This is a genomic window from Thermoactinomyces sp. CICC 10523, assembly GCF_016055105.1.
GTDB lineage: Bacteria > Bacillota > Bacilli > Thermoactinomycetales > Thermoactinomycetaceae > Thermoactinomyces_A > Thermoactinomyces_A daqus.
This window is the reverse complement of the sequence record NZ_JAECVX010000001.1, coordinates 461,372-518,075: the sequence shown is the minus strand read 5'-3', so window position 1 is coordinate 518,075 and position 56,704 is coordinate 461,372. Positions and strand designations below refer to the sequence as shown.

61 protein-coding genes (2 of these 61 cut by a window edge) are annotated in these 56,704 nt (G+C 52.0%); 40 read left to right on the top strand and 21 right to left on the bottom strand.

Annotated elements, in window-relative coordinates:
* A protein-coding gene (locus tag I8U19_RS02610) for a macrolide family glycosyltransferase (protein WP_198055096.1) crosses the window boundary here: on the bottom strand, positions 1-381 show its 5' portion. 825 nt of this gene lie to the left of the window's left edge; 381 of the gene's 1,206 nt are visible here — the first part of the coding sequence; the start codon lies at positions 379-381; its stop codon lies beyond the left edge, outside the window.
* Between the two features lie 156 nt (positions 382-537).
* The gene (locus I8U19_RS02605) at positions 538-783 is read right to left on the bottom strand and encodes an SHOCT domain-containing protein (protein ID WP_198055095.1); all 246 of its coding nucleotides are present in this window, start codon (positions 781-783) and stop codon (positions 538-540) included.
* Between the two features lie 207 nt (positions 784-990).
* On the opposite strand from I8U19_RS02605, the gene I8U19_RS02600 reads away from it, so the two are divergent.
* From I8U19_RS02600 to I8U19_RS02580, 5 genes are all read left to right on the top strand, one after another.
* Complete coding sequence (locus I8U19_RS02600) at positions 991-1,680, top strand: response regulator transcription factor (protein WP_033099324.1); 690 nt, start codon at positions 991-993, stop codon at positions 1,678-1,680.
* The gene (locus tag I8U19_RS02595; RefSeq protein WP_033099323.1) at positions 1,681-3,024 is read left to right on the top strand and encodes a sensor histidine kinase; all 1,344 of its coding nucleotides are present in this window, start codon (positions 1,681-1,683) and stop codon (positions 3,022-3,024) included.
* Positions 3,021-3,257, top strand: coding sequence for a hypothetical protein (locus tag I8U19_RS02590; RefSeq protein ID WP_198055094.1), 237 nt, complete (start codon positions 3,021-3,023; stop codon positions 3,255-3,257). Before I8U19_RS02595 ends, I8U19_RS02590 begins: the two co-directional genes overlap by 4 nt.
* Positions 3,258-3,449: 192 nt before the next feature.
* A complete protein-coding gene (locus I8U19_RS02585) occupies positions 3,450-3,731 on the top strand; it encodes an autorepressor SdpR family transcription factor (RefSeq protein ID WP_033099321.1) in 282 nt (93 codons plus the stop codon).
* A complete protein-coding gene (locus I8U19_RS02580) occupies positions 3,718-4,374 on the top strand; it encodes an SdpI family protein (RefSeq protein WP_232330984.1) in 657 nt (218 codons plus the stop codon). The genes I8U19_RS02585 and I8U19_RS02580 overlap by 14 nt, the downstream gene beginning before the upstream one ends.
* Positions 4,375-4,795: 421 nt before the next feature.
* On the opposite strand, the gene I8U19_RS02575 is transcribed toward I8U19_RS02580, so the two are convergent.
* Positions 4,796-5,263: a hypothetical protein gene (locus I8U19_RS02575; protein ID WP_198055093.1), complete on the bottom strand. Its 468-nt coding sequence runs from the start codon at positions 5,261-5,263 to the stop codon at positions 4,796-4,798.
* A gap of 191 nt (positions 5,264-5,454) precedes the next feature.
* Here I8U19_RS02575 and I8U19_RS02570 point away from each other — a divergent pair, with 191 nt between their 5' ends.
* Together I8U19_RS02570 and I8U19_RS02565 are read left to right on the top strand one after the other, a co-directional pair.
* Complete coding sequence (locus I8U19_RS02570; RefSeq protein WP_370589752.1) at positions 5,455-5,730, top strand: cysteine-rich CWC family protein; 276 nt, start codon at positions 5,455-5,457, stop codon at positions 5,728-5,730.
* Between the two features lie 60 nt (positions 5,731-5,790).
* Positions 5,791-6,300, top strand: a complete 510-nt coding sequence (locus tag I8U19_RS02565; protein WP_033099319.1) for a hypothetical protein — start codon at positions 5,791-5,793, stop codon at positions 6,298-6,300.
* Between the two features lie 35 nt (positions 6,301-6,335).
* Here I8U19_RS02565 and I8U19_RS02560 read toward each other — a convergent pair whose 3' ends face one another.
* The 5 genes from I8U19_RS02560 to I8U19_RS02540 all read right to left on the bottom strand — a co-directional run bounded on the left by I8U19_RS02560 (position 6,336) and on the right by I8U19_RS02540 (position 10,311).
* Positions 6,336-7,691, bottom strand: a complete 1,356-nt coding sequence (locus I8U19_RS02560) for an MFS transporter (RefSeq protein WP_198055091.1) — start codon at positions 7,689-7,691, stop codon at positions 6,336-6,338.
* Between the two features lie 141 nt (positions 7,692-7,832).
* Entirely contained in the window at positions 7,833-8,225 is a 393-nt protein-coding gene (locus tag I8U19_RS02555) for a hypothetical protein (protein WP_198055090.1), read from the bottom strand.
* A 34-nt stretch (positions 8,226-8,259) separates the two neighbouring features.
* Entirely contained in the window at positions 8,260-8,799 is a 540-nt protein-coding gene (locus I8U19_RS02550) for an NAD(P)H-dependent oxidoreductase (protein ID WP_033099316.1), read from the bottom strand.
* 177 nt (positions 8,800-8,976) lie between these two features.
* Positions 8,977-10,032 carry a sulfite oxidase gene (locus tag I8U19_RS02545; RefSeq protein ID WP_198055089.1) on the bottom strand — a complete coding sequence of 352 codons (1,056 nt, stop codon included), beginning with the start codon at positions 10,030-10,032 and terminating at the stop codon, positions 8,977-8,979.
* 3 nt (positions 10,033-10,035) lie between these two features.
* Positions 10,036-10,311 carry a hypothetical protein gene (locus I8U19_RS02540; RefSeq protein ID WP_198055088.1) on the bottom strand — a complete coding sequence of 92 codons (276 nt, stop codon included), beginning with the start codon at positions 10,309-10,311 and terminating at the stop codon, positions 10,036-10,038.
* A gap of 142 nt (positions 10,312-10,453) precedes the next feature.
* Here I8U19_RS02540 and I8U19_RS02535 point away from each other — a divergent pair, with 142 nt between their 5' ends.
* Positions 10,454-10,915: a cysteine dioxygenase gene (locus I8U19_RS02535; RefSeq protein WP_198055087.1), complete on the top strand. Its 462-nt coding sequence runs from the start codon at positions 10,454-10,456 to the stop codon at positions 10,913-10,915.
* Positions 10,916-10,955: 40 nt separating this feature from the next.
* Here the strand turns inward: I8U19_RS02535 and I8U19_RS02530 are convergent, their stop codons facing one another.
* The 6 genes from I8U19_RS02530 to I8U19_RS02505 all read right to left on the bottom strand — a co-directional run bounded on the left by I8U19_RS02530 (position 10,956) and on the right by I8U19_RS02505 (position 15,517).
* Positions 10,956-11,753, bottom strand: a complete 798-nt coding sequence (locus tag I8U19_RS02530) for an ABC transporter ATP-binding protein (protein ID WP_052153898.1) — start codon at positions 11,751-11,753, stop codon at positions 10,956-10,958.
* 107 nt (positions 11,754-11,860) lie between these two features.
* Positions 11,861-12,640, bottom strand: coding sequence for an ABC transporter permease subunit (locus tag I8U19_RS02525; protein ID WP_052153877.1), 780 nt, complete (start codon positions 12,638-12,640; stop codon positions 11,861-11,863).
* The gene (ssuD, locus tag I8U19_RS02520) at positions 12,627-13,784 is read right to left on the bottom strand and encodes an FMNH2-dependent alkanesulfonate monooxygenase (protein WP_033099312.1); all 1,158 of its coding nucleotides are present in this window, start codon (positions 13,782-13,784) and stop codon (positions 12,627-12,629) included. The genes I8U19_RS02525 and ssuD overlap by 14 nt, the downstream gene beginning before the upstream one ends.
* A gap of 25 nt (positions 13,785-13,809) precedes the next feature.
* Positions 13,810-14,781 carry a sulfonate ABC transporter substrate-binding protein gene (locus I8U19_RS02515; protein ID WP_198055086.1) on the bottom strand — a complete coding sequence of 324 codons (972 nt, stop codon included), beginning with the start codon at positions 14,779-14,781 and terminating at the stop codon, positions 13,810-13,812.
* Between the two features lie 107 nt (positions 14,782-14,888).
* Positions 14,889-15,083 (bottom strand): YezD family protein, encoded by a 195-nt coding sequence (locus I8U19_RS02510; protein WP_198055085.1) that lies wholly within the window; start codon positions 15,081-15,083, stop codon positions 14,889-14,891.
* A complete protein-coding gene (locus I8U19_RS02505; RefSeq protein ID WP_033099309.1) occupies positions 15,080-15,517 on the bottom strand; it encodes an RrF2 family transcriptional regulator in 438 nt (145 codons plus the stop codon). The genes I8U19_RS02510 and I8U19_RS02505 overlap by 4 nt, the downstream gene beginning before the upstream one ends.
* Positions 15,518-15,832: 315 nt before the next feature.
* Here I8U19_RS02505 and I8U19_RS02500 point away from each other — a divergent pair, with 315 nt between their 5' ends.
* From I8U19_RS02500 to I8U19_RS02490, 3 genes are all read left to right on the top strand, one after another.
* Positions 15,833-16,810, top strand: a complete 978-nt coding sequence (locus I8U19_RS02500; protein ID WP_198055084.1) for a 2-hydroxyacid dehydrogenase — start codon at positions 15,833-15,835, stop codon at positions 16,808-16,810.
* A 148-nt stretch (positions 16,811-16,958) separates the two neighbouring features.
* On the top strand, positions 16,959-17,465 hold the full coding sequence (locus I8U19_RS02495) for a DUF1572 family protein (protein WP_198055083.1): 507 nt from the start codon (positions 16,959-16,961) through the stop codon (positions 17,463-17,465).
* A gap of 45 nt (positions 17,466-17,510) precedes the next feature.
* Positions 17,511-18,680: an aminotransferase class I/II-fold pyridoxal phosphate-dependent enzyme gene (locus I8U19_RS02490; protein WP_033099306.1), complete on the top strand. Its 1,170-nt coding sequence runs from the start codon at positions 17,511-17,513 to the stop codon at positions 18,678-18,680.
* Between the two features lie 44 nt (positions 18,681-18,724).
* Here I8U19_RS02490 and I8U19_RS02485 read toward each other — a convergent pair whose 3' ends face one another.
* Positions 18,725-19,000, bottom strand: a complete 276-nt coding sequence (locus I8U19_RS02485; RefSeq protein WP_033099305.1) for an Mpo1-like protein — start codon at positions 18,998-19,000, stop codon at positions 18,725-18,727.
* A 187-nt stretch (positions 19,001-19,187) separates the two neighbouring features.
* On the opposite strand from I8U19_RS02485, the gene I8U19_RS02480 reads away from it, so the two are divergent.
* The 10 genes from I8U19_RS02480 to I8U19_RS02440 all read left to right on the top strand — a co-directional run bounded on the left by I8U19_RS02480 (position 19,188) and on the right by I8U19_RS02440 (position 29,861).
* Positions 19,188-20,693, top strand: coding sequence for a tagaturonate reductase (locus I8U19_RS02480; protein ID WP_198055082.1), 1,506 nt, complete (start codon positions 19,188-19,190; stop codon positions 20,691-20,693).
* A gap of 138 nt (positions 20,694-20,831) precedes the next feature.
* Positions 20,832-21,707, top strand: coding sequence for an SDR family oxidoreductase (locus tag I8U19_RS02475; RefSeq protein WP_033099303.1), 876 nt, complete (start codon positions 20,832-20,834; stop codon positions 21,705-21,707).
* Entirely contained in the window at positions 21,700-21,831 is a 132-nt protein-coding gene (locus I8U19_RS17470; RefSeq protein WP_255517793.1) for a hypothetical protein, read from the top strand. The genes I8U19_RS02475 and I8U19_RS17470 overlap by 8 nt, the downstream gene beginning before the upstream one ends.
* Positions 21,832-21,883: 52 nt before the next feature.
* Positions 21,884-22,825, top strand: a complete 942-nt coding sequence (locus I8U19_RS02470) for a class I SAM-dependent methyltransferase (protein ID WP_052153875.1) — start codon at positions 21,884-21,886, stop codon at positions 22,823-22,825.
* 105 nt (positions 22,826-22,930) lie between these two features.
* A complete protein-coding gene (locus I8U19_RS02465) occupies positions 22,931-23,683 on the top strand; it encodes a VanW family protein (RefSeq protein WP_052153874.1) in 753 nt (250 codons plus the stop codon).
* 287 nt (positions 23,684-23,970) lie between these two features.
* Entirely contained in the window at positions 23,971-25,518 is a 1,548-nt protein-coding gene (locus I8U19_RS02460; protein WP_198055081.1) for a fatty acid--CoA ligase, read from the top strand.
* A 27-nt stretch (positions 25,519-25,545) separates the two neighbouring features.
* Positions 25,546-26,691 (top strand): acyl-CoA dehydrogenase family protein, encoded by a 1,146-nt coding sequence (locus tag I8U19_RS02455; RefSeq protein WP_198055080.1) that lies wholly within the window; start codon positions 25,546-25,548, stop codon positions 26,689-26,691.
* 24 nt (positions 26,692-26,715) lie between these two features.
* Positions 26,716-27,894, top strand: coding sequence for a CaiB/BaiF CoA transferase family protein (locus tag I8U19_RS02450; RefSeq protein WP_370589230.1), 1,179 nt, complete (start codon positions 26,716-26,718; stop codon positions 27,892-27,894).
* Between the two features lie 24 nt (positions 27,895-27,918).
* On the top strand, positions 27,919-29,070 hold the full coding sequence (locus I8U19_RS02445) for a thiolase family protein (RefSeq protein ID WP_033099299.1): 1,152 nt from the start codon (positions 27,919-27,921) through the stop codon (positions 29,068-29,070).
* Positions 29,071-29,093: 23 nt separating this feature from the next.
* On the top strand, positions 29,094-29,861 hold the full coding sequence (locus I8U19_RS02440) for a 3-hydroxyacyl-CoA dehydrogenase (RefSeq protein WP_033099298.1): 768 nt from the start codon (positions 29,094-29,096) through the stop codon (positions 29,859-29,861).
* 62 nt (positions 29,862-29,923) lie between these two features.
* Here I8U19_RS02440 and I8U19_RS02435 read toward each other — a convergent pair whose 3' ends face one another.
* Positions 29,924-30,940, bottom strand: a complete 1,017-nt coding sequence (locus I8U19_RS02435; protein WP_198055079.1) for an acyltransferase — start codon at positions 30,938-30,940, stop codon at positions 29,924-29,926.
* 392 nt (positions 30,941-31,332) lie between these two features.
* Here I8U19_RS02435 and murQ point away from each other — a divergent pair, with 392 nt between their 5' ends.
* The 4 genes from murQ to I8U19_RS02415 are packed head-to-tail and all read left to right on the top strand — an operon-like array spanning position 31,333 to position 35,527.
* Positions 31,333-32,247, top strand: a complete 915-nt coding sequence (gene murQ / locus I8U19_RS02430; protein ID WP_198055078.1) for an N-acetylmuramic acid 6-phosphate etherase — start codon at positions 31,333-31,335, stop codon at positions 32,245-32,247.
* Entirely contained in the window at positions 32,244-33,104 is an 861-nt protein-coding gene (locus tag I8U19_RS02425; protein ID WP_198055077.1) for a MurR/RpiR family transcriptional regulator, read from the top strand. Before murQ ends, I8U19_RS02425 begins: the two co-directional genes overlap by 4 nt.
* A 36-nt stretch (positions 33,105-33,140) precedes the next feature.
* Complete coding sequence (locus I8U19_RS02420) at positions 33,141-34,511, top strand: PTS transporter subunit EIIC (RefSeq protein WP_033099295.1); 1,371 nt, start codon at positions 33,141-33,143, stop codon at positions 34,509-34,511.
* Entirely contained in the window at positions 34,508-35,527 is a 1,020-nt protein-coding gene (locus I8U19_RS02415) for a MupG family TIM beta-alpha barrel fold protein (RefSeq protein WP_198055076.1), read from the top strand. Before I8U19_RS02420 ends, I8U19_RS02415 begins: the two co-directional genes overlap by 4 nt.
* A gap of 73 nt (positions 35,528-35,600) precedes the next feature.
* Here the strand turns inward: I8U19_RS02415 and I8U19_RS02410 are convergent, their stop codons facing one another.
* The 5 genes from I8U19_RS02410 to I8U19_RS02390 all read right to left on the bottom strand — a co-directional run bounded on the left by I8U19_RS02410 (position 35,601) and on the right by I8U19_RS02390 (position 41,239).
* On the bottom strand, positions 35,601-37,208 hold the full coding sequence (locus tag I8U19_RS02410; protein ID WP_198055075.1) for a gamma-glutamyltransferase family protein: 1,608 nt from the start codon (positions 37,206-37,208) through the stop codon (positions 35,601-35,603).
* 129 nt (positions 37,209-37,337) lie between these two features.
* A complete protein-coding gene (gene chrS / locus I8U19_RS02405; RefSeq protein WP_483316406.1) occupies positions 37,338-37,826 on the bottom strand; it encodes a chromate efflux transcriptional regulator ChrS in 489 nt (162 codons plus the stop codon).
* Positions 37,827-37,848: 22 nt separating this feature from the next.
* Positions 37,849-38,751: an ABC transporter permease gene (locus I8U19_RS02400; RefSeq protein ID WP_081943643.1), complete on the bottom strand. Its 903-nt coding sequence runs from the start codon at positions 38,749-38,751 to the stop codon at positions 37,849-37,851.
* A gap of 1 nt (position 38,752) precedes the next feature.
* A complete protein-coding gene (locus tag I8U19_RS02395; protein ID WP_033099292.1) occupies positions 38,753-39,706 on the bottom strand; it encodes an ABC transporter permease in 954 nt (317 codons plus the stop codon).
* Between the two features lie 12 nt (positions 39,707-39,718).
* Positions 39,719-41,239 (bottom strand): ABC transporter substrate-binding protein, encoded by a 1,521-nt coding sequence (locus I8U19_RS02390; protein WP_198055074.1) that lies wholly within the window; start codon positions 41,237-41,239, stop codon positions 39,719-39,721.
* A 318-nt stretch (positions 41,240-41,557) separates the two neighbouring features.
* Between I8U19_RS02390 and I8U19_RS02385 the strand changes: the two genes are divergently transcribed.
* The 15 genes from I8U19_RS02385 to larC all read left to right on the top strand — a co-directional run.
* Entirely contained in the window at positions 41,558-42,334 is a 777-nt protein-coding gene (locus tag I8U19_RS02385) for an IclR family transcriptional regulator (RefSeq protein WP_033099290.1), read from the top strand.
* A gap of 1 nt (position 42,335) precedes the next feature.
* Complete coding sequence (locus tag I8U19_RS02380; RefSeq protein ID WP_033099289.1) at positions 42,336-43,106, top strand: SDR family NAD(P)-dependent oxidoreductase; 771 nt, start codon at positions 42,336-42,338, stop codon at positions 43,104-43,106.
* Between the two features lie 44 nt (positions 43,107-43,150).
* Complete coding sequence (locus tag I8U19_RS02375) at positions 43,151-43,999, top strand: fumarylacetoacetate hydrolase family protein (protein WP_198055073.1); 849 nt, start codon at positions 43,151-43,153, stop codon at positions 43,997-43,999.
* 123 nt (positions 44,000-44,122) lie between these two features.
* Complete coding sequence (locus I8U19_RS02370; RefSeq protein WP_232336304.1) at positions 44,123-45,448, top strand: MFS transporter; 1,326 nt, start codon at positions 44,123-44,125, stop codon at positions 45,446-45,448.
* A gap of 218 nt (positions 45,449-45,666) precedes the next feature.
* The gene (locus I8U19_RS02365) at positions 45,667-46,674 is read left to right on the top strand and encodes a C-terminal binding protein (protein ID WP_033099287.1); all 1,008 of its coding nucleotides are present in this window, start codon (positions 45,667-45,669) and stop codon (positions 46,672-46,674) included.
* A 24-nt stretch (positions 46,675-46,698) separates the two neighbouring features.
* Complete coding sequence (locus tag I8U19_RS02360) at positions 46,699-47,961, top strand: nickel pincer cofactor-dependent isomerase, group 22 (protein WP_198055072.1); 1,263 nt, start codon at positions 46,699-46,701, stop codon at positions 47,959-47,961.
* The gene (locus tag I8U19_RS02355; RefSeq protein ID WP_198055071.1) at positions 47,958-50,177 is read left to right on the top strand and encodes a dihydroxy-acid dehydratase domain-containing protein; all 2,220 of its coding nucleotides are present in this window, start codon (positions 47,958-47,960) and stop codon (positions 50,175-50,177) included. Before I8U19_RS02360 ends, I8U19_RS02355 begins: the two co-directional genes overlap by 4 nt.
* Before the next feature lie 19 nt (positions 50,178-50,196).
* Entirely contained in the window at positions 50,197-50,958 is a 762-nt protein-coding gene (locus I8U19_RS02350) for an IclR family transcriptional regulator (protein WP_033099284.1), read from the top strand.
* A gap of 157 nt (positions 50,959-51,115) precedes the next feature.
* Positions 51,116-51,997, top strand: coding sequence for a fumarylacetoacetate hydrolase family protein (locus I8U19_RS02345; RefSeq protein ID WP_198055070.1), 882 nt, complete (start codon positions 51,116-51,118; stop codon positions 51,995-51,997).
* A 15-nt stretch (positions 51,998-52,012) separates the two neighbouring features.
* The gene (locus I8U19_RS02340) at positions 52,013-52,321 is read left to right on the top strand and encodes a UxaA family hydrolase (RefSeq protein WP_033099282.1); all 309 of its coding nucleotides are present in this window, start codon (positions 52,013-52,015) and stop codon (positions 52,319-52,321) included.
* Positions 52,272-53,474, top strand: coding sequence for a UxaA family hydrolase (locus I8U19_RS02335; RefSeq protein WP_370589751.1), 1,203 nt, complete (start codon positions 52,272-52,274; stop codon positions 53,472-53,474). The genes I8U19_RS02340 and I8U19_RS02335 overlap by 50 nt, the downstream gene beginning before the upstream one ends.
* Before the next feature lie 30 nt (positions 53,475-53,504).
* Positions 53,505-54,968 (top strand): alpha-ketoglutaric semialdehyde dehydrogenase GucD, encoded by a 1,464-nt coding sequence (gene gucD / locus I8U19_RS02330; RefSeq protein ID WP_198055069.1) that lies wholly within the window; start codon positions 53,505-53,507, stop codon positions 54,966-54,968.
* A 77-nt stretch (positions 54,969-55,045) separates the two neighbouring features.
* A complete protein-coding gene (gene larE, locus I8U19_RS02325; protein ID WP_198055068.1) occupies positions 55,046-55,855 on the top strand; it encodes an ATP-dependent sacrificial sulfur transferase LarE in 810 nt (269 codons plus the stop codon).
* Between the two features lie 17 nt (positions 55,856-55,872).
* A complete protein-coding gene (gene larB, locus I8U19_RS02320; protein WP_033099280.1) occupies positions 55,873-56,553 on the top strand; it encodes a nickel pincer cofactor biosynthesis protein LarB in 681 nt (226 codons plus the stop codon).
* Positions 56,550-56,704 carry the 5' portion of a nickel pincer cofactor biosynthesis protein LarC gene (gene larC, locus I8U19_RS02315; RefSeq protein WP_198055067.1) on the top strand. 1,051 nt of this gene lie beyond the right edge of the window, so the window shows 155 of its 1,206 coding nt (coding positions 1-155); its start codon is at positions 56,550-56,552; the stop codon falls past the right edge of the window. Before larB ends, larC begins: the two co-directional genes overlap by 4 nt.

Sequence of the window (56,704 nt, the reverse complement as noted above, 5' to 3'; positions counted from 1 at the left end):
GCTCGTGCAGGAGTTGATTGCCGGCAAGTTGAGTATTTGTGCGAGTAAACGGCCACACCCGAACATTGAATCGTGAATCATGTAATCGTATTGCTCTCCCTTTGTTTGTTCCAAAACGGCAGGGATCACGATATCGGTTGTGCGCAAGAGGCCGTTCACTCTGGAAAGCAGATGGGATCTTCCGCCCTTCAGGAACGCTTTGACAAACTTTTCGGTGTCAAACGTACGTACCGAAGCGCCTGTCTCTTTAATTCGATCACGCATGTTTTCCGTGGTAAAATAGACAACCTGTTCACCACGGCGGATGAGTTCACGAACCACGCCGAGAGTGGGGTTGATATGTCCTTCTGCTCCTGCGTTGACAAATAAAACACGTGCCATGAAATCATCACCTTTCGAGGGATGTGTGCCTTTCCCTTAAAGCATACCATTTCTTTAATATTGATATTTCAGTCTGAAAAAATGAAAAAAGAGATGATTCCCGCTTAAAACACATATGGGAACATCTCCAATACACCCAGGGACGTTGGCTTAACCTTACTTACGCAAAATCTCTTTCAGTTTCAAGTATTCTTCTTCGCTTATTTCATGGTTGATCAAGCGGCGCTTCAGGATCTCCTCCGCCTCAAGCCGGCCGTCGAAACGGTTGTAACAGTAACAGCGTCCGTAACGGCGGAATGAAATAATGCGGAAGATCAGGAATGTTGCAAACACGATACAGAAAAAACCAAACGGGAAAATTAAAGGGAAGAAATGAAAATCATGATTTGCAGCTAAAAACATGTAATCACCTTCTCCTCAGGATTGCGGTATTTTGTCCGCCGGGTGTCATGTGAATAAGATACCTTTTACCGATCACAGATAAATCGGATGAAAAGTCACAAACTGATCACGAAGCGGTCATAATTCAGCAGAGCGCCTGATCCTGGCTTGTTTGCTGTGTTAAGATGAAGGTGCTTCGCTGCAATTCCGTTACGATGGGGGGTTATGATGAACAGCAAACAAACCGTTTTGGTTGTCGATGATGATAAAGCGATTGTGGAGTTAATGCGGGATTTTTTGGAAGATGAAGGTTTTCGTGTCGAAGAGGCGTACGATGCCGAAGAGGCGCTTCGCATTTTGCGGCATTCAACCGTGGAGTGCGTGCTTCTGGATGTGATGATGCCTGGCCGGAGCGGATTTGAGCTGTGCCGGGAGATTCGGCGGACAAGCGATGTTCCGATTCTGTTTTTAAGCGCGCGCGGTGAAGATGTGGACAAAATCCGGGGACTGGGAATCGGCGGGGACGATTATATCGTCAAATCCGCCACGCCGGTGGAAGTGGTGGCGCGGGTAAAAGCGGTGCTTCGCCGCTATGGCAAACAGAGGATTCCCCAGGCAGCCGTTCGCCGGTTTGGCCACCTCACGCTTGATGTCCGGGCCCATGAAGTTCGGGTGAACGGCCATCCGGTATCCCTGACACCCAAGGAGTTTGAAACGCTGCTCTTACTTGCGGAGCATCCCCGGCAAGTATTTACCTATGAGCAACTCCTTGACCGTTTCTGGGATGGTGTGGGTGATAAGCATACGGTGATCGTCCATATGGGCAGGATTCGCGAAAAAATCGAAGCCGATCCCAACCATCCCAGACTGATTGTCAATGTATGGGGTGTAGGATACCGTTTTGAAGGAGCGCATTAAATGAGAACGATGCGGATTCGCAAATTCATCTTTGCCGGCCTGTTGTCGGTGATCATTTTGTCCCGGCTCTTTTATGGGATTCTCGGGTTTGTCATCCAGCCGATTGTCAGCCACCAGACGCAGACGAAAGCGGCGCTGGCGGACAGGGCGATCCGGGAAATCACGGGCAGTGTGGACAAATGGCGGAACGCGGACTGGCAAAAAACGATTCAAACCAAGTTCAAAGCTTCAGGAATCGCCGTTTCCATCACCGATCCGTCGGGAAAGAAGATTTTTCAGACGGGTCCGTATAATCCGAAGCAATTTAACAGCCAACAGGTCATGGTCATCGAAGACGGAAAAATGCGGGGGACGGTCAAGCTGTTTGTTTTTAACCATAATCAAATTTATGGCATATTATCGGCGGTCATTGCCATGATCCTCGCCATCATCTTCAACCGCTGGCTGATGGGGCGATATGTGCTGAAGCCGCTTGCTGCGATGAGTTCCGCAGCCAGACGGATTGCCGAAGGTGATTTGGATTTTCGGATCCCGACCTCCCGCGTAACCGAAGTGGCGGATGTAAGGGCTGCTTTTGAGGCGATGGGAGAAGGATTGAGGAAATCGCTCAAGCGCCAGGCAACCTTGGAAGAAGAGCGCCGTTTCTTTCTCACTGCCATCGCGCACGACCTCCGCACGCCGTTATTCGTGCTGCGGGGCTATTTGCTCAGGCTTGAGCAGGGGAAAGCGGAAACGGCGGAAAAAGCGGCCAGGTACTTAAGTGTCTGCAGGCAGAAATCAGAACAGATTGAGCGGCTGGTCTCTGATCTTTTCGTTTACGCGAAAACCGAATATATGGAACAAATGGATGTGAATAAACGTGAACCATTTGATTTTGGACTGTGGATGAAGGAGATGATCGAACATTACCGATTGCTCGCCCAGGCCAAGAATGTGGAAATCGTTGATGAGAGCGGAGAGGAAACGGCGTGTCCGGTTCAAGGCGATCCGCATTTGCTGGAACGGGCTGTCGGCAATCTCCTCGACAATGCTTTGCGTTATACACTGGCGGGCGGGAAAATCACGGTGAAGTGGTACAGGAAAGGAAATCAGGTATGTTTCACCATCAGCGATACAGGGCCGGGAATTCCCGAACAGGATCTGCCGCATGTATTTGAACCCCTCTACCGGGCGGAAAAATCGAGAAATGCCGAAACAGGCGGAACCGGAATGGGACTGACCATCGCCAAACGCATCTTCAAAGCCCACGGTGGCGATCTCACGGCCGCAAATCGGGCTGATGCCGGAGCAGAGTTTAGCGGTTGGCTTCCCCTTGGAGAACCGATCCATGTTTTCCGGAAATGATAACGATCGCAGAAGAAACCTTGGCTGGATACAGCACACCGCCCGGATCCGCTTCCTGGGCTGCCGTGTCCCCGACGCATCAGAAACACAAGTGGCACAAGGGGATGATCGATTACCGGACAGCAGAGGGGGAGCGATTGTACAGAGCCGGACGAAATGGTGTCTGCCACTGTGATATTCACCAGCCAAGGCCCTTGAGGCGCGCGGAAGCCGAGCACATGCAAAATCGGTAACGAGAGGTCCGGGGTCGGACGAGGCCTTTTCATTATGCAGGAAAATTGAATGTTCTCGTGTGGACCTTCACGATTGATGAACAGTCGTGTGTTTTGAAAATGCGGCCGTCGTATAATTTACTATTTAGCTATATGGCTATATAATAATATTATGAACAGCCAGCAGAAAGCAATAACGGTTGGTGAACTTGTATGAATGAAAATGTATTTAAAGCGATGGCCGATCCGACGCGCAGGAAAATCATTGAATTATTGAAGGAAGGGCCCAAAACAGCCGGTGAGATTGCGACCCATTTTTCGCATGCACAACCGACCATCAGCCGTCATTTAAACGTGCTCAAAAATGCCAATCTGGTTGCAGACCAGCGAAACGGCACGTATATCATCTACCGGCTGAACACGACCGTGTTACAAGATTGGCTTGCGTGGCTTTTAGAACGCTTTGGAGGTAGTGGAAACGATGATGAAGAGTAAAGCGATTCCTTGGTGGGGTTGGGCTGCATGGATCTTGGTGATGGTATTGACAATTTTGGCTTATCCACATCTTCCGGCCGAAGTTCCGACGCATTTCAATTTGGCAGGGCAACCGGATCGATTCAGGCCGCGCCTTGTTGCCGTTCTCATTCAACCCGGAGCCATGTTGCTGGTTATTCTCTTATGGCATGTGCTTTGGAGAATCGATCCGAAAAAGAAAAACTACCGGGAATTTTGGCCCACTTACCGGTATATCGGCGGCATTACCGTCGTCTTTTTCGGATTGATCGCTCTCTGGTCTCTGGCCAGTGCCTTAAACATCGGGATTCCGCTGAAATTCGTGCCTGCGATGATCGGCCTTCTGATTCTTCTGTATTCAAATGTTTTGCCCCGGCTTCAACCCAACTGGCGAATTGGCATCCGGACGGCGTGGACTCTTTCCAGCGAAAGAAGCTGGCTTCGTACGCATCGGCTGGCGGGGAATCTGGGCATTCCCACCGGTCTGCTGATCATCGTTCTCGCATGGGTCCTGCCCTCCTCCATGGGGAACTGGGCCGTGCTGGGCCTGATTCTGTTGTGGTTGCTGATCGCGGTTGTGGCCTCCTATTTTTACGCCAAACCACCAACCATTTCCGATGATTGAGCTGCCGGTGGATGAGCGGGGACTCTCAGTTTGATTACACGCCCGAAAACAGGAGTCCGGCGGGATTGGTTTTTTCCAGGTCGTTGCGGAAAAACGCCAATCCCCTTCTGCTTAAGTTGGCCGCAGCCTCTGAAGGACTATTTGTCCTCCTTGGGTATACGATTTTCTCCTGCTTGTTTTTTTATATAAAATCCTCCTCCGATTTCCTCGTATTGATCCTTGTTTTTGACCGGGCAGAAATTACAACGACCGCCCGGTCTTTGCTTGTAGCATTCCAGGCATTTAATCGGTTTCTCCACGGTGATCCGCCCCTTGTCCCGCTGCAGCTGCGTTTCTGTATTGTTTTCAGGATGGCAGAAAACGATTCGCCGTGTCAATTCATTAAAAAAACTCCCCGGCCGGTTGCAGGGAGCGGATCAGCTTAAACGTCTTGATTCGCTTTGATCAATTTAACGGAACAAGCGGTTAAAATGACAAACAGAAGATCGATCAACAAAACAGTATCGGTCGGATGATCATTCATGACCATGACTCCCAGCATCGCCCCCATCAAGCCACCCATGATTCCCGCCAGCATTCCGTCGATGACAGCGATCAGGCCATAGGGTCGTCCGGTCAAATAACCAACAGCCAAACCGAAAAGCGTCGCGACGGCGGTTGGCACAAACATGGTCATCTGCATGATTCCCAAGACTGTACCTGTCGTCAAACCGGACATCGTGGCGTTCGTCATCGCCGTCATCATGCCTGACATACAAGGGATTTTTCCTCTGTTTTTTGAGGCCAGACAGACCAACAAGCTGCTCAGGAGCACCGCCAGAACAAGGGAAGCGGCGTGAACGGCCAGTGGCAGCGCATCCGGGGTTGCTTGAGAGGACATGGAATGCATACGGTAATGTTCAACCTCCTGTTCTTGTTGGAGAGCATGGCTGCTTCCAATCATTTAATAGTATGAATCATGATTATTTTATATAACTTTCTCTTGGACCGGTATAGCCCGAAAGAGTTATAAATGCGACCCAAGTTGAGAATGGACAAGACTGTTTCTGAACTTTGCCGGTCGGTGGTATACTCAGATTGATGGTATCGGGAGGGAAAGAAATGGAAGAAAATAACGGGCAGGCGCGAAACTGCCCCATCTGCGGCCGGGACAACGCGTGTGGTTATCTTTCGCGGCCGCCGCAGGGAAGTTGCTGGTGTACCGCTGAAACTTTTCCGCCGGAAATCTTTGGGCTTGTTCCTCCGGAGCAGTTGCATCAATCGTGCATATGCAAGGAATGTCTCACAAACTTCAGGAGGAAAGTTAAACCGGAAAACGGGATGAGGTTTTTGTCAAGTGGAGCAAGGAATTTATAATAGTGGGTAACGGCTGTCTGGGCTGCCTGAGCTGAACATGTACATAAGGGGGGATCACAGGTGAAAAAAGGTGTTTTCTTTTTGATCCTGGGAATTGTCTCTATTTTCATAGTTGCTTGTAACACAAATCAAGTGGTCATCAAGGATGAAGCGAAAGCTCCTTCCGGCGCGGAGGCAACCAAAAAGGATGAAATGAAAATCCCCTTTCCGGACGGTGCTTCGGAAACAGGGGATGGAAAGCTGACGATCCAAACAGCGGACGGTGAAGCAGCGGACGGAGACATTCCGGTTCTGATGCTGGGGGAAGATGATCTGACCGTACAAACAGGATTTACAATTGAAAACTTTGCTGATGATAAAGACGTTTTTATTTTTGTGAATAAGCGCTGGTTGCAAACGGAGCACGGGGGCAAGATGTTCCAGGGAACACTGGCTCTGGAAAAAGACCCGAGCATGCTCAAGCCCGGTACATATACGGTCACTGCCGTTCAATATGAGGGAAATGACCCGGTTCACGGGAAAGTGATTGAGTTTCACCAGGCGAAGTTTGCAGTAAAAGCGGGTCAGTAAGGGGCAACACCTTAAAGCGAAAAAAGAAACCCTCGTCAATCTTGGCGAGGGTTAAATTTTAAGCTCATCCAGACACTGGCCAGTGAGGAGACGATGAGTGCATACCCCATCCATTGCAGGTGGCCGGGACTTATTTTCGTGCCGAATACCAGTCCCAGCAGAACCGACGACAGGATGCAACCCATATAGCGGCATGTTTGAAAAAGTCCGGACGCCAAACTGGTCATTGAGGGAGGGGCGACCATCAGCAGGGCAGATTGCAGGCATACGTTCGTGATTCCGTAACTGAGGCCCATGATCGCCAAAGCAAAGGCCATCCCATACAACGGCAGGTGAACGAAGACAAAGGTTAACAGCAAAGCTCCGCCAACCATCAAGAAAGAGCTGATGATCAGAGGGGTTTTTACGCCGGAACGGTCAATCCATTTTCCCATCACCGGATAAATCAAGGCACCGAATCCGGCATTGAACAGCATGAGCAGCCCGCTTGTTTTCACATCCAGGTTCATTGCCTCCTGAAAGTAGGTGGGCAACCCAAAAAAAATCGAGTAGTTATAAATGTTCAAGACGATAAACTGAAGGTAAACCCAGCTCAGCAAGGGGTTGGTTTTAAACAGCCGAAGCTGTATAAACGGTTTTTCCACGTGAAGTTCGCGGTAGATGAATCCGGCGAGCAGGAGAATTCCCAGAATTCCAGACAGCGGATGGACTTGGGTTTTAAAGGAAAGCAAAAACCAGAGCAAGAAGACCATGGAGGCCGCAAATAACAAGATTCCGGGCAGATCCAGTTGTTTCACCGTTTGCCGGAAGGAGGGCCGCTCCTTGTCGCGGTCGGGCGGCAGGTAGAACCAGCCCAGCAGGAGACTGATCAAAATGACCGGGATGTTCACCGTAAAAATCGCCGGCCAATCGCCCAGATCAATGAGAAATCCGCCGATGGTGGGACCGAAGGCGGCGCTTCCGGTGGCGAATAAAGAGATGATCGCCAAGGCGGAAGCCTGCTTTTCCGTGATATATTCCCGGATCATGCCCATGCCCGAGGGGTAAATGGAACAACTGCCAAAAGATTGGATCAGCCGGGCCAGGATGAGAATGAGAAAAGTCGGGGCCCACGGAGCTGACAAAGCCGACAGGGCGACCAAAAGCAAACCGATGAGAAAAATATTCTTGCGGCCCAGTTGATCACCGATTTTGCCCATAACGGGCTGACCGATGGCGCTGGCCAGATAGTAGGAGGAGATCAGCCAGGAGACCGTCGTAAATGAAAGGTGAAAATCCTGCTGAATGCGGTGAAGGGCCATGGAAATCATTGACGAGTTAAGCGGATTTAGCAAGGTCCCCGATGCGATGGCGATGAGAAAGAGGAGGCGGTTCGGTTTTTTGCCGTTCATTTTGTTTCACCACGGACAGTAAAAACAGTGATAAAAATGAAGTTCTCCATGTTTTCGATCTCCTTTGTCAGTGATGGAAAAACCCCCCTTAAAGGGATGTCAGAACGATTTCGGGCCCTTTAAGGGGAGTACTTTAAAATTCTATTTTTTTTGCTGCATTTGGCGCAGCATTTTCCGGTACTCATCATCATCGATGTGATCTTTTTTTGCTGGTTTTTCCGGTTTTGTCATCGCGGACAAACCACGTCGCAGCGCTTCGCGGTATTCCTGGTCTGTCTGCCTGGAAATCTCTTGTTTGGTAGAGGTTGTTCTCGGAGCCACCTTGGTTTTTGTCTCCACCTTGGGCTTCGATTGATCCATGGCCGCCGTGGAATCCGGTTCTTCTGCGGAAACCGGGTCCGGTTTGGACTGGAGGGTGGGATTCTCAGCTGATGTCACTCTTTTTTTGTCTTTGTTTTTGACAGCTCTTACGTTAAAGATAATCAAAAAGAGAATCCCAACCACCATTAAGAGAATGATGATTACTAATCCCATCGATTTCACTCCTGACGTTATTGGATCAAATGAATTAACCGTGAAGTTTTTTTGCTACTTCCGCTACACGGCGCCCCAATGCACGTCCAAGAGCCTGGTCTGATTCGGTGGGCATATTTTTTGGTGCATCTTCGCTGTCTTCCACCGGACAGGTTACCGCCACCCCATAGTATGAGCCATGCAAAACGTTTTCCGGCACGTTGCTCGGCAGACCGACAATGATCATTCCGTTATGCATCATCGGGGTGATCAAGTTCCACAGCGTCATTTCCGCACCGCCGTGCAAAGTGGCCGTGGTGCAGAAGGCGGCGCCCACTTTTCCAACCAGTTTTCCGGCTGCCCACAGGTATCCCAGCTTGTCGATCCAGCTTTTTAAGCCGGCGCTGATGGTGCCAAAGTGACCCGGGCAACCCCAGATCAGGGCATCGATATCATGCAAATCGCGAACGTCCGCTTCGTTCACATGTTTGACGAACACTTCTGCACCTTCAATTTCCTGTGCGCCTTGTCCGATCGCCTTGGCCAGTACCTCTGTATGTCCGCTTTCGCTATCGTAAACCACGTATACTTTCATCGCAAAAACTCCCCTTATGTCAGATGTATAGTTCTACTATTTGATTTAGTAAACAGGTTTTATTCTAACATGATCTTACGGGTTGCGAAAGAGTGAACGGGAACTGTTTCTGAATTATACAAAAATTGATGGGTGAATGGCAGAAAAAAGGGGGGTTTTGGCGAAGGGGCATTTTTTTCACTCAACCTTGACGCGGACTTTAAATATACCGTTGTATCCGTATCCTTTCCGGTTCCAGACGGGTTCCATCGGCTGGGTTCGCCCCTCTGAATCAGTCGCGCGTGACATGATGGTAAATTTTCCTTCACATTTGGCTTCCCATAAGAACTCCCAAAAAGTCCAAGCGTAGGGGTGCTGCGGTTCTGAGTGCAATGTTGCCGGGTGCCAGGATCGGCCGTTGTCCGTGCTTATCTCCACCTTTACAATCCTTCCTTCTCCCGTCCAGGCAAATCCTTTGATTTTGTTTATTCCCTTTTTCACTACATCATAGTCTTGCGGCTGCTGAATGATTGAATTCACTTTCATCGTTGTGACCGGGGTTTTGCCTTCATCTGTATCGTCATGGGGGTAGTAGACGTAATCTTCTGTCTGGAAAAAACCTTGAAAGGGGTGGTCGATGGCTGTTATTTTCGAAAGCCATTTTACGGAAGCCATGGCATACCAGCCGGGGACGATCAAGCGAAAGGGGTATCCGTGTTTGAAGGGAAGGGGTTTTCCGTTCAATTCATAAGCAATGATGGTATCCGAGTGCAGTGCCTTTTCCACCGGCAGGCTGCGGGCATAGGAGGTTCCGTCGGGGCTTTGGTCAATGGCCGAAAAGACGATTTCTGTTGCCGTCGTTTTGAGCCCCGCCCGTTTAAGAAGAGAGGCAAGAGGCACTCCTTTCCACCGGCCCTGACTGATGGCCCCCTTCTGCCATTGAACGCCGTAGACCCTGGGTGAGTAAGATGTTCGCCGGTTGCCGGCACACTCCAAGGGAACGACAAGGGTTTTGGACGGCCATGACAACAAATCTTCATAGTCCAGCGTCAAAGGATGATCGACCAGCCCGTTGAGATGAAGGGTGGCGGGAATGTCGGCGGCAGAGGGATAAGGAAAGTGATTCCGTTTATACATCAATTCCACCGGAGTGATCCAGTCTTCCACAAAATGAACCGGTGTCTCCTGATTTTCGGGATTGAGGCTCACTGTGAGCGGATAAGGATGGTTTTTTCTGCCGTTTTGTTGATTCATTTTTCATTCCTCCTGACAAGCGTATTGTTCAATTTTTGAGGAGAGGCAACGGAGAAAGTTGACCTGGATTTCATCTTTCTGATCCATGGCGTCATGGAGACAGGAAACGATGACCGTTTTGAGGAAGCGATATTCCGCCGGCGTGAAGAGAATGTCGGGAAATCTGATTTTGCCCAGAATGGAAGTGATCAGGGATTGTTCCTCACGACACACATGGATTTTGATTTTTTCCAGATGCCTCAGCAGAAAGTATCGTTCTTTCAAATTGATGTAACCCATCACGTTCACCCTTTCAAAATGGAACGAACCAAGGTGTCAAAAACAGCATATTCTGAAGATGATCAATCAGACATTAAATCTTGACTAATTAAGTAAATATTGTAAAGAAAGTGATCATTTCCGTTTGATGGAGGGAAGAGAAATGGATTTTTTAAGGCAGATTAAAGAGGTACTGTCCAAGGTGGAACACCCGGGATTCCGTGAACTGAAAGAAGCGGTACAGGCCATCGGGTGTACGCGTGAAAAAATCCTCCCTTATGTGACCAGCCCCGACGGGAATCCGTACGGGAGAAATGTGGTCTACCGTTCGGATTTCGTCGAGGCGGTTGTGATTCATATCCCCGGAATGAAACAAACACCGATCCATAATCACGGTTGCTCCATTGGATGCGGTCAGGTGGTGGAAGGAAATTTGATTAACCATTTGTACGTTCTGGAAAAAGAGGACGAACCGTTTGCTTATGAGCAAAACCGTTACGGGCCTGGCCAATTCTTTTTTGCCACGCAAGGGCAGATTCATAAAATGCGCAATCCTTCCACGCAGAGGCTTGTCACCTTCCACTTGTATTCTCCGCCGTTACAAGAGATGAAAATCTATAAATAAAATGGGGAGGCGGTACTGACCCTGTTTTCGGACAGCAGGGTTAGGATGAAGCTTTATCCGTTTTGGAAGTGACCAAGTTCAGGGTTTGCGACTTTTGCCGGTCCGTTGAGGCCATTACCTGGTCAAGGATGGTGCCGACCAGCGAAGCAAAGAGCGGATTGTTCCGCTGTCGCGGCCTGGGCAGAGGAATACGGATATCCATTCCCACTTTCCCGTCTCGCAGCATGATGACCCGGTCAGCCAGGATGACGGCTTCCTCGACATCGTGAGTAACCAGGAGAGCCGTGAATCGTTGTTCTTGCCAAAGCTTTTCAATTAACCGCTGCATTTCAATCCGTGTCAGGGCATCCAGAGCGCCCAATGGTTCATCGAGCAAAAGAAGGCGGGGATTGCTTGCGAGAGCCCGTGCCAGGGCGACCCGTTGACGTTGCCCGCCGGAAAGGACTCCAGGCCATTGCTTCCCGTAACCGGCCAAACCGACCTGCTCCAGGATGCGGGCTGTTTTTTCCGTTCTGCCGTTTTGGTCCCGGATGCCGAGCGCAATGTTGGCAAAAACAGTTCGCCACGGCAAGAGGCGGGGTTCCTGAAACATGATTCTGGCGGCGTCGTTCAGCCCGGAGATGGCTTTTCCTTCCTGCATAATCACGCCGCCGCTCGGTTCTTCCAGTCCGGCAATCAGGCGAAGCAGCGTGCTTTTCCCGCTGCCGGAACGGCCGACGACAGCGAGAAATTCGCCCCGTTGAACGAGAAGATCGATGTTGTTCAAGATCAGGCGATTGTCAAATTGTTTTTTTAACCCCCGAATGTCCAGCGTTGTTCCTGAAACTTTGCGGTTCAGTTGAAACACCCCCTGATGATGTCAGAAAATATTCATGTCCTTGCGGCACAGTCGAAGAGACCGGGGGATGCCATGTTCCTGCCTGCAACCCATTTTTTGCGAGAAAGCTAACCGTTTACCCGCCAGCGCAGGCAGCGTTTTTCCAAAGCTTTTGCCACAAGATCAGCCAGTTTGCCGAGCAGGGCATAGAGCAAAATGCTTAAAACCACCACATCCATCTGCATAAACTCCCGTGCGTTCATCGCCATATAGCCGATTCCCGAGTCTGAGGAAATGGTTTCCGCTACGATCAGCGTCAGCCACATAATCCCCAGGGCATAGCGGAATCCGATGAGAATGGATGGCAATGCATTGGGCAGGATAATGTGCCAAAAAAGAGCCCTCTTTGTCAGGCGGAAAATTTTTCCCATCTCCAGCAGTCCGGGATCAACACTGCGAATGCCATGAAAAGTATTCAAATAGATCGGGAAGAACACACCCAGGGCCACGAGGAACAATTTTGATTCTTCACCGATTCCGAACCACATGATGGCCAACGGGATCAGGGCCAGATGAGGGATATTTCGCAACATCTGCACAGTGGAATCGAGGATTTTTTCCGCAAATCGAGAAATTCCGTTTAAAAAGCCCAACACCAGGCCGATGCTTCCGCCGATTGCCAAACCGAGCAATGCGCGGACGGCACTGTCATCAATGTGATGAATCAATTCTCCCGAACGGGCCAGGTGAATGGCCGTCCGGATCACGGTGACGGGGGCCGGAAGGGTTTCCGTGGAAATCCAGCCCATGCTGCTGAAGATTTGCCAAAGGATTACCAAAATGGCCGGGAGAGACCAGGACAGAAGGGCATCCATCTTTGTTCGCCATCGGAAATTACTCAGCTTCATGGGCAACACCTTCTTTTTCCCGGGGGAAATGGTCATTTGCCACGATTTCGCCAAAGGGACTGTAAACATGAGGATGAGAAGCAGGCGGATTATTGGTTAAAGGTAATTCCGGGAAGAGCAATTCGGCGACCCGATAGGCTTCTTCCAGGTGGGGATAGCCAGACAGGATAAACGTTTCTATCCCCAGGTCCGCATATTCCCGCATCCTTTCTGCCACGGTGCGTGGATCCCCGACAAGAGCTGTTCCCGCACCTCCACGAACCAGTCCGATGCCCGCCCATAAATTGGGGCTGATTTCCAAATCGGTTGTTTTTCCGTTGTGAAGCCGGGTCATCCGTTGTTGTCCGACAGAATCATAACGGGCAAAAATACGCTTTGACTTCGCGATCGCCTCGTCGTCAACATAGCGGATCAAACGCTCAGCTGCCGCCCAGGCTTCTTTTTCCGTCTCCCGGACGATCACATGCAAACGGATGCCGAAGCGCAATGATCTTCCCTGTTTGGCAGCCAGTTTCCTCACTTGTCCGATTTTTGCCTCTACTTGTTTCGGGGGCTCACCCCATGTGAGATAAACATCGGTATGTTTGGCCGCGACTTTCATTCCCGCCGGTGAAGACCCTCCGAAGTAAAGGGGGGGATACGGGGTTTGCACAGGCGGAAAAATCCGTTTGCCGCCGGAAATTTTCAAATGTTTTCCGGTGAAGTAAACATCTTCTCCCCGCATGATTTCCCGCCAGACGGTCAGGAACTCGTCCGTTAACTCATAACGGGTATCGTGATCCAGATGCAGGCCGTCACCGGCTAATTCGACTGGATCTCCGCCTGTTACGATATTGATGAGCAGACGGCCCGCGGATAAGCGGTCAAACGTGGCTGCCATTCGCGCGGCAAGCGTGGGAGAGATCAGGCCGGGACGGACAGCGACCAGAAATTTCATTCTCTCTGTGGCAGACAATAAAGAGGAGGCGACAATCCATGCGTCCTCGCAAGACCGTCCGGTCGGCAGCAATGCTCCGCTGTAACCGAGATGGTCAACCGCTTGGGCCAATTGTCTCAGATACGGAAATCCAATGGCGCGTCCGCCTGATGCGGTAGCCAGATACCGACCGTCTCCGTGTGTGGGGATAAACCAGAATATTTGCATGATTATCATCCTTTCTCAAAAAGAGTTATGATTTTTGCTCCCGCCAAACGACGTCACGAACCTGAATCGATTTGGGAATCAGGCCAATGCGCAGAAAAGTATTGGCGATCTGCTGTTGATCGTCGATAATGGATTGATTGATCGGTTCGATTCCATACTCAGCGCGCTGAATCGCCAGGTTGACCGGCTTCAGGTCCATCCCGATCTGTTTGGCCAAGAGCCGGGCGGTTTGATCGGGATTCCGGTTAAACGAATCGGCTGAATTTTTCAGCTCATCGACAATGATCCCGATCACGTCCCCGTGCTGCGCAGCATAGTTTTTTGCCGCAAGATAATAAGAGCGGTTGGACGTATATCCATGAGCATCCGTCAACGTTCTGGTTTGCAGACTGGTTTCGGCATCCGCATAATAAGGGTCCCAAATAACCCAGGCATCGACGTTTTTTTCGGCAAAAGCAGTCCTGGCATCGGCCGGTGCCAAATAAAACGGTTGGATGTCGCTGTATGTCAGTCCCGCTTTTTCCAATGCCCTGACCAACAGATAATGGACGTTGGAACCTTTGTTCAGTGCCACTTTTTTCCCTTTCAGGTCCCTGATGCCGCGAATCGGGGAATCTTTGGGAACGATGATCGCCTCCGCTTCGGGCCGCGGCGTTCCGGCTGCGAAATAGACGAGCGGAGCATTCGCTGCTTGCGCGAAAATCGGGGGTGTATTTCCGGTTTCGCCGATATCAATGCTGCCGACGTTCAGGGCTTCCAGCAGCTGCGGACCGGCCGGAAACTGAATCCACTTCACCTTGATTCCGCGGGATTTCAAACGTTTTTCCAATGTTCCGCGGGCTTTCAAAATGCTCAATATGCCGAACTTCTGATAGCCGATGCGGATTTCGTTTTGCCTGTCGTCGGAATCAGCCGGCTGGCAACCGATTGTCAGCGAAGTGAACAAAACGATGAGAAGGGCGATGGAAAAGAACCTCAGTGTCTGTTTGATGCGCATGATGTATTCACCTCATCTCGCCGAAAAATGAAAAAGGCCCCAAAACCCTCAGTTCGATGATGAGGGACGGGGCCTCCGGTGGTCCGGTCGGCATCGAATGGTCTCTCCTATTTTTTATTTGCCGCGCTGGCATGTTTTTTGGACAAGGATGAAGCTTCGGACGGAAAGCGATGTTTTTCGGTTCTTTCAATTTGCACGATATTGGAATCGTGAACGGTGATCAGAACCGTGCCGTATTGAAGACCTTTCAACGCTTCCCAAATGCGGTGGATTTTTTCATCCGGGAACGAAACTGGCTTCATGCTTTTTTCACTCTCCTTTCCTCTCTTGGAATGCGGCCTTCCAGCAAATCCTCCAGCGTCGTATTTTCCAGAAGCCGGGCGACGGTATCGCGGATCAGGGTCCACAGCGGTTTTAACAGACATCCCTCTTCCAGGGGACATGGATCATAAGCGGTAACACTGACACAACCCATCGGTGCCAATGGCCCTTCCAGCTGTCGGATCACCTCACCGATCACGATTTGGTCAGGAGGCTTGCGCAGTGCGTATCCTCCCCGAATTCCCCTTTTGCTTCTGACATAACCGAGGTTTTTGAGCTGGAGGAGGATCTGCTCCAGATAATTGACAGGAACCAACGTTTTTTCGGCGATTTCACCGATGGAGATGACGCCGGAATGCTGCCCCAGAAGGATCAGAGCACGCAATGCATATTCTCCACGGGTAGAAACTTTCATTTTCTTGTCTCCTTCTAAGCGGAGTTGGTACAGTAAACCGTCACGCCGCGATGTTTAATTTCTATAATACCAAGTGTATTAGTCGACTTTTGGGTGAATGTCTCATATATATGTTCTTTGGCGATGGTTTATACTTGGACAATATTTCCTTAACTCAAATTTATTATAATATTTCGCGTCAGTCAATCATTATTTTGTCATTTCCTATCAAATTACTGTGTTTTAAAATAGGAACTAAACAGGACGAACGCATGTCATTGAAAACAAGAATAGAGTTATAATGGCCTTAGAAAAGAGCTTAAGAGGGGGAGAAAGATGAAACCGCATGTATTTCTGGCTAGACGCGTTTCGAAAGAGGCTGAAGCATATATTGCCGAACATTGTACATACCGGAAATGGGAAAAAGACACCCCAATTCCCCGCAGCCAATTGCTCCGGGAAATTGCCGATGCGGAGGGTTTGCTCATCAGCGGCGGGAAGATTGACGATGAGCTGCTTCAGCATGCCCCCAAACTGAAAGTTGTCAGCAATATGTCCGTCGGTTACAACAATTTTGATCTTGAGGCGATGAAGAGGAGAAATGTGCTCGGAACCCATACCCCCCACGTCTTGGATGAAACCGTGGCCGATCTGGCATTTGCCCTGATTTTATCGGCGGCCAGGCGCGTCCCGGAATTGGATCGCTTTGTAAAAGAGGGAAAATGGACCAATGGGGACGATACGCATTTGTTCGGCGTTGATGTTCATGGCCGGACGCTCGGGATTATCGGGATGGGCCGCATTGGGGAAGCGATTGCCAGACGCGGAAAGCTCGGGTTTAACATGGATGTGCTTTACTTTAACCGAAGGCGCAAGCCCGATGTGGAAGAAAGATTGGGCGTCCGCTACTGTGAGTTGGAAACCCTTTTGAAGCAGGCTGATTTTATTGTGTTGATGGTTCCGCTGACCGCGGAAACAAAGCACATGATCGGGCGTGAACAGTTTGCCTTAATGAAGGAATCGGCTATTTTTATCAACACTTCGCGGGGCAAGACCGTGGATGAAGCCGCATTGATCGAAGCGCTGGAAAATAAACGGATTCGTGCCGCCGGACTGGACGTTTTTTACCAGGAACCGGTTCCAACCGACAACCCGCTGTTACGCATGCCCAATGTCGTCACACTCCCGCATATCGGTTCAGCAACAGCGCAAACGAGACATAAGATGGCCATGTTGGCTGCCAAAAATCTGGTTGCCGCTGTCACCGGCCAAACGCCGCCCAACGTGGTCGAAGAATTAAAGGATTTGCTTTAAACAGCGGGCAAGTTTCCGACGGGGTCAATTTTTATCAACCCGGCAAGCAACTGGAAAGCTCGCCGGGTATTGGTGAACTCTTGTGCGGATGACTTTGACAGGGAAGTGTCAGATCTGCTCTTCCGCAGAGGCGAAAGGAGAAAACCGGATGGATGCAGAGAAGGCTCCGCTGCGGTTGTATCAAAAAAAGCTGGAAAGCACGTTGGAGCGGGCAAAAGAGTGCATTGCCCGACTGAATGATGAGGACATCAATTGGTGTCCGAACCGGGAGAGCAACAGCATCGCTTGGCTTGTTCTGCATATGGCAGGGAATCTGGCATTTTTCTTGAATGAGACGATAATGGGAAAAGAAGTGGATCATGAACAATTCCGGCCGCGGAAGCTGACGAAAGAGGAAACACTGGCCTTGCTGGAATCTTCTTTCAGTGATGCGATCCGTGTCCTGGATCAGCTTCCGCCGGAAAAAGCCGGGCAATCCGTCAGATTTCGGGGAAAGCTCATTCCGGTTTCGGATCTGGTATTCAATACGGTTGTTCATCAGGCGGAGTATGCCGCGCAGATTATCTGTCTCGCCAAACAGAGGCTTGGTGCCTCCTATCAACGATTAACGTCGCCGTATTTGGTATTCTCCGGCGGGGACTGGCAACTGGATTGAACGGGTTGTGATTGACAATTAAATGATCGGAATGGAGGAAAAGAGATGAAATCACATCGCTTACATACATTGCCGCAGGGAATCTTCAAAAAATTGGCTGAACATAAAGAACAGATGAAACGGCAGGGGAGATCGATCATCGATTTGAGCATTGGCAGTCCTGATCTTCCTCCACATCCGGAGATTTTGGATGCGTTGTCAGGTTGGGCCGCTGATCCGTCCGCCTACGGTTATACCCTGAAGGCCCTGCCGTCTTTCAATGAAGCTGTTGCTGACTTTTACGACAAGCGCTATAAAGTGGCGATTGATCCGAATCATGAAGTATTGCAGCTCAGCGGGACGCAGGACGGGCTTTCGCAATTGGCGCTCTCCTGTATCAACCCTGGCGATCTCGCCCTGATTCCGGACCCTGCCTATCCGATTTATGAGATTGGTGTTCTGCTGGCCGGGGGACGGGTCATCCGGCTTCCGCTTAAGCAGGAAAACCGTTATCTTGTTGATTTTTCCTCTCTCCCCGGCGAAGTGTTGGAACGGGCGAAACTGTTATACCTGAACTACCCCGGCAACCCGATCCCGGAGATGGCTCCTTTGTCTTTTTTTGAAGAAGTTGTTTTTTATGCGAAAAAATACGATATCAAAGTGATCCATGATTTCGCTTATTCCGAGCTGGTCTATGACGGTCGGCGGGCCCACAGTTTCCTGTCCGTGCCCGGGGCAAAAGAGGTGGGTGTTGAATTCAACTCGTTATCGAAAACATTCAGCATGGCCGGATGCCGCATCGGTTATATGGCGGGCAATCAGGAGATGGTTGAATCGCTCGCAAGCCTTATGTCCCATACACACTACGGGATTTTCCTTCCTGTGCAGAAAGCGGCCGAAAAAGCTTTGCGGCAAGGGGAAATCCTGTTTCGGGATCATGTGAACACTTATCAGCGAAGAAGAGATTTCCTGGTGCAGCGGCTGAGAGAAGCTGGCTGGGAGGTTTCACAGCCGCCGGCAACGATGTTTATTTGGGCCCGGATTCCGTATGCGGTCTCATCCATGGAATTTTGCGAGGAGTTAATGGAGGAAACGGGAGTGGTTCTGGTTCCAGGAGAGACTTTTGGAAAACAGGGAGAAGGGTATGTGCGAATCAGCCTGGTTCAGCCGGAAACATTGCTGGATGAAGCGGTGCGAAGAATTAAGGGGTTTTTGGAAGTAAAAGCGGGAGCATGACCAAGTGACCCTGCCGCCGTGTTGATATGGGCAGGGTTATTATCTCACCTCTTGCCTTTTATTAATTTTCGCAGGAAATAGATCGGCCCCACCAGCAAATAAACGGGATTGGAAAAGAAAGTCGGTTTTTTTCCTTCAAACATGTGTCCGACAAATTGAAAAATCCAGCCGACGACGAACAAGAGCAGCGCCAGTTTCCATTGGAAGAAAAAGCAGGGAAGCGAGATGATGATCAAAGGAATGCCAATGGCATGCGTCATTTTATTCACAGGATGTTGATGGTTCTGATGATATTTTTCCAACATTTTCGAAAAATCCATTTTCATACTCCTTTCCTTGGAAACTATATATTTTTATTATGAAATATTTCACAGGGATCAGCAACCGGCAAAATAGAGAATAATCTTAATTCAACGGAGATTTGTTACAATATTTGTACAGGAATTTTCGTCATCGCGGGATGACAGGAGACACGCAATCCGCGTTGACAAAAAAGGAGAAGAAAAAGTGAAACCCATTTTGGGCAAAGAGTGTTTAACCGATACAGAAAGAAGAGCGTATGAACAGATGAAAAAAAGCCCGGTCAAAGTGCTGCAGATCGGCGAAGGGAATTTTTTGCGCGGGTTTTTTGACTGGATGATTCACTCTTGCCGGAAGCAGGGGCTTTTTTCGGGAAGCATTGCCGTCATACAACCTCGTCCTTCAGGCCGGCACAAACTGGAGCAATTATGCCGTCAGGACGGGATTTATACCCTGGTGATCCGGGGAATGGAGAAAGGAGAATGGGTGGAGCAGAGGGAGAGGATTGCTGTTTTTTCCACCTTGGTTGACCCTTATGAAGATTGGCCGGGCTTTTTGGCCATCGCCGAAAAGCCGGAACTGGAATGGGTTGTGTCGAACACCACCGAAGCAGGGCTGGTTTATCAACGGATGGAGTGGAACCCGGAGAAACCGGCCGAATCTTTTCCCGGAAAGTTGACTCATTTTCTGTACCGGCGTTACCTTCATTTTGCCGGTGATCCCGGGAAAGGCCTGATTCTTCTCCCTTGTGAACTGGTGGATCGCAACGGCGATGAGCTGAAAGCGTGTGTGCTACGTCATGCCAGGGACTGGGGGTTGCCCGGTGCTTTCCTTCAGTGGGTCGATTGCCATAATCGCTTTTTAAATTCGCTGGTGGACCGGATTGTCACCGGTTATCCCCATACGGAAGCGGAGCGGTGGTTTGATGAATGGGGCTATCGCGATGAATTGCTGAACACGGCGGAACCTTACCATTTTTGGGCGATTGAAGGGGAACCCAAACTGGAGTGCAGGCTTCCGTTGCGACAGGCCGGGCTGAATGTGGAGTGGGTTGCGGATTTGCGGTCTTTTCAATTGCGAAAAGTGCGCATTTTGAACGGTGCCCATACACTGATGGCGCCGCTTGGCCTGTTATACGGATGCAGTCTGGTAAGGGAAGTGATGGAGCACCCCGAGCTCAGCCGCTTTGTCCGGGAGACGGTGGAAACGGAAATCATCCCTTCACTTCCGCTGGATCAGCAAAAAATGAAAAAGTATGCCAAAAGCGTGTTTGAACGTTTCGCCAATCCCTGCATCGAACATCGGCTCTCCGATATAGTGCTGAACAGCGTCAGCAAGTTCAGGGTTCGCCTCTTGCCTTCGCTTCAGTCTTTTCTGGCTGAACAAGGCCGGCTTCCGCAAGGCATTGTGCGGGCTCTTGCCGGCTTAATCCGTTTCTTTCAAGTGCGGAAGGAAGGGGAGGAATATATCGGAACCAATTTGGCGGGGCAGGATTATACGGTTCGGGATGACTGGGAAATCCTTGCTTTTTTCCATGCGCAATTCGCTGGCTGTTCTGTTCGGAATATTTCACAAAAGGAGCGGGTTGGGAGAATTTTGGGCAATGAGCGATTATGGGGGGGAGATTTGACACAGGTGGATGGATTGCCGGAATCGGTGTTGCAACATCTGGCGCGGATGGAGCGGGGAAACGATGTGAACACCCGCTGTTAAAAACAAAAGCAATTGCAGAATAAAAAAAGAAATCAGCCTCCGTGCGTACCGGGGCACGAATTGGCGGGGTTGGCTTGGGAGATAAGAGGGTGGCGTTTTGGACAACCTAAGGATATAAAGAGCGAAGGAGGAAAGAAATTGTCCAAACAAAGTCAAACGAAGTCCAAGCCCATTCTTCCGCCGCAGCATCAGGAGAGGCGACCCGGACTGGAAGCGGAAATGGATCCGCGGCCGGTGTTTGATCGGCCCGACCGCCCCGGGTGTGGCAAACTTGCGGGAAAAGTGGCTTTGATCACCGGAGGGGACAGCGGGATCGGCAGGGCGGTCGCCGTGGCTTTTGCCAAAGAGGGGGCTGATGTGGCGATTGTTTATTTGAATGAAGAGAGCGATGCCGCGGAGACAAAACGGTATGTGGAAGGGTTGGGCCGGCGATTGTTGGCGTTTGCCGGTGACATTGGCGACGAATCGTTTTGCGGACAGGTTGTCACCGAAGTGGTGAGAGAGCTGGGCCGGCTGGACATTCTGGTAAATAATGCTGCTGAGCAGACACCGCAGTCGGGAGTGGAACAGATTACTCAGGCTCAGCTGGAAAAAACGTTCCGAACGAATCTCTTTTCGTTTTTTTATTTTGTCAAGGCCGCTTCCCCGCATTTAAAGCAAGGAAGCGCCATTATTAACACAACTTCGGTGACTGCTTACAAGGGAAATGAGCAATTAATCGATTACTCGGCAACGAAGGGAGCGATTGTCTCATTTACCCGTTCATTGGCGCTCTCCCTGGTGAAAAGGGGAATTCGCGTCAATGGCGTGGCCCCGGGGCCAATCTGGACGCCGCTGATTCCGTCCACTTTTCCGGCCGACCAGGTGGCCAAGTTCGGCACCGATACCCCGATGGGAAGACCCGGACAACCGGTGGAACTGGCCCCGGCCTATGTTTTTCTGGCATCGGATGATTCTTCTTATATGACCGGGCAGATTCTCCATGTGAATGGCGGAGAGATCGTGAATGGTTAAAAAAGAGATGGTGATGGAATGGTGTTCCGAATCTGTTCAGAATGCCATTCCATTTTTTTTGCTTGCCTCGGCCGATTGTCGGGAGAACATAATGCAAGAAAAAGAACATATGAATGAAAAATGATCTTCTCATTGATTGCCTGGTTATTCTCCTTAATGGGAGGTGGAAAGGACTGATGAGCCATAAGAGGCGAAAAAGCGCCCGGGCGAGTAAGACGGCTGAGTTCGTCGCTTTTTTTCGGGCGCTGGAGTATTCCTTTCCGAAAGAGAGGCGCTTGTTTGAAGACCCGTTTGCAGTGAGATTTTTAAGCCTTCCCTTGCAGGTGGCTTCCTGCCTGTCACGGGTACCGTTGTTCGGGAAAGTGGTTCCCTTTCTCGTCGATTGTTTTGGCCCGGGGGCAAGAGCATCCGGGGTGGCCCGCACCCGGCTGATTGATGATCATCTGACAAATGCATTGGAAAAAGGAATTGAACAAGTGGTCATATTGGGCTCGGGATATGACAGCCGCGCTTATCGGATTGCGGATATTGAGCGGGTGCATGTTTTTGAAGTGGACCAACCGCAAACCCTGTCGGTCAAGCAAAAAAAGCTGAAGCGGGTGCTCAAGCGCCGGACGCGGAAAGTGACGTTTGTAGAGACGGATCTGAATGTTCAAAAATTGGAAGATACGTTGCTGAAGGCGGGATTTGATTTAACCCGGCCCGCCTTTTTCATTTGGGAAGGGGTGACCAACTATCTGATTGAACAAGCGGTCGATCTGACGCTGCGATTTATCAGCACGGCGGCGCCGGGGAGTTTTATCCTTTTTACCTACGTCCATAAGCAGGCGATTGACACATTGGCAAGCAGCCCGGAGACGCGGCGGATCTACCGGTTGCTGACATGGATTGATGAGCCGTGGACGTTCGGGATGGTTCCCGAAGAACTTCCCGCCTATCTGGAATCACACGGGCTGAAGCTGGTGGAAGATGTCAATTCGGTTGAATTTCGGAAACGCTACATGAATCCGGGTGGTCCCCATATGAACGCATACCGGTTTTACCGGGCGGCTCTGGCCGAAGTGAAAAACAAAGGCGATGAGCCGCAAGTGCGCTTTTTTCGATCCTTTTTTCATTGATCGCGGTTTCCGGCAAAGCCCATTTTCCCCATGCGGGAATCTGGGCTCTTTACATTTTTTTGATGGATGGGGAGAAAATTACCTTTAGCAGGAAGGAGGTTGAAAATGAAGCGCTGGGCGATTTTTATTCTGTGTGCGCTTTTTTTGGGATCCGGCTGTGCGTTGAAGCAAAATCAAACCGGGAACCAGGCTCCTCCGAAGCAAACGGAAGTGAGCGTTCCGACAAGGGACGGGAGGCTGGAAACGCTTGATTTGCTCAATACGGGAGACAAGCTGCTCGCTTCCTATGCAACTTTTTTTGACCAGACCAAGACGAATCGCGTCCACAATATCCAACTGTCAAGCGAGGCGATTAACGGCCATGTGCTGAATGTGGGAGAGGTGTTTTCCTTTAATCAGGTGGTGGGAAAGCGGACGCCTCAACGCGGATATTTGCCTGCTCCGGAGATTGTGAAAGGAGAGTATACGGAAGGAATCGGCGGCGGGGTCTGCCAAACCTCTTCCACTTTGTACAATGCCGCGGATGCTGCCGGGTTGCGCATTATTGAACGGGTGAGCCACAGTCATGTTGTTACATATGTGCCGAAAGGAAGGGATGCCACTGTTTCCTGGAAAGAACCTGATTTCAAGTTTCAAAATCAATTAAACGTTCCAATCAGAATTGCGGCGAAGACTCAAAACGGGAGAATCACAGTGGCAATCTATGCTCCAGCTCATGTTAATGCGCTGAGGCGGAAAGTAGCCGCTCCGCCAACCACACTGCCGGAAATCATCCGCGTCACCCCGGATGAGCCGATGTCTCTCGATCCGAAAAAAATAAAAAGAGAGTTGCAAAATCCGCTGCGGATTCCACAGTAAAAAGTTAAGTTTGGACTCTTCCGAGGTTGTGGATTGGTGCCGCTTTTTGCTTCCGGCTCCCTGGTTGTAAAGGTTGCCGCAGAATAGTACCGATCCCCTTTGAAAGATAAAACAAGCTGGGCTGGGTTTGCGGGCCCGGCTTTTTCTTTCAGAAGTTAACGACACAGTTTTTCATTTTTTGTTACAATAATCATAGAAATGGTTTCATAATATAAAGAAATTAATGAATAGTGATTTGAAAAAGAATCAGGAGAGATCAGGCGATCCGATTTGGGGGAGGGAACCAGATGCATCCTACCATTGGGCGGATGTTTGAGCAAACAGTCAGCAAATTTCCGCAGAAGGAAGCGGTTTATGATGTCAGGAAGGGACGGCGTTTGACGTACAGAGAGTGGGACCGTGAGGTGAACAGGGCAGCCAATGCTTTTCTGGCAGCCGGTGTGCGCAAAGGGGACAGGGTTACTGCGTACCTTTATAACACGGAAGAGCTGGCCACTTCCCTCCTCGCTTGTGCCAAGATCGGCGCCGTTTTCAATCCGGTCAATTTTCGCCTGTCTGCTGAGGAAATCGCGTTTATTTTACAGGATGCCGAACCGAAAATCGTGTTGTTTGAACAGGCTGTTGAGCCCTGCGTTGCCGCGGTTCACAAAGGCTTCCCGGGAACCGCCTTCTGGTTTATTGACTCTGATCCTCCTGACTATGCGGTTGATTATCATCAGCAGGTTCTCGCTGCGTCCGATACCCGGCCCGATGCAGATGTATCGGAAGAGGATCTCTACGCGATCATGTATACCAGCGGGACGACCGGAAAGCCCAAGGGCGTCATGCACTCCCACCGGACTATGGTGGAGCAGGGTATGATTGTGATCGGAGCCAAACGGCTGACGGCGAAAGATCGTGGATTGACCGTCGCGCCGATGTTTCACTGTGCCGAACTGCACTGTTGCTTTTTGCCCCGTGTTATGGTCGGCGCCAGCCAGGTGATCATGCATCATTTTGCTCCAAAACAAGTATGGCAGATTGTTGCTGATGAGAAAATTTCCTACTTTTTTGCCGCTCCGACCATGTGGAATATGTTGTTGCAGGAGAAATTTGACTACAATCGTCTGGGATCTCTGCGCCTCGGTTTTTACGGAGGGGCTCCGATGGCTCCGGCACTGGTGCGCTCCTGCCGGGAAAAGTTGGGCATTGATCTGATTCAGGCTTATGGCATGACGGAAATGGGGCCTGCGGTCACCTTTTTATTCGAGGACGAACAGCTGAGCAAGGCGGGATCAGCCGGGAAAGCGTGCCTCGGCCATGAAATTCGCGTGGTCCAAGTGCGGGAAGGAGCGCCGTCAGAACCGGATGATGTGCTGGAACCCGGAAATGTCGGCGAAATTATCATGCGCGGGCCGTGCATGATGATGGGGTATTACAAACGGGAAGAGGCTACAGCCAGAGCGATGTACAAAGGCTGGTACCATTCTGGGGATTTGGGTTATGTCGATGAAGACGGCTATCTGTGGGTCGCCGACCGGGTGGATGACATGATTATCAGCGGTGCAGAAAATATTTATCCTCGGGAAGTGGAGGATTTGTTGCATGAACACCCCGGGGTGCTGGATGTGGCTGTCCTGGGAGAAGCGGATGAGAAGTGGGGGCAGCGGGTGGTGGCTTATGTGGTCAAAAAAAATCCGGATCTCACGGCCGATGAATTGGATCGCTTTTGCCAGGAAAGCGGAAAGCTGGCCCGGTACAAACGGCCCCGGAGATATGTTTTTGTCGGACAACTTCCGCGCAATGCCAGCGGTAAGATTCAGAAGTTTCTATTAAGGAGTGGATCGTGGCAATAAACAGCCCGAATGAGGGAGGGGAGAGGAATGAACCATCCGTACCTGACAGAAGATCACCAGCTCTTTCGCCAATCCCTGCGCAAATTTCTGCAAAAAGAGGCGGCTCCCTTTTATGATCAGTGGGAGAAGAATCGCGAAATTCCCCGCTCTTTCTGGAGAAAAATGGGGAATCAAGGGTATCTGTGTCCGGGTCTGGAGGAGCAATACGGCGGTTCGGGAGTCGACTGGGGCTACTCTGTGGTGATCAATGAGGAATTGGAACGCATCGGTTCCGGACTTGTCGGGATCGGACTTCATAATGATATCGTCGTTCCTTACATCGTTGCCTACGGTACGGAGGAGCAGAAACGCCGTTGGTTGCCGGGATGCGCCAACGGGGATATTATCACGGCCATCGCCATGACCGAGCCGGGAGCGGGTTCCGATCTGGCTAACATTCAGACGAGCGCGATCCGCGACGGCGACGAATTTGTGATCAATGGGCAGAAAACTTTTATCACCAACGGAATTTCAGCGGATCTGGTTCTCGTTGCCGTCAAGACCGATCCCGATGCAAGGCCCAAACATACAGGAATCAGCCTCATTTTGGTGGAACGGGGTACTCCGGGATTTTTCAGGGGAAGAAAGCTGAACAAAATGGGGCTTCACTGTCAGGATACGGCGGAACTCATTTTTGATCAATGCCGGGTTCCGGCCGCAAATTTGCTGGGGGAAGAAGGAAAAGGATTTGCGTACATGATGGAAAAGCTGCAACAGGAGCGCCTGGTGGTAGCGATCTGTGCACAGGTGGCGGCGGAAGAGATGCTCAGGATGACCATTGATTATGTAAAAACGCGCAAGGCGTTCGGACAACCGGTCAGCCAATTTCAAAACACACAGTTCAAAATTGCCGAAATGGCGACAGAGATTGAGGTGGGGCGGGCGTTTCTCGATCAATTGATTGCCGCACACATGGCAGGAGAAGATCTGGTGACCCGGGTATCGATGGCCAAATGGTGGCAGACGGAAATGGCCAAGCGAGTGGCTGCCGAGTGCCTGCAATTCCATGGCGGGTATGGATACATGGAAGAGTATCCGATCGCGCGCCGTTACCGCGATATCCCGGTTTCCGCCATCTATGCGGGCACCAATGAGATCATGAAAACCATTATCGCCAAACGCCTCGGTTTATGAGAAGCGAAAGAGGGGGATTCGCAAGTGCCATTGCCGCTTTCATCTCTGCGTGTGCTTGACCTGACCCGCCTGTTGCCAGGGCCGTATTGTACCATGCTTTTGGCGGACTTTGGCGCGGAGGTGATCAAGATTGAAGAGCCCGGCCTGGGCGATTACGCCAGGTGGTACGGGAACGAATGGAACGGGGAAAGTGCGCTCTTCGCCTCTCTCAACCGCAATAAAAAAAGCGTCACCCTTAATTTGAAGACAGAGGCAGGCAAGAATATTTTCCGGGAAATGGTGCAGCGGGCAGATGTTGTAATCGAATCCTTCCGTCCAGGTACGATGGAGCGACTGGGGCTTGGATATGATGCCTTGAAAAAAATCAACCCCGGGTTGATCTATTGCGCCATTACCGGTTATGGTCAGGACGGCCCGTATGCCGACCAGGCAGGGCATGACCTCAATTACATCAGCTATGCCGGGTTGTTGGCATTGCAAGGTGAAAGAGAAGGAAAACCGGTTCTGCCCGCGGTGCAGATTGCCGATCTCGGGGGCGGGGCAATGATGGCGGTCGCTGGAATTCTTTTGGCCTTGCGTGCCCGTGATCAGACCGGAAGGGGACAACTGGTGGATATTTCAATGTTGGACGGGGTTATTTCCTGGATGCAGACAATTCTCCCGCATTATCTGGCGACAGGGAAGGAACCGGTACGGGGGGAATTGCCCCTGTCGGGCGGGCTGGCTTGTTACAGCGTTTATGAAACGGCAGATCATCGGTATTTGGCAGTGGGTGCGCTCGAGCCCAAGTTTTGGAAAACCTTTTGCCACGGAATCGGCAGGGGAGATCTGATCCCCCGTTTACAGGCAACGCCAGCGGAACAGGAGGAGATGAAAAAGATCATTGCCGCCGCGATCAAAAAACAGACGCTGTCGCACTGGATGAATGTTTTTGCCGGAAAAGACGCCTGTGTCTCACCGGTTTTGAATATGGATGAAATGGTGCGTGACCCGCAGGTGCTCCATCGCCGGATGATCGAGGACACGAAACATCCCTCAGTCGGAAACGTCCGGCTTCCGGGGATTCCGATCAAACTGTCGGAAGCGGCGGGGACGATCCGCTCTTTTGCTCCCTCCTTGGGTGAGCATAACCAAGAGTATTTGCAGGAATTGGGGTATAACGAGGAACAAATCTTGCGTTTTCGGGAGGAAAACATTATTTAGAGAAATGGAGAAGGAGAGATTGATGTGCGCGAAGCAGTGATCGTGGAAGCAGTAAGAACGCCGATTGGGCGCCGAAACGGGGTTTTAAGCGGTATCCGCCCCGATGAACTGGCCGCGATGGTGTTAAGGGCGGTAGTCGAGCGAGCCGGCATTTCCCCTGAGATGGTGGAAGACGTGATCATGGGCTGTGTTTCCCAGGTGGGGGAACAGGCGGGCGATATCGGGAGAATCGCTGCCTTGATCGCCGGTTACCCGGTGGAAGTGCCCGGAACGACGATTGACCGGCAGTGCGGTTCCAGTCAGCAGGCCGTTCATTTCGCGGCCCAAGCGATTATGAGCGGGGATATGGATGTGGTGGTGGCGGCAGGGGTCGAGAGCATGTCCCGCGTTCCCATGTTTTCCAATATGCAGGGGGCGGAATACAGCGAGAAGCTCACTTCCCGCTATGAAATCATCAACCAGGGATTATCGGCGGAAAGGATTGCCGCAAAATGGGGTTTCAGCCGCGCGCAATTGGATGAATTTTCTTTGAACAGCCACGAAAAAGCCGTGAAGGCGCAGAAGGACGGGCGTTTTCAACAAGAGATTTTGCCTCTGGAAGTTACTTTGCCAGACAAAGGAAAGATAATTGTAGACAAGGATGAGGGACCGCGGGAAGATACTTCAATGGAAAAGATGAGAGCGCTTTCTCCTTCATTTCAGGAAAACGGGCTGATTCATGCGGGTAACTCAAGCCAGATCAGTGACGGTGCGGCGGCTTTGCTGATCATGTCCCGTGACAAAGCCGAACAACTCGGGTTAAAACCGCGTTTTCGCGTTCTGGCACGCGCTGTGGTCGGATCGGACCCGACGCTGATGCTCACCGGACCGATCCCGGCGACGAAAAAAGTATTGGAAAAGGCGGGCCTCACCCTGAGTGAGATCGATGTGTTTGAAGTAAACGAAGCGTTTGCACCGGTTCCGCTTGCCTGGCTGAAGGAAACCGGTGCCGATCCGGAAAAACTGAATCCCAACGGGGGAGCGATTGCTCTCGGACACCCGCTCGGGGCATCGGGGGCCCGGTTGATGACAACCATGATGCATGAACTGGAACGGCGCGGCGGGCGTTACGGGTTACAGACCATGTGTGAAGGTCTTGGCATGGCGAACGCAACCATTATTGAACGGCTTGTTTAACGGACGGGGAGGAGGAAGTCGGAATGAAAATCAAAGATTGTGTCGCCCTGGTGACCGGCGGCGCATCGGGTCTGGGAGAGGCGACGGTGCGGCGTTTGGTGGCGGAAGGAGGAAAAGCGGCTATTGTCGATCTCGCAGAGGAGAAGGGGGCAAAATTGGCGGCGGAGTTAGGAGATGATGCTTTCTTCCTCACGGCGGACGTGGCAGATGAAGCATCTGTCAGGCAAGTGGTCAACCGGATTGAGGAACGGTTCGGCAAAATCGATATCGTCGTCAACTGCGCAGGGGTGGCCGTAGCCGAAAAAGTGTTGGGGAAAAAAGGGCCGCATGCGCTTTCCTCTTTTGTGAAAACAATCCAGGTGAATCTCATTGGCACGTTTAACGTGATCCGTCTCGCCGCGGAGAAAATGTCAGCCAATTTGCCAAATGAAGGAGGGGAACGGGGGGTGATTGTCAATACAGCTTCCGTGGCCGCGTTTGACGGACAGATCGGGCAGGCGGCCTACAGTGCGTCCAAAGGAGGGATTGTTGGCATGACACTGCCGATTGCCAGGGAACTGGCCCGGTATGGAATCCGGGTGATGACCATTGCCCCTGGACTGTTCGATACGCCTCTGTTTGCGTCACTGCCACAAGAAGCACGGGAATCGCTGGGAAAGATGGTTCCATTCCCGCCGCGGCTCGGGTTGCCGGATGAATATGCGCGGCTGGTTCAATCCATCGTGGAAAATCCGATGTTAAACGGTGAAACCATCCGTTTGGACGGAGCGATCCGCATGCAGCCCAAATAAGGATCCGGAGCCCGGAGTAAATGAAAGGACTGCTGACATTCCATTTTGCCAGCAGTCCTTGTTCATTTTCCGACCAGATATGCTCCCGGCCGGAAACGATGCAGCCCCATTGTGATTAGCAGCGGAAGGGAGATCATGGCGGCAAGCAGCCAGAGAAAACCGTAGAATGGCTTGGGAACCAGTTGGAACTTAACCCAGAGCGCCTGAACCATCGGATGCATGAGATAGACGCCGAACGAGTGGCGGCCGATGAGAGAGATTCCTTTGAGAGAAAACTGCCGGGCAAGCCGGTAGACCAGCACAAAAAGCGTAATCGCATAAGGAACGGTAACCAGAGAATAAAATCCGCTCCGGTTTTCCAATCCGACTTCCAAGGTCATCAGAAAAGCAAGCAGAATGGCAGTCAGGGCAATTGCCGACAAGGAGATGCTGTTCAGCTGTTTCCGGACCTTCTGCCAGTTCATTCCCAACCATCCGCCAAACGCAAAATAGAACAACCAAACGGGAAAGAAACGGCGAATGTTGTATTCATCGACGGAAATGCCCCAGACCGATGTCCATTCATTCCAGTTGAAGCTTAAGGCGAGGATGGAGACCCACAGGGTCAGCACCAGGATCAATGAATCGGGCAGCTTTTTAAATCCTTTCAACAGAAGAGGAAACAGGAAATAAAGTTGAACGAGAACAAAGAGAAAGTAAAGATGGTAATATCCCTGGCCCAGCAGGATTTTGATGAGATTGTCCGTCACAGTGCCTGTGAGGTTGTGGGGGTTGTCCCACCAGAGGTAGGCGGTATAGATCAGTGACCAGATGAGAAACGGCGACAGGATGAACGCACTTCGCTTTCGCCAGAAATTCCACAGGGGAAACGGTTCGCGATCGTGATATTGGTAGAAGAGAAGCAACCCCGAGGAGAGAAAAAAGACGGGAACGCTAAATCGGCTTAAATGATTGAGATAAAAGTAAATGTTGCCCGGCTCAGCGGAAAATGAGAGAAATGTGCCCGTTGCATGAATGACGGCCACGGCCAGGATGCATATCCCTTTGATGACGTTCATCTCGCGGATTTGTTCTTTCATGTTCAGCCTCCTTTTCTGTCCGCCAAAAAAAAAGGAACAGAGCGCAAGAAATCACTCTGTTCCACTTGTCTTCGGTCAGGCGGGTTTTTTTCTTCCCGTGTTGAGGGGAGAATCAATAACAACACCTGTTCTCTCATTTATTACCCGGGATTGGATACAGGTAAACATGGATTTGTTTTTCCGGTCGCCGGAACCATGTCAAATCGCATTATACAGGCCAATCCGGCACTTTTTGGTTCTGCATTTTTCTGATCTGCTCGTTTGGGATCTTTAAAATAAAATTTCGAACAATGACATATTATGAATAAAATTTTGTTTCAAACGTGGTATAATGAAAATGAAAACGGATACATTTCTTATTCAGCTTTTATGGAGACCGGAGGCTAATGTTTATGAAAGAACGATTACACGCACTTACAACCGAAAAGCGAAACCCAAACAGCATGCAGATCGATCAGGCGAGTACGATTGACATCCTGAAGCTGATCAACGAAGAAGATCAAAAAGTGGCCCTGGCTGTTCGGGAAGTGCTTCCGGATGTGGAAGTGGCCGTTGAATACGCTTATGATTCGTTGAAACAGGGTGGCCGGCTCATCTATGTCGGTGCCGGAACCAGCGGTCGGCTCGGTGTGCTTGATGCCGTTGAATGTCCGCCGACGTTCAGTACGGCGCCGGAAATGGTGCAAGGGTTGATGGCCGGCGGGGAAAAAGCTTTTGTCAAGGCGGTGGAAGGAGCTGAGGACAAAGAAGAATTGGGGGAGCAGGACTTGCAGAGGATCAGTCTTACGTCCAAGGATACCGTGATCGGCATCGCCGCCAGCGGACGCACCCCTTATGTTATCGGCGCTCTCCGCTATGCGCGCAGCATCGGGGCGAAAACGGTGGCCCTCTCCTGCAACGAACAGGCCCGAATCAGCCAAGTGGCCGATCATCGCATTGAAGTGATCGTCGGACCCGAGGTACTGACCGGTTCGACCCGGATGAAAGCAGGTACGGCACAAAAAATGATTCTCAATATGATCTCGACGACGGCCATGATCCGTCTGGGGAAAGTATACGAAAATTTAATGGTGGACGTGAATATCAGCAATTACAAACTGAAAGAGAGAGCGATCAGCATCATTTGCACCGTGACCGGCGTTTCCTATGAAGAGGCCAAAACGTCGCTGGAACAGGCCAACCACGAAGTCAAAACGGCGATTGTTATGATTGAAGCCGGTGTTTCCTATGAGGAGGCAACCGAACTGCTGCACAGGGCGCAGGGCTACGTAAGGCAAGCGATTGTGCTGGGAGGCAAAAGGCAGTGACGACAGGCGGATTGAAGATGATTGCCGGCATGCTGGAGCAGTTGCCTCCCTCGGAACGGAAGATCGCCGCATACATTTTGCAACATCCCCATGAAGCGCTCAATCAGACAGTCCATCAGTTGGGAGTAGCAACAAACACGAGCAGCGCCGCGGTGATTCGCCTTTGCAAATCGCTGGGGCTGAGAGGTTTTGGCGAGTTGAAGATGCGGATTGCCGGCGATCTGCTGAAGTCGCCCGAACAGGGATATCGGGATATTGATCCTGATGAATCGATGTACTCCATCGTGCAAAAATTGACGAACAACAGCCTGCAAAGTTTGCGCGATACTGCCGATATCATCAATTACGAGGAGCTGGAACGCGCTGTACAGGTGCTCTTGAAGGCGAAAAACATCCACTTTTTCGGTGTGGGGGCTTCAGGGATTATCGCGGCTGACGCCCAGCAGAAGCTGCTGCGCATCAACAAGGCGGCGACAGCCTTTTCCGATCTGCACCTGGTGGCCACTCTGCTCGCCAATGCGGATGAACAGGATGTGCTGTTTGCCATTTCCTTCTCCGGAGAGACGCCGGAGGTGGTCAAAATAGTGACACTGGCCAAAGAACAGCGCATCCCGACGATCAGCTTAACCAATTACGGCGTGTCGACAGTGTCCTCTTTGTCCGACATCCGTCTGCATACCTCGTATCAGAACGAAGCACCTTTTCGCAGCGCGGCGGCTTCTTCCCGTCTGGCCCAGCTTCACATGATTGATATTTTGTTTTTTTGCCTGGCGACTGCTCAGTATGAGCAAACAGTGAAATCGATTGACAAGACCCGGGAAGCGATTCGCAAGCTGACCGGGAAAAACAAGCGGTGAAATTAAAGCGCTTACAATAGGAGAGGAGGACCAACCATGGCCCAAGAAAAGAAACATCAAGTGCTCGCCCGTAAAATTTTGGAGCTGTTTGGCGGGCCGGATAATGTTGATTCTTTTACTCATTGCATGACCCGACTCCGCGTAAAGCCAATAGACGGGAAACTTGTGGACAAAGAAGCTTTGAAGAGTTTGGACGGGGTGATGGGGGTCGTTGAGGCCGATACTTTGCAAATCATTGTCGGACCGGGTGTGGTGAACCGGGTTTCGGCGGAGTTTGGCAGATTGCTCCGGGAGGCGGGAAGGGATATTGATCTGCAAAAGAAAGCAGCCGCCAAAAAAGCGGAGCTGAAGGAAAAAAATGCAACACCGTTTAAATTGTTCCTGCGCCGGATCGCCGGCATCTTTATTCCGCTCATTCCGGCACTTGTCGCTTCGGGCTTGATTTCCGGCATTTCCAAAGCCATTGTGCAGGCGGGCTGGTTATCGGACAAGTCGCCTGTCGCCACGATACTGACTGTCATCGGTTCGGGTTTGTTCGCTTATCTGGGCATTTTGGTAGGATTGAATGCGGCGAAAGAGTTTGGCGGATCACCGGCGCTGGGGGCATTGGCCGGTATTTTGGTTATCAACCCGGATATAGCGAAAATCAGCATGTTCGGGGAAACGCTGGTTCCCGGACGCGGCGGTTTGATCGGAGTCATGTTTGCGGCGATCTTTATGGCTTTCCTTGAAAAACGGATTCGTCGTTTTGTCCCCGCTTCCCTCGATATTATTGTGACGCCGACCCTCACTCTTCTGATTACGGGACTGATTACCTATGTTGTTTTCATGCCGGTCGGCGGCTTGATCTCGGAGGGAATCACCAAAGGATTGTTGGCCGTGTTAAACATCGGAGGTCCGGTTGCCGGTTTTGTGCTGGGCGCTACTTTCCTGCCGCTGGTGGTAACCGGTTTGCATCAGGGCTTGACGCCGATCCATTTGGAATTGATCAATTCGACCGGAAGCGACCCGCTGTTGCCGATTTTGGCGATGGGCGGAGCCGGGCAGGTGGGAGCAGCCTTCGCCATTTACTTCAAGACGAAAAAAGCGCGTCTGAAACGAGCCGTGGGCGGTGCTTTGCCATCGGGGATGCTCGGGATCGGGGAACCGCTGATCTTCGGAGTCACATTGCCGCTGGGACGCCCGTTTCTGACGGCATGTCTGGGAGCGGGGATCGGCGGGGCCTTCCAAGCTTATTTCAAAGTTGCCACCATTGCCGTTGGCGTTTCCGGCTTGCCGCTGACGTTTTTGGTGGTGGCCCATCAGATTTTGTTCTATCTGATCGGACTGGTAATTTCCTACATCGCCGGGTTCCTGTTCACATACTGGTTCGGTTTCAAAGATGAAATGGCAGGGGAATTTGCATGATCGGTGTATCGTTTTATTTAAATGATCCACTGGCTGGGAAACGGTTGGAAGAAGCGCACTCCAAAGGAGTGACACGCGCTTTCACTTCTCTCCACATCCCGGAGGAGTCAGGCGACTTGGCCGGGCGGGCGAAGATGTTGTTGCAGACAGCGAAGGAGATGGGCATTGACGTCTATGCCGACGTTTCCCGCAGTACCCCGCAACATTTGGGCATTGGACGGCTGGAAGAACTGTCTGAGCTCGGTGTGACCGGACTCCGGCTCGATGATTATTTTGATTATGAAACGATGGTTTGCTTGGCTGAGCGGTTTCAGATTGCGCTCAATGCCAGCACTCTGTCTGAAGCCGATCTGCAGCGGCTTTTGGATTCCGGAATCGCATCGGAGCAGCTGATCGCCTGGCACAATTTTTATCCGCGCCGCGAAACCGGTTTGGATGAGCGATTTTTCCGAGCCCAGACTGATCGGTTCCGGCAGTATGGCATCCGGGTTGCCGCCTTTGTCCCCGGGCGCGGTGAGAAACGCGGACCGCTGTTTGAAGGTTTGCCGACGCTGGAAAAGCATCGGGAGCTCGACCCGTTTGTGGCGGCGGTGGAGCTTTTTCGCGATGGTGTTGACGAGGTGTATGTGGGTGATCCCGATGCAGGCGAAGGCTTGCTGGAACAACTTGTTGCCTATGCTTTTGACCGGGTCATTCCGCTGCGGATTCGGACTTCCTCCCTCGCCGGCGGGGAATATCAGTTGCGTCCCGATTTTGCCCGTGATGTGTTGCGCTTGATGGATACGCGCAGCCCCGGTCCCGTTCCGCCGGCCAATACCACGGCCCGTCCCCGGGGAACAGTAACGATGGATAACGACAAGTACGGGCGGTACCGCGGAGAAGTCCAGATCGTTCTCCGTGATCTGCCGGCTGATCCGCGCGTCAATGTCGTCGGTTCCGTCTTCCCGGAAGATTTGCCTCTTCTGCTGCTCGTTCAGCCGGGACAGCGTGTTTTTCTGCATTGTCACGATGAATAGGACAAACCGGAAAAAGCTGGCCAACCTTTCACAAAAATTGGTTGACCAGCTTTTTTATATCCTGGAAACCGGTTTACCAAGCGGCAATCTGCCCGTCGGTACGCGGTTCGGTTCCTCCTGCCAACACGCCGTTTTCTTGTTGCCAGATGATCTGTCCCCGTCCAAAACTGCCGGAGCCCAGCGACCATCTCACATCGTGACCGCGCCGGGCCAGAGCTTCGACCAGATGGGCCGGGGTGGAATGTTCCACCTCTACCGTTTTCCCATCGATCCACTGCCATCTTGGCGCATCCAGGGCGGCCTGAGGATTGAGCCCGAAATCAATGGAATTCATGATTACTTGCAGATGTCCTTGCGGTTGCATGAAACCGCCCATCACGCCAAACGGGCCGACAGGCTTATTTCCTTTTGTCAGGAAACCGGGAATAATCGTATGGTACGGTTTTTTTCCGGGTTGCAACCAGTTGGCATGCGTTTCATCCAAGGTGAAATTATGGCCGCGGTTATGCAGGGCGATTCCGGTGCCGGGGACGACCAGTCCGGAACCGAATCCCATATAATTGCTCTGGATAAATGAGACCATGTTCCCTTCGCCGTCTGCCGTACATAAATAGACCGTTCCACCCCGGGGCGGTTTTCCCGCTTCCGGCAGCAATGCTTCCCTGCCGATCAGGCGTCGCCGTTCTTCGGCATAGGCGTCGGATAATAACTCTTCCAGTTTTACGCGCATATGTCGGGGATCGGCGATATACTTTTTGCCATCGGCAAATGCCAGTTTGAGCGCTTCGATCTGTTTATGGAAAGTGTCGACCGTATCCCGCTCCGCAAAGTCGAAGCCTTTTAAGATGTTCAAAGCGATCAGGGTGACCAGACCCTGGCCGTTGGGCGGAATTTCCCATACCTCATAGCCGCGATATCGGACATGGATCGGTTCGACCCACTCCGGTTTGTAGGCGGCGAGGTCTTCTGCGCGCAGGTAGCCGCCGTATTGTCGGGAAAAGAAGTCGATTTTTTCGGCGAGATCGCCGCGATAAAAAGATTCTGCTTTGGATTCGGCGATTGATTGCAGTGTTTTCGCGTGGTCGGCAGAGCGCCAGATCTCCCCGACCTCCGGAGCTCTTCCTTCCGGTGCGAACGTATCAAACCAGGCGGCAAATTCTTCGCCCCTCAGTTGTTTCTTATAGGTTTGGAAGGCGCGAGACCAGTAACTTTGCAGAACCGGACTTAACGGATAGCCTGTTTCGGCATAGTCGATGGCCGGACGCAGCACTTCGGCAAAGGGGAGTTTCCCGAATCTGGCAGAGAGTTCCGCCCAGGCGGCTGGTGCTCCGGGAACGGTGACCGGAATAAATCCGTATTTCGGAATCTCTTTGATTCCCGCCTTTTTGAGTCTTTCGCCCGAAAGGAGTTGCGGCGCCGGACCGCTGGCATTCAAACCGTGAAGTTTTCCTTTTGTCCAGACGAGGGCAAAGGCGTCTCCGCCGATTCCATTGGATGTGGGTTCGACCACGGTGAGGGTGGCGGCTGTGGCAATGGCCGCATCAACAGCATTTCCCCCTTGCCTGAGAATCGAGAGTCCGGCTTGGGCAGCAAGGGGCTGTGATGTGGCAACCATTCCGTTTTTGGCATAGACCGTTGACCGCCGTGACGGATATGGATGGTGGAGCGAATCGTAATTCATTTTTATTCTCCTCTCATGTCAGGGGATGGGACAGCGCGATGAAGCTGCAGGGAAAAGCGATGGATCTTCAAATTCCGATCGGGCCGGACTGCGTATCGGCGGGAGCGAGGGCCTTGACATCTTCATCACTCACAATTTCATCCCCATCCTGCTTTTGTATCGTTTTAACAGCATCTGAGTTTCAACCCGCAAGATTCCGGGCATTTTGTACAAGGTTTCCAGCAGAAATTTTTCCATTTCCCGGTGATCGGAAAAAATCCCGTGCATGTGAAGTGTGCTCGGCCCGGTCATATGATAGAGGCTGGTGACAGCTGGTTCCTTTGCCAGGTCTTCGGCTACCTTTTCCAGATCATCGGGCTTCACATCGATATTAAAAAATGCCGAGACGGTGATGCCCACTTTAACGGGATTGATTACCGCGGTAAAGCGTTCGATTACCCCGGATTCGATCAAGGCCTGAATGCGGGACTGAACAGCCACGCGGGAAAGATTGATCTGTTTTCCCAGATCCGTGTAGGAAATCCGGCTGTTTTGCAGCAATAACCCCAGGATTTTCCTGTCTGTCTCGTCGATTTTCATCGGAGGAAACTGATTTTCATCCCCGTTTTGCTGTGCCAACCTTATCCCTCCCGGCTTTTCGTTAACGATCCAATTTGGGGTCCAATACTTCGCGGATGCCGTCGCCGAGCAGATTGAAGCCGAGCACCACCAGGAAAATGGCCAGCCCCGGCCAAAAAGCCAGCAACGGATCGATCGTCAAGTACCCTTGGGCGACATTGAGCATGGACCCCCAGCTGGGCTCTTCCGGTTTGGCGCCAAGCCCCAGATAGGACAAACCTGCTTCCGCGATAATGGCCGAAGCCATTGCCAAAGTGGTTTGTACCAGAATCGGTGCCAGGGAATTGGGCAATACGTGCAGAAACATGATGCGCCAATCGTTTGCCCCGACGGCCCGGGCGGCCTGGACGAATTCCTGGTTGGTCACGGACATGACCTGGGAACGGGTGATGCGGACAAATGAAGGGATAAAACCGATCCCGATCGCGATGATGGCATTGCCAAATCCGCCTCCAAGCACAGCGGCCATGGCCAAGGCGAGGATGAGGGACGGAAATGCCTGCATTGCATCGACAATGCGCATGACAATCCATTCATCCCAAAAACCGCGGAAATATCCGCATACCAGACCGATCGGAACTCCGATCACCAGAGCGATTCCCACGGAGACAACGGCGGCTTCCAGCGAAAGGCGGGCCCCGTAGACGAGTCTGGAGAAGGTGTCACGGCCGAGATCATCCGTGCCGAGGAGATGATTGTGCCCCGGACTTTGCAGAATGGCGGAGTAATCCTGGTCATAAATCGGATCGTGGGTGGAGATCCACGGGGCAAAGACGGCCGTAAGGATCAGGAAGACAAAAATGACCGCTCCCGCAACGGCCAGTTTGTTTCGGGCAAAGCGGCGAAAAAAGTCTTCCCACTGACTTTCCCGGCGCGTTTGGGTCTGATCGGGTGTTGGCACCGAATCGGCAGCTGTCCGGCTCATCTTATCCAACCTCCTTTCCCGACTTTATCCGCGGGTCGATGATGAAATGGAGAATGTCGACCAACAGATTGATCAGCACAATCAGCAAGGCTGAAACGAGAACCGCTCCTTGCACCGTGACAAAATCGCGGTTGAATATCGAATCGACGATCAGCTTGCCGAAGCCGGGGATCGAGAAGATCGATTCCGTAATGACCAGGCCCCCGAGGAGCCCGGCGACAACCAAGCCGCTCGTCGTGACGACGGGAACCAGGGCGTTTTTCAGCGCATGGCGGAGAATGACCAACCTTTCTTTCAATCCCTTCGCATAAGCGGTGCGAATGTAGTCGGCTTGAAGCGCTTCCAGCAGACTGCTGCGCATCATCCGCATGAGAACGGCCGATTCACGCAGGCCGGTGGCGATGATGGGCAGGATCATCGCGGAGAGATTTCCCAGGGGATCATCAAAAAATGGAACGTAACCGGATGCAGGCACCCAGCCCAACTTGACGGCGAACAAAATAATCAGCATCATGCCGAGCCAGAAATGGGGAACCGACATGCCGCACAGGGCAAACAAAGTGCCCGAATAATCGGTCAGGCTGCGCGGACGCACTGCGGACAGGATTCCGGCCGGAACGGCGATCAGGGTCGCGACGATAAAGGTGCCGAGCGTCAGTTCGATCGTGGCGGGCAACCGCTCCATGATCAACTGGGCAACCGGGGTATGGTCGACGAGAGAGTTGCCCAGATTGCCGTGCAGGACTCCGGACAACCAATCGAAGTACTGAACCGGGAGGGGCTTGTTCAAACCCAGTTCAGCCCGGAGAGCGGCCACTGCTTCCGGGGTGGCTTCCTGGCCGAGAATGACGGTTGCCGGATCACCGGGGAGCATGTGCATCAAGGAGAAGACCATGAGGGTGACGAGGAAAACGACAGGGATGGCGAGCAACAGGCGCCTGATGATGATGGCCATGTTTTTCCTCCTTTATTTTTTGCTGAGTTCCGCCGTACGGATTAGACCGTCGGGAATATATTGAAAGCCTTGCACATTCTTCGACAGGCCGAACACGTCATGTTCGTTGTAGAGATAAACATAGGGAACATCTTCATGCACGATTTTCATGATCCGGTCATATATCGCTTTCCGCTTTGATTGATCCATCTCACGGCGTGCGTCGCTGAGCAGCCTGTCCACTTGCGGATTGCTGTAATGCGAATAGTTTTGCGAACCGGTTGAAGCGAGGAAATCGTAAATATTTAAATCCGGGTCGGGGCGTCCGCTCCAGCCGAGTGCGACAGCCTGCATATTTCCGGTCTCCGCCTGCTCGATCATGGTTCCGAATTCCACCTTTTCCAGCTGGACATGAATACCAGCCGGTCTCAACATATTTTGGATCATTTGCCCCACCTGTTGGCCGGCGGGGGTGGTCGGAATCTTCAAGGTAAAGGTAAATCCGTTTTTCATTCCCGCCTTCTCCAGCAGTTCCTTTGCTTTTTTTACATTGGGCGTTTCCGGTCGGTCATCGGGGTTATAGGCAAAGTGGCTTGGAACGAACGGTGAGTAGGCGGGAGAACCGGCGGGCCCGAATACGACTTTGGCGATGGCCTCGCGATTTATCAGGAGATCGACCGCTTGCCGGAGTTCCTTTTTATTGAAGGGAGGTTTCGCCATGTTCAAGTGAAATCCCTGATATCCCTCCGACTCATGATTTATCACCCTTACTTGGGCATCGTTGATGATCCGGCCGATTTCCCTGGGAGGAAATTTGTTGGTGATGTCCACATCTCCGCTGCGGAGGTTCATCAAGGCGACATTCGGATCGACAATCACCTTGTAGACCACTCTGTTTACCTTCGGCAGGCCTTTTCGCCAGTAATGGGGATTCTTTTCCAAAACGATGGTCGAGCCTTTGATGCGGCTTTTATAGAGAAACGGGCCGGTTCCCACGGGATGATTCATGAAGTTTTTCCCCTCTTTTTGCACGGCAGCGGGGGAGACCATCATGCCGGCGCGATCCGTCAACACTGCCAAAAATGGCGCGAAAGGCTGCTTGAGCTGTACTTTCACCGTATACGGGTCGAGTGCGGTGACATGATCGACCAGTTTCAGTTCGTTTCTGCGTACGGAATCCGGTTGCATGTAACGCGCAAAGTTGAATTTTACCGCCTCGGCATTAAAGTCCGTGCCATCCTGAAATTTGACTCCCTTTCGCAGATGAAAGATAAAGGTTTTGTCATCAGGCGAAATTTCCCACTTTTCTGCCAGCATCGGCACGATATTTCCGTGTTGATCCAGATCAACCAGCTTGTCAAAAATGCTTTGAAACACCATTCTGTCGACTAAAGCGCTGGAATAGGCCGGGTCCAGCTTCGGCGGATCGGCATTCAGCGAGATATTGATCGTATCTTCATCCCGGTCTGTTCCTGCCTGTTGGCCGTTGCAGCCCCCGAGAAGCAGAGAACTGCCCAGCAGCAAAATGAATGCGATCAACCATGCTTTTTTCACGATTCAGCCTCCCCTAGTTTGTTCATATGGTAAGGGATGATTTCATGATTCTTTCGTTTTGTATTACTATATAATGAATCTATTTCATAAATCAATGAAGATTTATTATTTAATGAACATTTTGTTTAAAATGATAAGTGATTATATGGTTAATGTGAATGAATGCTCATGAATCATCATTGTATTTGTACAAAATATTTGTTATATTCTATATAATGAAATATAAACATAGTTTAATATAATAAACCAAGACTGTTTACAAATTTAAGATGAAGGATTATAAATCAATTAATCCTGTTTACGAAGAAGAGTGAACTAATGACAAAGTATCGGGTTCCGGCCATTGAACGGGCACATGCCGTCTTGGAAGTGCTTGCCCGTGAGCCGTCGAAGTACCGTCTGATTGACTTGGCGAACCGTTTTCACGTGAATAAGAGTTCGATGTTTGTGCTTCTCCGAACGATGGAACAGCTGGGTTGGGTACAAAAAGACAAAAAGGAGACGTATGCGCTCGGCCCTGCCCTGGGAGCGCTGGCCGCCGCTTATTTTCAGCAATTTGATCTCGTGCAAGTCTTTTACCGGGAGGCGGCCGCCGCGGTTGAGCGGGTCAAAGAAACGGTCCAGCTCGCCGTTTTGGATGATGACCATATTCTGTATCTGGCGAAAGAGGAATCGCGTTCTCCGGTGCAGTTGGTGACAAGTCCGGGAATGCGTTTTCCCGCTCATGCGACTGCTTTGGGCAAAGCGATGTTATCCCGGTTGAACCGTGAACAGTTTTGCCGTCTGTTTCCGTCCGCCAGCCTGAAATCGGTTACTCCGTATACGATCATTGATTCAGAGCTGCTGTGGAAGCAAACCCGCCAGGTGCAAAAAGATGGCTGTGCCTGTGATGAGCAGGAAGCCGTCATTGGAATTTATTGTGTTGCGGCCCCGATTTACAATCAGCTGGGGCGGATCGAGGCAGCCGTCAGCTTCGCGATGGGTGAGGCGAGCTGGGAGAAAAAAAGGGAGAGGGCCAGGGCGGAAATTATCCGTCTGGCCAGGCGGTTATCGCTGCATGCCGGTTTCTCATTTTTTTCTGAAGGAGGAAACTGAGTTGAGGCTAAAAGGAAAGGTCGTGCTCATCACCGGTTCCGGTTCAGGCATCGGCAAAGCGACTGCGCTTCTGTTTGCCGGGGAAGGGGCCAAGGTCATTGTCAACGATATTTCCGTGCAGGGCCGGAAGACGGTGGAGGAAATTCAGCGGCAGGGAGGGGAAGCGATATTTCTTCAGGCGGATGTAACCAAAGCGGCAGAAGTGGAGACGATGGTGGAAAAAGCGCTTGACCGCTATGGACAAATCGATGTTTTATTTAACAATGCCGGGATCTCGGGTGTCGGAGCCGTTCATGAGACCAGTGAAGAGATGTGGGATCGGGTTGTCAATGTAAACCTCAAAGGCGTTTTTCTGCCGAGCAAGTCGGTTATTCCGCACATGATGCAAAGAAAAGAGGGTTGCATTATCAACATGTCGTCCTGCATCGCGGAGATCGGTCTGATGAAAAGGGCGGTTTATTCGGCAACAAAAGGGGCGGTTCTCGCTTTGACCAAATCGATGCAAGTCGACTACGCTCCTTACGGGATCCGTGTCAATGCCCTGTTGCCGGGAACGATTCTCACCCCGTTCGTCGAGGATTATTTGAAACATTCGTATGAAAATCCGGAAGAGGCGTTGGAGGGAATTAAAAAGCGACAGCTGAACAGCGAATTGGGCAGACCGGAAGATGTGGCCAGAGCCGCTCTGTTCCTCGCCTCCGACGAATCGAGGTTCATCATGGGTTCACCGCTCTACGTCGATGGCGGCGTCGTCTTCGGCAAAATGGCGTAATCCGACAGAATCCATTCAAGGACAAACCTAAAGGAGAGAGCGCGATGAAACTGCTGACATACCGCACGAGCACAGGTTTGCGTACCGGAATTGTTACGGATAAAGGCGTTGTTCCCGTTCCGCATTCGGTGGAGGAAATCGTGAGCGGCGGACAGGCTATTCTTGCGGAACTGAACCGATTGGCCAAAAGCGAAATGGAAGACAAATGGCTGAAGGAAGAGGAATTAACTTTGGGGCCTTGTCTGCCGAAGCCGGGCAAAATGATTTGCGTCGGTCTTAACTACCGCAAACATGCTGATGAAACCGGTTCGCCGATCCCGGAGACGCCGATTTTGTTTAACAAATTCCCCAATACCTTGGCTGCGGATCGGGATGAAATTCTCATTCCTCACAACTCCAAACAGGTGGATTATGAGGCTGAACTGGCGATCGTGATCGGCGAGACGGCGAAACGGGTCAGCGAAGAGGAGGCACTCGATTATGTTTTCGGTTACTGCACCGCCAACGATGTCTCAGCACGCGATCTGCAATTTCGCACAAATCAATGGCTGCTCGGCAAATGTTGTGACGGATTCAGCCCCATCGGCCCCTATCTCGTTACCGCTGACGAGGTGGGAGATCCCGATAACCTGGGAATTCGCACTTATGTAAACGGCGAGCTCCGTCAAAACTCCAATACCTCAGACATGATTTTTTCCTGCCGCGAAATTGTCAGCTATATCTCGCAACATATGACGCTGAGCCCGGGGGACATTATTTTCACCGGTACGCCAGAGGGAGTGATTCTCGGTTATCCAAAAGAAAAACAGGTTTGGTTAAAAGATGGGGATGAAGTGGTCATCGAGATTGACAAACTGGGCCGGCTCACCAATTACATGAAGCAGGAAATATAGAGGTTTTCAGTATTTTGATTCCGGCAGGAAAGGAGGTGGTCAGGCGGCGCCCGCGGTGGCGTCGGTACATCGCCCCGGAGGAAAACGCTTTCCGAAACCCTGCTTGTGCAAGGAGGTTTACCTTTGAAAAACATCAAGAATCAGAAGAGGACGAAGGTTCGCTGGAATATAGCCATTCTGATGTGGGCTGCGATTGCGATCAATTATTTGGATCGGACCAATATCTCTGCCGCTGCGCCGACCTTAATGAAGGAATTTCATCTTTCTGCGGAGACGATGGGACTTGTCATGTCATCCTTTTTTTGGACTTACGCACTTTTTCAAATTCCGGCCGGATGGTTTGCCGATAAGGTGGGGCAACGAATCAGTCTGGCCGTTGCGGTTGCCTGGTGGTCGCTGGCCACGGCGGCTACGGTTTTGACACGCGGCGCAGCGTCGCTCATCACGACAAGGGTTTTGATGGGAATCGGTGAAGCCGGTGCCTATCCGAGTAATGCCGGGGTTACGGCCAAGTGGTTTCCGGATAAAGAAAGGGCAAGGGTTTCGGCCATTTTTGACAGCGGTTCCAAAGTGGGGACGGCGCTGGCCATGCCGGTGGTTGTATGGTTGCTCAGCAAATTCGGCTGGGAAGTTCCTTTCATTGTATCCGGGTTGATCGGGCTCGTTTGGGTGGCGATCTGGTGGGTTTACTATCGTGATCCGGAGAAGCACAAGTATGTGAACGAAGCGGAACTCACCTATATTCGCGAGGGACAGGTGAAAAAGGAAGGGATTGACCGCGTTCAACCCCTCAAATGGTACCAACTGTTCCGCTACCGCAATATCTGGGCGATGTGCGTCGGATTTTTCATGCTCAATTATGCGATCTATTTTTTTATTACCTGGTTTCCGACGTATCTGGTCGAAGCGCGTCACATGAAATTGCTGACGATGGGGTTTGTGGCGATGATTCCGCCTTTGACGGGGTTAGTCGCCGAGCTGGTCGGCGGATGGTTTTCCGACTACCTTTATACCAAAGGGGTATCGCTCACGGTTGCCCGCAAAATCAACCTCGTTGGAGGAATGCTGCTGGCGACCTCAATCGCTTTTGCCGGATTGGTCGATTCCGCCGTCTGGTGCATTGTGTTGCTGTCCGTTTCCTACGCCGGGCTGGTTTTTGCCGCCTGTGCCATCTGGTCCCTGCCGGGGGATGTTGCCCCGAGAAATATGACATCGGTCGTTGGCGGCTTGCAAAACTGCGTGTCCAATCTCGGAGGAATTTTGGGACCAGTCATTACGGGATGGATTGTTGCGACCACCCATTCTTTTATCCCTGCACTGCTCGTGTCCGGGGCCGCTACGATGGCCGGTGCGCTCACGTACCTGTTTGGCCTCCGTAAGATCGAACCGATTGATCCGGGGAAAGAAAGCAGACAACAGGAAAAAGCAAGCGTTGACACGCATAATTAATTGACAATTATCATAAAAGATAATAACATGAATTTATAGAATATTATAATTTGGTGAAAGTATTTTTTATTGGTAAAAACCAGGCGGGAATGAGGGGTTTTTGGGACATTGTGAGGAATTGCGTCATGTCCCTTTTGTTTAGGAAAGGATCAGAACAGGGTTTTACAATCTAAAACAAATGCAGAAATCCTCGTTGACGACGGAATGGGGTGGAGAATTTGCCCAAATGGAAAGTGGTCGTTTCTGATTGGGAGTATCAGGATCTGCGCTATGAAGAAAAAGTGCTGGATCATGAACAGATCGAATTGATTCCTGCCCAATGCAAAACGGAGGAGGAGGTGATTCGGGCTTGCCGGGAGGCCGACGGGATCTTAAATCAATATGCGCCGATCAGCGGAAAAGTGATTCGTGAGCTTCAACGCTGCAGAGTGATTGTCCGCTACGGCGTCGGTGTGAACACGATTGATCTCGATGCGGCAACGGAGAGAGGCATTTGCGTCGCCAATGTGCCGGATTACTGCGTGGACGAGGTGTCGGATCATACGCTGGCCCTCATTTTAGACAAAGCCCGTAAAATCTCTCTGGCCGACGCATGTGTGAAACAAGGAAAGTGGGATTTCAAGGTGACCCAGCCTGTTTACCGCCTGCAGAACCGGACGCTCGGCCTGGTGGGCTTTGGCAAAATTCCGCAAAGATTGGCAGAGAAGGTGAAGCCGCTCGGCCTCCGGGTGATCGCTTATGATCCTTATGTGCCGGAACCGGTGGCGGAAGCGCTCGGTGTTGCACTGGTCTCTCTCGAAGAAGTGTGCAGGCGGTCCGATTTCGTTTCCGTCCATGCACCGCTGACGGCAGAGACAAAAGGGTTGATCGGCAGGGAGCAATTGAGGCAAATGAAAAAAGAGGCTTATCTCATCAATACATCTCGCGGTCCGGTGGTTGATGAAAACGCACTGATCGAAGCCCTGCGCGAAGGGAGCCTGGCCGGGGCAGCGCTTGATGTGGCCGGGGAGGAACCGATCCGGCCAGACCATCCGTTTCTCTCGATGAAATCAGTAACCCTTACCCCTCACATGGCCTGGTATTCGGAGGAATCAGCGGAAGAGATGCGCTCAAAAGCGGCGCATGGCGTGGCTGATGTCCTGCTTAAAGGCGAGTATCCAAAGTACCTGGTTAACCGGAAAGTGAAAGAGCGGGTCAAGCTTAAGCCGAACGCGCTTGCTTACTGATACTTCACTAAAGAAGGGGATCGCATGAACGTTATTGAGGAATTGCTCCGGCCCTATCCTCTTCCCAAGATGGTGAGGGTCCGTCAAAATTTTCCCGCTCCCGAGGTTGTGGACGTGGCCGGGGCTGTGCAAAAAACGATCAAGGAAGCCGGCGTCTTAACGAAAATCGCTCCGGGCAACCGGGTGGCCATCGCCGTCGGAAGCCGGGGAATTGCCGACCTTCCCATCTTGGTGAGAGAAGTGGCCGCCGCAATCAAGTCGGTTGGGGGCCGGCCTTTCATCGTCCCGGCGATGGGGAGCCATGGCGGAGCAACTGCCGAAGGGCAGATTGACGTGCTGAAACAGTTGGGGGTGACCGAACCATCCGTCGGAGCGCCGATTCATTCCAGTATGGAAGTGGTGGAAATTGGCAAATTGGCAAACGGCCTTCCTATCTATATTGACAAATATGCATACGGGGCGGAGCAAGTGGTGGTCATTAACCGGATCAAACCGCATACCGCCTTTCGCGGCCCGGTTGAAAGCGGATTGATGAAAATGCTCACCATCGGCCTGGGAAAACAAAAAGGGGCTGAAGCCGCACATGCCTATGGCTTCAAGTATATGGCCGAGCATGTGCCGACGATGGCGAGAGAAATTCTGAAAAAAGTGCCGGTGCTGTTCGGGCTGGCCACCATTGAAAACGCGTATGACCGGCCGGCCAAAATCGTCGCCGTTCCCGGAGAGAAGTTTGAAGAGACGGAGCCGGGTTTGTTGCTCGAAGCAAAGGCGCTCATGCCCAAAATCCTGTTTGATCCGATCGATGTGCTGATCGTCGATGAGATCGGCAAAGACATTTCCGGTGACGGCATGGATCCCAATATCACCGGGCGATATCCGACTCCTTATGCCAGCGGCGGCCCCGAGGTGAAGCGGATTGTCGTTTTGGATCTGACTGAACGGACCCACGGCAATGCCAACGGCATCGGGCTTGCGGATATCACCACAAAAAAAGTATTCGATGCGATTGACTGGGTGAAGGGATACGCAAATGCCCTGACAAGCACGGTCGTGAAAACAGTGAAAATGCCGATGTTTCTCGAAACGGAAGAATTGGCGGTCAAAGCGGCGATCAAGACATGCAACGCGTTTGATCTGAATCACGTTCGCGTTGTCCGCATTAAAAACACATTGGAACTGAAAGAGATTTGGATCTCCGAAGGATTGATTGACGAGGCGCGAGAGCGGGCGGAGATTGATATTCTGTCTGATCCCGTACCGCTTCAAAGTCAACTGGACGGATCATGAACTTCAGGGAGGGAAACCGGTTGCCGTTGTTTTCCAAAATAGAGGCCGACAGTAATCCTTACCGGGACAATGTACAGGGAAAGGCGAATGAGCCGATTACTGTGGCCGCTTTGCTGGATCGGGCCAAACAGATTCTCGGCCCTTCGTATGAGGGAACGATGCCGGACTGGACGTTGGAGGAAATTTACGACCGCCTGGAAGAGAACGCGCCACGCATCGCCATTATCGGCGGTTCAAGCGACCATCCGGCTCATATCATGGATTACCAAACCTCCGCGCTGGCAGCAATCCGCATTTGGCAAAACGGCGGAATTCCCTTTTATTTTTCCACGCCAGTCCTCTGCGACGGGACAGCCCAAAGCAATTACGGGATGAGTTATTCCCTGCAAAGCCGGAATGCCGTGGCGCAAATGGTGGTGAATCAACTGGAAGCCCACAGCTATCACGGAGCTTTTGTGATTCAGGGATGCGACAAACAGCCGCTCGGTGTCGTCAGCGCCCTGGCCCATATCGACCGCCTCCGTCGTAATCGCGGGGAAGCGCCGTTTTTTGCCACTTTTGCTCCGGCCCATGTCTTGAAAGGCGGGACGATTCCGGACGATTTGCGGACGGAGCTGGAGCGGTTGACAGAAGATGCCGAGAAAGCGGGGGCCCGGGATATTGCCGATGATTTGCGCGATACGATGGCTTATATATTGCAATGTACCACCAATACGGCGTTTCAGGGGATTTTTTTGCGAGCGAGGGAGAAGGGGATCATCTCGGAAGCGAAGCATAAGGAGTTTGAGAAACGACTCGCTGTGAACACCTGTGACAGCAAAGGGGGCATCTGTGCCTTCAACGGTACGGGAAACAGTTCACGCCACCTCGTCGCCGGGCTGGGACTAGTCCATCCGGCGGTCGAGCAATTGACGGGACCGCCCGGGCAGGACAAGATCAATCAGGCGATTGACGCGTTGGCTCTCATGATCAATCAGCCGGCTTTCGGGGTGGCTAACCTCGTGGGAGCCAATATCCGCAATGCGATTCGTATTCACAGCGCCTCCGGAGGTTCAACCAACCTGATGATGCATTTGGTTGCGGCCATGCTTTACGGAGGCTATCGTTTCAGTTTATGGGATCTCAATCACATTCACCAGGAAGTGCCGGTTCCCGATTTATTCGACTACAGCCTGACCGAAGGCAGAGACATTTTCGCGCTGGCGATGCAGTGTTGCAGCGGACGCATCCGCGGGATGGAAACGCTGTTTTATGAACTGGTGCAAAACGGGGTTCCGATGGATCTGGACGCCCCCACGGTTACCGGAACAAGCTGGAGAGAGCGTTTGAAAGACAATGATCGCCTCCCCGCGGCAAATGTCAGCGACAATCCCGTCATCCTTTCCAAACCGCGCCGTTCTTTCAGCGGGGTCGATGTTCTGAAAGGAAACTTTTTTGAAAGCGCTGTAGTGAAAATCAGCGGGATGACCGGCAGCCAATTGGATGAATTTGACTGCAAAGCGGCCTTTGTTCTCTATTATGAAAATGAAGACGATGCCAACCGCAGTTTGCTCGACCCCCGGTTGCTGGAGCGGATTTGCGAGGGACGGCTGTTTTCCCGTGAGCGGCTGCTGGCGGTATTGAAACAGAATGCACCGGGCGAGTACGATCGCTGCGCGGAGCTTGACTATGATCAGCTGTTTGCGCGCATGGTTGATAAAGCGATTCTGAAAATCGCCATCGTCATAGCCGGGCAGGGTCCGGTCGCCTTTGGTATGCCGGAGATGTTTACCCCGATGCAGCACATAAACGCCAACCGCCGGTTGAAAAAGCTGGTCACGCTGATCAGCGACGGCCGGTACTCCGGGGTTACCTATGGTGCAGCCATCGGTCACATGACACCGGAAGCGCTTGAAGGAGGTGGGATTCTTTACCTGCAAACCGGCGACCTTCTCTACCTTGATTTACGTGGAAGGCAGATTCAATTTATCGATCCGGACGCGTTGATGGAGGGACGAATTTCGTTCGCTTTCGATTCTGTTCCAAAGGAGCGCCGGCAATTGGGGGAAGAAAGACGGGTGAGACTCAGGCAACGACAGCGTTTGGTGGCCACCAGCAACCGGATGTCCGCGCATACCGATGCCGCGTATGGAGTCGTCCCCGTCTCCGTAGCAGAAGAAGCTGAACACGACTACCGGACGGATGTCCTGTTTCTTTCAAAAAAACTGAACAATTGATTTGGATGTGAATGTGCTTATGCCCATCATTCAGGCTGTGGATCGCGCATTGCAAATTTTGGATCTCTTTGATGAATACGAAACCGAATTGAAAATCACTGAAATCAGCAGGCGCCTCGGTCTTCATAAAAGCACGGTTCATTCTTTGCTCAAAACGCTTCAGTCGCGCGGATACATCATTCAAGACCCGGACAGCGGAAAATACAGGCTTGGCCTTAAATTGATGGAGCGGGGAAATCTCGTTTCGCAAGGGATGGATCTCCGCAATATCGCCAAGAAATTTCTGATGGAATTATCGCTGAAAACGGGACTCACCGTTCATCTGGTCATTCTGGACGGGAAGGAAGGGGTTTATATTGACAAAGTCGAAGGGGCATCGGGAGTGATCATGTACTCCCGCATCGGCCGCCGCGTTCCCATTCATTCCAGCGCGGTCGGGAAGGTTCTGGTCGCCTTCAAGCAAGAGCAGGAATTGGCGGAAATTCTCAACGGCTATGTTTATACCCGGCAAACGCCCAATACCATTACCTGTGAAGCGGAATTTCTGAATGAGCTGGCCGCTGTCCGCAAAAAAGGGTACGCCGTGGATGATCAGGAAAATGAGCGCGGGGTAAGATGCATGGCCGTGCCCGTCCGGGATCACACCAGACAGGTGATCGCGGCAATCAGCGTCTCCACTCCGGTTTCGGCCCACGATGACGGAACGGACGAACAAATCGTGGATTGCTTGAAAAGCGCAGCCGGCAAGATTTCCGAACAAATGGGTTACGGATTTTGCTGAACGGAAAATTTCATGTCTTATTGTCATACCCCCGGAATGAAAGTGTGAAGCAAAACAGGAGGGAGTGGAGTCCCTCAGAGGGGAAAAGGGGCTCCGCGGCCCGTCCTGTGACGACCATTGACAGCAATGCCATCACCTGTCCAAGGAGTTGTGCACCATGAGAGTGATTCGATTTTTGGAGAATTCCCTTCCTGTCCTCGCTGCAGTAACCGAGGAAGACAGCGTTTATCCGCTTCCCTTTGCCGGATTTCTCGAGCTGGTCAATCAAGCGGAAGCAAAGCAAACCACTCCGCTGCGTCTGATTTTGAACTCGATTGAAAAAGCTGCTCCCTTGCCCCGGGATCTGGAAAGCCTCCAGTTGATCACGCCGCTGGATGCGCCGGAAGTCTGGGCGGCAGGGGTAACCTATGAGCGGAGCAAAGAAGCCCGCAACTATGAAGCAACCGGCGGAAAAATGGATCAGACCACCTTTTACGATAAAGTGTACGATGCAGTCCGGCCGGAAATCTTCTTCAAGTCGACCGCCAGGCGCACGGTGGGGCCGAATCAGCCGGTTTATCTGCGGGGAGATTCCAACTGGCAAATTCCTGAACCGGAACTGGGTCTCGTCCTTAACCATAAAGGAGAGATTATTGGCTATACAATCGGCAACGATATGAGCTGCCGGGATATTGAAGGCGAAAATCCGCTCTATCTCCCTCAGGCGAAGATCTGGCGCCATTCCTGTTCCCTGGGCCCCGCTGTTTTGTTGGCTGAAGCGGTTGAGGATCCTTACCGGATGGAAATTACCTGCCGCATTTACCGGAACGGGCAAAAAGTGGTCGAAGGGTCGGCCAATACGAGCCAATTGAAACGGAAATTTGCCGAGCTGGTCGATTATTTGAAAAGGGATAATGAAATCTTTGACGGAACGGTTCTGCTGACGGGAACCAGCATTGTCCCGCCCGATGATTTTACCTTGGCGGACGGGGACCGGATTGAGATTGAAATCTCCGGGATCGGCGTACTTTCCAATCCGGTGAAGAGATCAGCCGGTTAAAAAGGAGGCGTGGCGATGGGAACGGCTTACAAAACCGTCATGATGAAGCCTCAGGATAATGTTGCCGTTGCATTGAGCAACATTCCCAAAGGAACGGTGATTCAGGTGCAATGCTGGGATTGGAGCGTCACGGTAAAGCTTGTGAGCGATATCGAGTTTGGCCACAAATTTGCCGTCAGGGCGATTCCGGCCGGCGGAGATGTGATCAAATACGGCGAAGTGATCGGAGCGGCCGTCACAGAGATTGCCGCCGGGGAACATGTGCATGTCCACAATGTGGAAGGAAAAAGAGGGAGAGGGGATCGGATGGGCCATGCAAACTGAATTTTGGGGCTATCGGCGTCCGGACGGAAAAGCAGGCGTGCGCAATCATGTGTTGATCCTCCCGACGATTACATGTGCCACCCAGACGGCTTACCGGATCACGGAGCTGGTTCAGGGAACGGTGACGTTTATCCACCAGCACGGTTGTGCCCAGGTGGGAGCCGATTATGAACAAACCTTTCGCACTTATGCTGGTTTGGGTAAAAATCCAAATGTCTACGGAGTGGTCGTGTTGGGGCTCGGTTGTGAAACCCATCAGGCACGGAAAATTGCCCAGGATATCGCCAAAAGCGGAAAACCGGTTGAAGTCGTTTCCATCCAGGATCACGGCAGCACTTTGGATGCAATCGCGCAGGGAGCAAAAATCGCCGCAAAAATGGTGCAGGATGCGTCTGCTTTGCATCGGGAACCCCTCCGATTAAGTGAATTGATTGTCGGGACGGAGTGCGGGGGATCGGATGCCTGTTCCGGAATTTCGGCCAACCCGGCGGTGGGCGTTGTCAGCGATTTGATCGCCGATCACGGGGGAACGGCCATTTTGGCGGAAACGACGGAGTTGATCGGGGCCGAACACCTGCTGGCGGAGCGGGCCGCTGACGACAAAGTGAAGAAACGCGTTTACGAAGTGATCCAGGCGATGGAAAGCCGTGCTTTTGCGATGGGGGTGGACATTCGGACGGGAAACCCCAGCCCGGGCAATATCAGGGGAGGACTTACCACCCTGGAGGAAAAATCGCTCGGGGCCGCTGCCAAAGCAGGTTCCCGGACACTTCAGCAACTGGTTGATTATGCGGAGATCCCAAGCAAAAAAGGGTTGGTCTGGATGGATACACCGGGCCATGATATTGAGCAGCTGACCGGGATGGTGGCCGGCGGCGCACAAATCGTCCTGTTCACCAGCGGCAGGGGCACACCCACCGGCTCCCCGATTGCGCCCGTGATCAAAATCGCCACCAACACCCCGATATTTGAACAGATGAGCGACAACATGGACCTGAACGCCGGAACGATCATCGATGGCACGGAAACGATTGAATCCGTGGGAAATCGCATCTTTGACGAAGTGATCCGAGTCGCTTCCGGGAAATTGACGAAAGCGGAAATTTTGAAACAGCACGACTTTGGAATTTGGCGGATCGGACCCACATTCTGAAAACGGATGCCCGCAGGGAGGAAAGAAAACATGGTGGATCAAAAAAACGCACGCACGTACCTAAACTATGTAAACGGAGAATGGCGGTCTGCGTCGACCGGTGAGTTGGAAAAAAGCATTAATCCGGCCAATATTGAAGAAGTTGTCGGCTATGTGCAAAAATCGGGGATTGAAGATTTGAACCGGGCGGTGGCCGCGGCCAGATCGGCGCAGAAAACCTGGCGCAAATTGTCCGGGGCCACCCGGGGAAACTATCTGTACAAAACGGCGGACATATTGGAAAAACGCCTGGATGAGATCGCGGAAACGATGACGCGGGAGATGGGCAAAACACTGCCGGAAGCCAAGGGAGAAACCACCAGAGGTGTAGCCATCCTGCGCTATTATGCCGGGGAGGGAATGAGAAAAACGGGGGATGTGATTCCATCTTCCGAAGCAAATGCCTTCATGTTTACAAAGCGGTTCCCGCTCGGGGTAGTCGGTGTGATCACGCCGTGGAACTTTCCGGTTGCCATCCCGATCTGGAAGATAGCGCCGGCGCTGATTTACGGCAATACTGTGGTCTTTAAGCCGGCTCCGGAAACAGCGGTCACGGCGGCCAAAGTGGTCGAGTGTTTTGCTGAAGCGGGCCTGCCGGCAGGCGTGGTGAATCTCGTGATGGGCGACGGAACGGTTGGACAGGGGATCGCCGAACATCCGCAGGTCGACGGAGTTACTTTTACCGGTTCGGGACAGGTGGGAAAACTGGTCGGTCAGATTGCTCTGGCGCGCGGGGCGAAGTACCAGCTGGAGATGGGCGGCAAAAATCCGGTGATTGTCCTGAAAGATGCCGATCTCGATCTGGCGGTTGAAGCGACGGTCAGCGGAGGCTTGCGTTCGACCGGTCAAAAATGCACGGCCACCAGCCGGGTGATTGTTGAAAGCGCCGTTTACGACCAGTTCAAGGAGAAACTGCTGGCGAGAGTGAGCGAGTTAAAGGTGGGAAACGGCCTGGAGGATGGCACATGGATGGGGCCGTGCGCCAATAAAAAGCAACAGGAGAAATTCCAATATTATGTGCAAAAAGGGCTGGAAGATGGAGCTGTTTTGCTCTGCGGAGGGAAAGTGCCGCAGGGAGAGCGTTTCCGCAACGGCTTTTACGTGGAACCGACTGTTTTTGAAAATGTGAACCCCCATTCGCTTCTGGCTCAGGAAGAAATTTTCGGTCCGGTTTTGGCCCTGATGAAAGTGGACAGTTTGGAAGAAGCGATTGAGATCGCCAATAACTCCGACTATGGCCTGAGCGCTTCGATCTTTACCAAGGACGTATCCAATGCCTTCACCTTTATCGAGGAGATGGAAGCCGGTCTGGTGCGGGTGAACGCGGAGTCGGCCGGTGTTGAACTCCAGGCGCCGTTTGGCGGCATGAAGCAGTCGAGCTCCCACTCCAGAGAGCAGGGAGAGGCGGCAAAAGAATTTTTTACCGCAGTGAAAACGGTGTTTATTAAACCGTAAAAAATCAACCTTGGAGGCAGACACAGCGTGAGTATGACCCTCACGCTCCGTCTTTGCCTCGTGAGCGGGGGAGAGGGATGAACATTCGGGAAAAAAATCAAAAGTTGGGAGAGATCTTGCGCGGGATGGATCAGGTGATCGTCGCTTTTTCGGCGGGCATCGATTCCACCTTTGTCCTGGCAAGGGCGGTCGAGGAACTGGGGGAGCGGGTGCTGGCAGTCACCGCCGCTTCGGAAACGTTTCCGGAGAGGGAAATGCAGGAAGCGGTTGCCCTGGCGAAACTGCTCGGCGTAAAACATGAAATCATTCAGATCGCCGAAATGGAAAACCCTCACTTTGTCGCCAACAATCCCGATCGCTGCTACCATTGCAAGGCGGGGTTGTACGGGAGTTTGACCCGTCTGGCCAAAGAGCGCAATATTCCCTGGATACTCGACGGGGCCAATATGGATGATCTGGGGGATTACCGGCCGGGAAGAAAAGCGGCGAAAGAATATGAAGTGCGCAGTGTGCTGCAAGAAGCGAAAATCTATAAAAAAGAGCTGCGCGAACTGGCGCGGGAAATGGGCTTGCCAAACTGGGACAAACCATCTTTTGCCTGTCTGTCCTCCCGCATTCCCTACGGTGATCCGATTACGCTGGAAAAGGTGCGGCAGCTGGACCGGGGGGAACAAGCCCTGCGCGAGATGGGTTTTCGCACCTTGCGGATTCGCCATCATGATACGATCGCCCGGATCGAGGTTCCGCCCGGGGAATTCGCCAAAGTTCTGGCCCTTTCCGAGCGGATTACCGCGGTTTTGAAAGCGGAGGGGTTCACTTACGTAACCCTGGATTTGCAAGGATACCGCTCCGGCTCAATGAATGAAACCCTGAAAACGGCAAAATGATCCTTGGGGGACAGGTCATGGACACTTTTAAGGATATCGGTTTTTGCAAGCTCGATATTGACCGTGAAAAGAGAACGGGTTATCCGGAAGTGATCTTCGGGCAAGGAAAAACGGAGAAGCAGGTTGCCGCGATCTTTGCCGAGTTGATGAAGGCACACAACCGGGCGATGGCCACACGGGCGACGAAAGCGATGGCAGCGCTTGTCAAAGATCAGTTTCCCGAGGCGGTGTATGATCCTGTTTCACGCCTGCTGACATGCGGGGAGTCGCCTCGGCGTTATGCAGGCACGGTGGCCGTAGTCTGCGCGGGGACGTCGGATTTGCCGGTCGCGGAAGAAGCGGCGGGAACAGCACAATGGATGGGGTGCGAAGTGGAGCGGATCTATGATGTGGGAGTAGCCGGCATCGACCGTTTGCTCGCCTTCAGGGAACAACTGAGAGAGGCCCGGGTCGTTATTGTGGTCGCCGGAATGGAAGGGGCACTGGCAAGCGTCGTCGGCGGGCTGACCAGACGCCCGGTCATTGCCGTTCCCACCTCGGTAGGCTACGGGGCGCATTTTTCCGGGTTGACCCCGCTGTTCTCCATGCTGACTTCTTGCACCGCCGGAGTAACAGTGGTGAATATCGATAATGGATTCGGTGCGGGTTATGCCGCGGTGATGATTCAACAATTGGTGCAGGAGGCTGTCGGCAAATGAGCACATTATATCTCGATTGTATATCCGGCATTGCGGGTGATATGACATTGGCCGCCCTGATCGATTTGGGGGCCGACCCCGGTTATATCGAAAAACATTTGAAAAAACTTCCGCTCGATCCTTTTTTCATGCAGATCAAACAGGTGGTAAA

Bases quoted from the DNA above. Each gene is read 5' to 3' on its own strand.
- I8U19_RS02605 (WP_198055095.1), bottom strand. From the start codon at position 783: ATGTTTTTAGCTGCAAATCATGATTTTCATTTCTTCCCTTTAATTTTC.
- I8U19_RS02600 (WP_033099324.1), top strand. From the start codon at position 991: ATGAACAGCAAACAAACCGTTTTGGTTGTCGATGATGATAAAGCGATT.
- I8U19_RS02595 (WP_033099323.1), top strand. From the start codon at position 1,681: ATGAGAACGATGCGGATTCGCAAATTCATCTTTGCCGGCCTGTTGTCG.
- I8U19_RS02590 (WP_198055094.1), top strand. From the start codon at position 3,021: ATGATAACGATCGCAGAAGAAACCTTGGCTGGATACAGCACACCGCCC.
- I8U19_RS02585 (WP_033099321.1), top strand. From the start codon at position 3,450: ATGAATGAAAATGTATTTAAAGCGATGGCCGATCCGACGCGCAGGAAA.
- I8U19_RS02580 (WP_232330984.1), top strand. From the start codon at position 3,718: ATGATGAAGAGTAAAGCGATTCCTTGGTGGGGTTGGGCTGCATGGATC.
- I8U19_RS02575 (WP_198055093.1), bottom strand. From the start codon at position 5,263: ATGCATTCCATGTCCTCTCAAGCAACCCCGGATGCGCTGCCACTGGCC.
- I8U19_RS02570 (WP_370589752.1), top strand. From the start codon at position 5,455: ATGGTATCGGGAGGGAAAGAAATGGAAGAAAATAACGGGCAGGCGCGA.
- I8U19_RS02560 (WP_198055091.1), bottom strand. From the start codon at position 7,691: ATGAACGGCAAAAAACCGAACCGCCTCCTCTTTCTCATCGCCATCGCA.
- I8U19_RS02555 (WP_198055090.1), bottom strand. From the start codon at position 8,225: ATGGGATTAGTAATCATCATTCTCTTAATGGTGGTTGGGATTCTCTTT.
- I8U19_RS02550 (WP_033099316.1), bottom strand. From the start codon at position 8,799: ATGAAAGTATACGTGGTTTACGATAGCGAAAGCGGACATACAGAGGTA.
- I8U19_RS02545 (WP_198055089.1), bottom strand. From the start codon at position 10,032: ATGAATCAACAAAACGGCAGAAAAAACCATCCTTATCCGCTCACAGTG.
- I8U19_RS02540 (WP_198055088.1), bottom strand. From the start codon at position 10,311: ATGGGTTACATCAATTTGAAAGAACGATACTTTCTGCTGAGGCATCTG.
- I8U19_RS02535 (WP_198055087.1), top strand. From the start codon at position 10,454: ATGGATTTTTTAAGGCAGATTAAAGAGGTACTGTCCAAGGTGGAACAC.
- I8U19_RS02525 (WP_052153877.1), bottom strand. From the start codon at position 12,640: ATGAAGCTGAGTAATTTCCGATGGCGAACAAAGATGGATGCCCTTCTG.
- ssuD (WP_033099312.1), bottom strand. From the start codon at position 13,784: ATGCAAATATTCTGGTTTATCCCCACACACGGAGACGGTCGGTATCTG.
- I8U19_RS02515 (WP_198055086.1), bottom strand. From the start codon at position 14,781: ATGCGCATCAAACAGACACTGAGGTTCTTTTCCATCGCCCTTCTCATC.
- I8U19_RS02510 (WP_198055085.1), bottom strand. From the start codon at position 15,083: ATGAAGCCAGTTTCGTTCCCGGATGAAAAAATCCACCGCATTTGGGAA.
- I8U19_RS02505 (WP_033099309.1), bottom strand. From the start codon at position 15,517: ATGAAAGTTTCTACCCGTGGAGAATATGCATTGCGTGCTCTGATCCTT.
- I8U19_RS02500 (WP_198055084.1), top strand. From the start codon at position 15,833: ATGAAACCGCATGTATTTCTGGCTAGACGCGTTTCGAAAGAGGCTGAA.
- I8U19_RS02495 (WP_198055083.1), top strand. From the start codon at position 16,959: ATGGATGCAGAGAAGGCTCCGCTGCGGTTGTATCAAAAAAAGCTGGAA.
- I8U19_RS02490 (WP_033099306.1), top strand. From the start codon at position 17,511: ATGAAATCACATCGCTTACATACATTGCCGCAGGGAATCTTCAAAAAA.
- I8U19_RS02485 (WP_033099305.1), bottom strand. From the start codon at position 19,000: ATGGATTTTTCGAAAATGTTGGAAAAATATCATCAGAACCATCAACAT.
- I8U19_RS17470 (WP_255517793.1), top strand. From the start codon at position 21,700: ATGGTTAAAAAAGAGATGGTGATGGAATGGTGTTCCGAATCTGTTCAG.
- I8U19_RS02470 (WP_052153875.1), top strand. From the start codon at position 21,884: ATGAGCCATAAGAGGCGAAAAAGCGCCCGGGCGAGTAAGACGGCTGAG.
- I8U19_RS02465 (WP_052153874.1), top strand. From the start codon at position 22,931: ATGAAGCGCTGGGCGATTTTTATTCTGTGTGCGCTTTTTTTGGGATCC.
- I8U19_RS02460 (WP_198055081.1), top strand. From the start codon at position 23,971: ATGCATCCTACCATTGGGCGGATGTTTGAGCAAACAGTCAGCAAATTT.
- I8U19_RS02455 (WP_198055080.1), top strand. From the start codon at position 25,546: ATGAACCATCCGTACCTGACAGAAGATCACCAGCTCTTTCGCCAATCC.
- I8U19_RS02440 (WP_033099298.1), top strand. From the start codon at position 29,094: ATGAAAATCAAAGATTGTGTCGCCCTGGTGACCGGCGGCGCATCGGGT.
- I8U19_RS02435 (WP_198055079.1), bottom strand. From the start codon at position 30,940: ATGAAAGAACAAATCCGCGAGATGAACGTCATCAAAGGGATATGCATC.
- murQ (WP_198055078.1), top strand. From the start codon at position 31,333: ATGAAAGAACGATTACACGCACTTACAACCGAAAAGCGAAACCCAAAC.
- I8U19_RS02420 (WP_033099295.1), top strand. From the start codon at position 33,141: ATGGCCCAAGAAAAGAAACATCAAGTGCTCGCCCGTAAAATTTTGGAG.
- I8U19_RS02415 (WP_198055076.1), top strand. From the start codon at position 34,508: ATGATCGGTGTATCGTTTTATTTAAATGATCCACTGGCTGGGAAACGG.
- I8U19_RS02410 (WP_198055075.1), bottom strand. From the start codon at position 37,208: ATGAATTACGATTCGCTCCACCATCCATATCCGTCACGGCGGTCAACG.
- I8U19_RS02400 (WP_081943643.1), bottom strand. From the start codon at position 38,751: ATGAGCCGGACAGCTGCCGATTCGGTGCCAACACCCGATCAGACCCAA.
- I8U19_RS02395 (WP_033099292.1), bottom strand. From the start codon at position 39,706: ATGGCCATCATCATCAGGCGCCTGTTGCTCGCCATCCCTGTCGTTTTC.
- I8U19_RS02385 (WP_033099290.1), top strand. From the start codon at position 41,558: ATGACAAAGTATCGGGTTCCGGCCATTGAACGGGCACATGCCGTCTTG.
- I8U19_RS02375 (WP_198055073.1), top strand. From the start codon at position 43,151: ATGAAACTGCTGACATACCGCACGAGCACAGGTTTGCGTACCGGAATT.
- I8U19_RS02360 (WP_198055072.1), top strand. From the start codon at position 46,699: ATGAACGTTATTGAGGAATTGCTCCGGCCCTATCCTCTTCCCAAGATG.
- I8U19_RS02355 (WP_198055071.1), top strand. From the start codon at position 47,958: ATGAACTTCAGGGAGGGAAACCGGTTGCCGTTGTTTTCCAAAATAGAG.
- I8U19_RS02350 (WP_033099284.1), top strand. From the start codon at position 50,197: ATGCCCATCATTCAGGCTGTGGATCGCGCATTGCAAATTTTGGATCTC.
- I8U19_RS02345 (WP_198055070.1), top strand. From the start codon at position 51,116: ATGAGAGTGATTCGATTTTTGGAGAATTCCCTTCCTGTCCTCGCTGCA.
- I8U19_RS02340 (WP_033099282.1), top strand. From the start codon at position 52,013: ATGGGAACGGCTTACAAAACCGTCATGATGAAGCCTCAGGATAATGTT.
- I8U19_RS02335 (WP_370589751.1), top strand. From the start codon at position 52,272: ATGTGGAAGGAAAAAGAGGGAGAGGGGATCGGATGGGCCATGCAAACT.
- gucD (WP_198055069.1), top strand. From the start codon at position 53,505: ATGGTGGATCAAAAAAACGCACGCACGTACCTAAACTATGTAAACGGA.
- larE (WP_198055068.1), top strand. From the start codon at position 55,046: ATGAACATTCGGGAAAAAAATCAAAAGTTGGGAGAGATCTTGCGCGGG.
- larB (WP_033099280.1), top strand. From the start codon at position 55,873: ATGGACACTTTTAAGGATATCGGTTTTTGCAAGCTCGATATTGACCGT.